The following is a 54,968-nucleotide window of genomic DNA, read 5'->3' as shown; positions in this document are numbered from 1 at the left end:
GCATGCATTTTGGTTTTGGTGGTTGCGGATGTATGGTCATGTTGCGGTTCGTTCCTCACCGGCAACCTACGAAGCACCCTGACACGAATTACGTGCGAAACCGTAGGTTGCTGGTGAGCCTGCGAACCGCAACATTCGTAATCAAAAATGGCGCGATGCATTAAGAATGCGGAAAACCAATCAACGGTGCATGCATTTTGGTTTTGGTGGTTGCGGATGTATGGTCATGTTGCGGTTCGTTCCTCACCGGCAACCTACGAAGCACCATGAAATAAATTACGGGTGGAATTGGGATTGATTTAATTACAGGGAGTGTGTATGCAATACCGGCGGGTTTATGTTGAGGGTGGATGTTATTTTTTCACTTTGGCATTGGCGGATCGCAAGAGCGATTTATTGGTGCGGGAAATTGATTGTTTGCGGGCGGCATTTAAAACGGTAAAGCAAAACCATCCATTCGAGATCAACGCGATGGTGGTAATGCCGGATCACCTGCACTGTTTGTGGACATTACCAAACAATGATTGTGATTACTCCGTGCGCTGGTCATTAATCAAAGCTAACTTCTCCCGCCGCATTGCCAAAAACGAATTAATTAAAACCAGTCGCCTCAAAAGAGGCGAACGTGGAATCTGGCAACGCCGTTTTTGGGAGCACATTATCCGTGACGAGAGGGATTTTTATAGTCACATTGAATACATTCATCATAATCCGGTGAAACATGGTTATGTAAGCAACGCGAAAGACTGGCCCTATTCAAGCATTCACAAGTTCGTTTAGGTTGGAGCGGGCCGAGTAGGCTGAGAAAGGCTCCCAACATTGTATTTTATAAACAGGAAACTAAAAACAATATGGAATCAGATTCAAAGATATTAACTGCCGTAATCGGGATAATAGCCCCACTAGCCATTAAAGTTATTCTATATATCCTAGATATTCCAGGTAAAACCCAAAAAATAAAAAAGGAAAACCTTGAGCTTCTAAAATCCTTTCCAGAAATTGAAAAAATCACAAGTAATGGAAGATATAAATTTCTTTACGAGGAAACATTTTTTCTAATATATAAAAAACCATTTAATTTTTATGAAATAAAAGAACTATTAAAGAAAAAATCCCCTACCCAAGCCATCAAGCGTTATTTAACTGCATCACCCTACATTAAAATATCCGAAAATGGAAAGCTTCAGTACGCCAAATATAATCGAATTAGATTCGACAATATAGCCACTCGCCTACCTGTATATAGGACAACACTTGGATTCCTTTACATATCTCTGATGGGATTTGGTATATGGGCAATTAACGTCACAGCTCCTGACATCAAGAAACTACCTTCTCTTTTTGAACAAGGAGCGTTCAGCCAATATATAAACACTATAGGCATCATATGTATTGGAGTGATTTGCATTATTTTAGCCATTAAAGTGCTATTGAAATTTTTTGCACTTCCGTTTAAAAGCGAATTGATAATCGATTTAGGGGATATAGAGGATAAAGAGTTGGTACTTATCAAAAGCGGGACGACACGGGCAGCCATCAATAAAATCAAAAAAGCGCTAACTCGTAAAAAATAATAGTTACACAACACGAAACGACTTACAACGTGGATTTGATGTAGGTTGGCGGTGAGGAACGAACCCCAACATTCGTCATCACCGATGACACAAGATTTAATTCAAGCGAAAAACCAATTAACGGCACATGCATTTTTGGTTGTGGTGGTGGAGTATGGTCATGTTGCGGTTCGTTCCTCACCAGCAACCTACATACACCTCTGCATCCGTAAAAAAATATCTGCCAAACCTGCAATTGCTTGTGGTGGACTCCACTTCTTGATCAATTTTGTTGCACAAGGCTTGTAACAGGAAAACCTGTTCTCGCAACCGGCAAAAATAATTTTCTTCTATATCTTTTTGTACACTATGACCGATCAGCTCCAGGAATTTGCCATCTGGTGCTTGGAGTTTGATGCAACTTTGTTGGTAAAACGCGTATTGAAAGGGATCAAGAGTAATAACGCAGGAGGATTTGGTGTCTGACGCCAAGGGAGTGATATTGTCCATAATTCATACCATAGTCTTGATTGCAAACCCGCCCCATGAGGTTGCAATTCATGGAGGCGGACTGGACGAGGTTGCAACCACCGGCTCAAGACCAACACCGGCCCGCCCGAAAGCGGCCTCGCCCAGCCGCCATAACAACAGGCAAAGCTGTACGAGGACACAAAAACTCACGTTTTTGCGCCGGTCTTGAAATTGTCGGGGGTTGCAATCCCGGCAGCGGATTTACGCTGCGGGGGCAGAGTAGAAGAAGTGCGCGCGATGTTTTTACCCTGCTCGCTCAAGCCAACCTGATTGACAATACCCTCGCTGACACCATGAAACGTATGATCGGATTTCACACTATTGCCGTCCACGATTACCAAGCGCTGTTATTGCCGATTGTGGAAAATATTATTACGCATCACTTGGATGACTTCGTTAATTTTTCAAAACAACTTTTGCAGCATAAACAATAAAAAGACGGCCAATTAGTCCTCTCTCTTCGTTTTAATACCTGATTTTGATAGTCCTCGTTAATCTCACCTTGAGAAGATGTGCTGCTGCCTGCACACATATAAAAGATCAAGTGTTTGCCATCGTACATATTTAAAGAGCATGTCCTTGCAGAATTGATTTGATTTAAGCATTGAAAGTAGATCATTGAGGGCATAATGATGAAATACTTATTACTCAGCATCACATGGCTATTAGCAAGCTGTACCGGAGTTCCGGAAAATATAACGCCAGTGCAAGGATTTCAGGTAGAGCGCTATCTGGGAACCTGGTACGAGGTGGCACGGCTTGATCACCGGTTTGAGCGCGGCCTTAGTCATGTCACCGCCAATTACAGCGTGCGCGAAGATGGCGGAATAAAAGTTATTAACCAAGGGTACTCGCAGGAAGATAAAGCATGGAAAAGCACTGAAGGCAAAGCATACTTTGTGGATAAACCAGAAATCGGCCATTTAAAAGTTTCATTTTTTGGGCCTTTTTATAGCGCTTATGTGATATTTGATTTGGACAAAGAAAACTATCAATATGCATTAGTTACTGGAGCGGATAAAGATTACTTCTGGATTCTGGCTCGCCAGCCCAACTTTGATCCGGCATTGCTGGAACAATTAATCGAAAAGGCAAAAGCTTTGGGATTCGCCACTGATAAATTAATCAGGGTTGAACATTCGGGGAAAACGCAGTAAGTATTTTAAAAAACTTTATGACTAAAATTTTTATCATTGGCCTGCCACGTACGGGTACTACGAGCATTAGTGTGGCATTGCTGGATTATGGTTTTAAGGTCGCCCATACAGCCTATACCAAACGTGCATTTGAACTGGCAGATGTTATTTCTGATGCCCCCTGTTTTTCAGATTACAGAGAATTAGACCAACTCTTTCCTAATTCAAAATTTATTTATCTGGATCGCACATTGGAAAAATGGATTCCCTCTATACAAATGCTCATTAAAAAAATGCTTCCGGAATTAAAACCCAGGATAGGCTACTTGAACCCCGTACTGAAACGCAGTTTTAATACTACGTTTGCTACATTAACCGCAACAGATCCACTCTCTGCCACACATTTGGAAAATTGCTATGAAAATCACCAGCAAGAGATTTTTGATTACTTTTCTGGCAGGAGCGATCTTTTGACAATCGACATAAGCCGTAAGGGAAGCTTAAAAGAACTTCTAGCCTTCCTTGATATCAAGGCGGTAAATATCGGCGAGTTTCCGCACTTAAATGTGGGCAACAGAGTTGATAAGTGGCAGGAATTAAAGCACCCTAATAAAGTAAATTCGATGAGTGCAGGCATTGAACACCGCAAGTTTTTTGATTACGAGCAATTACTTAATAAAGCAAAAGCCTGATTTACTTCACTGTCGAAAATAGATTTTTATGCACAATACGGTGCACAAGATCCAATTTTTTAATAACCGGCTCGGCAAGTACAAACGGGTAAGCATGCTCATGCCCTACGCTGCGATTCAAACTATTTAAGGCGTAGGTTAACGGCAGCCAATGCTGGATCACATTAGTAAATTTTTTGCTGTCGTAGGGATTAACTTCAAGCGTAGCTTGCAAGTGCTTGCTATTGGAAATTTGCGGCGAAATCGTCAAGCCAAATTCATGTGCTGTTTCAAGCGTGTCAATAATGTGTAAATAATGCGCCCAGGTTTCCGCCCAATCTTCCCATGGATGACTACTCGCATAAGCGCTGACGTAATTTAATTGCCAATCGGCCACCGCACCATTTTGGTAATGAGTACTCAGTGCCTCGCCATAATCACGACTATCGTCGCCGAACAACTTCCTCACCGGCTCCAGCCACTCGGTATTGCGTACCAAAACATCCCAATAATAATGACCGGACTCATGACGAAAATGGCCAAGCAAGGTGCGATATTGCTCGGCCATATTTTCACGCATTTTTTCGCGTAAGGATGGATCAGCTTCATTGATATTAATGGTAATCAAACCGTTATCGTGCCCGGTCAGTACGCGATGAGACTCATCCGCCACCGGCGTCGTTTCAGCAAGAAAATCGAACGCCAATTGCGGTGCAGTGGGATCAGTTTGGGTAAGCGGTAAATCTAACGAGAGCAAACTGTAAATAAGACGTCGTTTTTCTGCTTCAATTTTCATCCAAAGCGCAAGATTATTTCCCACACTCAAATCGGGAATAGTGTGGTTTAACCGGCAGGCTTGGCAGAATTCATCAGGCTCATCGGCATTGATAACCCAATTACAAGCGCTGTGGTGTAAACCATTCGCACAATAGCGATATTTGGTTGGATCATCCGATTCAATCGGCGTGAGCAGACCATCTGGTGCGAGCGTGAAGGATTGTACTTGCAAACTCTCGGAATTAAATCCCAGAATTGCACCACAACGGGTGCAGGCGGTATTTTCGAAATACACTAACTGCCCGCAACTACTACATGTGGATAAACGCATAAATACCTCCTGGTATTTTATCCTCACGGAAATGACTACTATCACTCTCATCACCCTGGCCTACACATCAGCAGCTCAGGCGATCAAGACAAGGTGTTCGTGGAGGTTAGGCCTGACTTGGCCATAACTCTGTGCGCAAACGTACAGGGCTTACGCACAACAGGCTTTATTATGCAAAACAATTTATTTATCTACGGGTAGTGACTATGAAATCCACAATTATCGCTGTTGCACTGCTGATTCCCGCTACTTTATTCCTGGCCGCCTGTAACGATAAAAAAGCAGGGTCGCCTGGCGATCCAGGTACAACCGCAATAAGTTCAGCTGCATTGAGTTCAGTCGCGGTAAGTTCTATTGCGGCAACCACTCCTGCGCTAACGGATTCATGGCGAGGCAAATGGAATGGCCCCGAGGGAACCTTTCTTGAGATCAGTGGCGCTGAAGGGAAATATACAATTATTATTCAGGATCTGGACGGTCCTAAAACCTATGAGGGAATTAATAATCAAAACCAAATCGAATTTGAGCGCAATGGCGAAACAGAAACCATTCGAGCCAGCAATGGTGCCGAAACAGGTATGAAATGGTTTGCAGACAAACTAGACTGCCTCACCATTCACACTGGCGAAGGATTTTGCCGGGACTAAACGCCAACTTCCCCGTGAGATATTTTTTAACAAAGAAAAATGCTATGACCCAAGCCGGCAACAATGTCATGAATAATATTACACATTTCCCCATCACCCAAAAATGGCCGGCACAACATCCTGAGCGATTGCAGCTTTATTCATTGCCTACTCCCAACGGTGTTAAGGCAGCGATCATGCTGGAGGAAACCGGTGTGCCTTATGAGCCACATCTGGTGAACTTTGATACGAATGACCAGCTGTCGCCAGAGTTTTTGTCGCTTAACCCGAATAATAAAATCCCGGCGATTATCGATCCGAATGGACCGGATAACAAACCTATTGCCCTGTTTGAGTCGGGCGCGATTTTGATTTATCTCGCGGATAAAACCGGTCAGCTAATACCGTCAGATGCAATCGGGCGCTACGAAACAATTCAGTGGCTGATGTTTCAAATGGGTGGGATTGGCCCTATGTTTGGTCAAATTGGTTTCTTTAATAAATTTGCGGGCAAAAACTATGAGGACAAACGTCCATTAGAGCATTATGTGTCTGAATGCCGTCGTTTATTGAATGTACTTAATCAACGCCTTGAGCAAGGCATTTGGATTATGGGCGATACCTATACAATTGCTGACATCGCCATTTTCCCCTGGGTTCGCAACCTGATCGGTTTTTATGAAGCAGGTGATTTAGTGGGAATTTCCGATTTTCCCAATGTCACTTACTCCTTGGCGGAATTCATTCAAAGGCCTGCCGTAGTACGCGGACTCAATATTCCCAAGATAGATAAATAGATATTTTTGCGAAGAAGAAAATACCCATACTGGCAGACAAGATTATGCTGGGGCTTACTCCAAACCCCGGCTTCATAATCAATCGATTAATAAATAATTACTACGTCCACTCATCATCAAGATGCATCTGCACCTGAGAATCACCTTGAAATCAGCCTACAATTAACTTGAGTAAAAATGCAATATAAAAGCAAAAGGTATAAATAAAGCGGCTGCGATAATGACAATTGTAAAAGCGTTTTCGCCAAATAACTCGTAGTGCTGATCGATTTTATTTTCGTGCTCATGGACACCAGGTAGATGTTTCATTGCATCATTCCCTCAGTCAAATTACTTGTTGGAATATTGGCAGACATCACCGAATATTGAATTAGAGGCCACTGCTAATTAACCTCTCGAATAAAGGTTAGCAAACTCCCGGCAGCCATAAATAGATTATATTTTTATAAACAAAACCACCAAAATGCTAAAAAATCGTACCAGTTATATTCACTATAAAAACGCGCATATCACTTCAAATTGAACTACATCATTCGCGCCAGCCTAGAGCAGGATTTTACACTTGTGTATAGAGGGAGGCTGATTTCCGGAAACTTGTATTGATAACCGATGCTTTTGTCTGCGTCGAAATCTATACGCGCACATCGATCCTGTGTACTTGAGGCTCATAATCTGCGACAGCATTAAAAGCACGGCTAACCGGATCGGTATTTTGCGGAACCCGTTTACTCGCACTTTTAGCCTCGCTGGCTTTTTCCGGGGGAACAATAGGCGGGGTAGAGGTTTGAACGGAATACTCGTTCGGCTTTTTGGGGTCAAGTTTTGCCTCAAGGATGGCGGGATTGCGTTCGGCTTGGAAATTATTGCGCGTAAGCGTCCCGCCAAACCCAAGCGACGAATATCCGAGAGAATCACCAATAACCATAATTAAAAAAGCCTGTTTAAGAGTTACGCAGTATAGACAAGCCGCGGCATGCTTCCTATAAAATTAAATTTGGGAAAAACGACGATTCCGGCATTCTGGCTATATGGAAAGGCAGTAGAATCGGGATAGTGTTATTAAAAATAATGCTTTATAACTATCTAAAAAATCAGGGAGGATTTACACCTTATTATGTCAATCGATAGAATGAAAGCCCCATACCGCAGCAAATTGATAAGAAATCCTGCGATAGAGGTTTTATTATTTTAATTTTGGTGCAGGCAGCAACCCTCCCCCCATGGCCGAGAATTTACGATGACCTATGTTGCAAAGACCAGCGCCGCCCTATTTTCCCTGATCCTGATTGCTTTTGCCGGTTTACAGCTCAACGATCCTGACCCGACCATTTGGACGGGATTCTATCTGGTCTGCGCAGCAGTACCCCTGCTGCTGTTATTCAATAAATTTTTACGCCCTCTCTTCTGGTTGGCGCTGGTGTTGTGTGGAATTGAGTTAGCCCTTTCCGGCCCCGGTGCTTATAATTATTATTTGCATATGGATCAAGAGCCGCTCATGCAAAGCATGAATCCTGAAAAGCCTTACATAGAGGAAACGCGTGAATTTTTAGGTGCAGCTATTGCTTTGGGGTTGATATTAGCCAGTGCCTGGCTTGCGCGTTATATCCTAAAAAAGAATAAATAATTTTTTATCCTCGTGCCTTCCGGCACAATTATTATTAACGTCTGACAAAGGTGATTACACTATGCACTTACAAAAAAAACTGGGCATTGGTTTTGTTCTCTTTGGTATTGTTATTATTGTCGGTATGTATTTTGTTACTAACAGTGGAGCATTTTTATTCTCTGCATTAGTCGGTTTGATGGCGATATTCTTCGGCGCATTCCAACTTATGATTGCCAGCCAAGCCACCGCGCACAGTGGCTCCAAGACGAGAGCCAGAAAAGCAAGGAAATAACTCAGGAACTCGCCAAAGCCACCTGATTACGCCCAAGACGTTTTGCATTGTAAAGTGCTTGATCGGCTCGTTTGATCCAATCACCGGCGGATTCACCGAGCACAAAATCTGCCACACCCAAGCTAATGCTCAAAGTTCCCGTTAAATCAAAATCAGCGGTGGATATGGCGTGACGCAATTTTTCGGCGACATTACTTGCAGCGAGAAGGTTAATTTGCGGCAACAGAATTAAAAACTCTTCCCCGCCCCAGCGTCCCAATGCATCTGACTGCCGCAGATTCCTGCTCAGGATCTCGCATACCTGTCGCAACACTTTGTCGCCGGTTGGATGGCCGTAATTGTCATTGACCGCCTTGAAATGATCGATATCCAAAATAATTAACGCAGTTGACTGGGAGTAGCGCTGTGCACGTTCGACTTCATCGTGCACCAGCGATTCCATGTGGCGACGATTGAACACCTGGGTTAACGAGTCGGTTATTACCAGGATATTCGCTGCAGCCAACGCATCTTGCAAAGCTTGGGTTCGCTCAGCAACTCGCGCCTCCAGATGGCTCTGGTAGTCCAGGTTATCGTCCAGCAGCACTCCCATTAACAACATTGGCGTCCCCAGGGCGAGCACAATTAGCGACCAGCGGCTGAATGCCTCAATCCCTGTACCGAGATGCAAAGGGTCCTGTCCCAGCACCACCATTAACGCAGCACTGCCTCCTGCCACGGAAACGGCCAGTGCCGCACCGACGAATCGCAGCTGAATAATAATGAAAGCGACCAGGGGAAATAATAACGCCGCCAGCGATGGTTCAAATCGAGCCAACAATAGCGGAATAGGAATCGCGAAAGCACTGATGAGTAATGGATAGTTGATGGCCGCCAAGGTGCTGTTGCGCAACGCCAGCCATAAGGGCACCAATAGAAATAGTCCCTGCATGTCGGACAAAGCCATCATCGTAAAGCGGGTAATTAATTCATCCGCATGAATTAGTCCGACAGCCAGATGCACGGCAACCATTCCGGCAATAGTGACGGATACCGCTACGATAATCGCCACCAAAAACCGCTGTAATCCCAAGCGGCTGAAGCGGGATTCATTATCCAATCGCCATAGGCGCCAAGCGAGGAAGCTTTGTAAGGTATCAAACAAGGGACTAAAGATGGCGAGCAATAGCGTCGCCAGGAATCCGTTTTCCGCCATCGCCCAATAAGCATAGGGCGCGTTGACTAACAGTGATGCAAAAAATACCAGAGGAATTGCACGGCGGCGAAAGAGGCAAAACATAATCAACCCAATTCCGGAGGCCAGCCATACTTGCGCAAAAAAAGTGCCTGGAAATGCAGCGTAATGGATGCCCGTATAACCCAAGGCTATATAAATCAACATGAGCAAAGGCGCCCACCGCCAGGACAGTCCTTGCCGGACGGACGCTACAGAATAATGGAACAAAAAGCACCTCCGCAGGCATCACCTCGTTTGAGTATAGTGATGATTGGCGGGCTGGCGGTTAAAACTTCATCATTCCCCCCGACACCAACCTGCAACAATTTGCCTTTAGCCTGAGCGCCTGGACACAAACAATCTACCCCACCTACGCGTAAGGTTACAGGCGCCGTTATGTTATCTACCCTGCAACAGCTCAGTAAAATTGGCCATCAAATGGATGGCGCGCTCCAACGATACAAATCTGTACTCTATCCCCAACGCTATATTAATTATCGCCGTTGGCTGAAACTGCAGTGTAGGGATGTTCCCAAAGACCAACCGATTGTAGTATTCGATTTTCGCGACACCCGAATCGATGGCCCACAAGGGCGGCGTTTTTACACGCTATTTATTTTCTTCGTTCGCGCCGGATTCCACCCTGTATTGCGGGAAAATTATTTAGTGCTAGGCAATATTCAGGAGAAACACAAACAATATTGTTTGCAGGAAAATTTCAGTGTACTCACCGATGCTAACGATCTTCCCGCAGATTATTTATTAGTGACCGACAAATGGTACTCCAGTCTATCCAATAAAGCCCACAAGACAATCACCGTTAATTATCGAGCTGGTTATCAACCTACTGATGTTTGTTTTCCTATGCCTTTTCCGATGTTCTCGCCGATTTATGCTGAACAGCAGGATTTGCAATTGAATAGCTATCGCCAGCAAACGCGACACTGGAAAATATTTTTTGGTGGCGATGCAGAGCACGGAAAATACAACAAAAAATCGATTCGTGAAATTTATGCAAAGCTGAGCCGCACCCAATTAATAACTTGTCTATCAAGCAAACTGGGACCTGAGCAATACCTTGAATTAAACAATAACGATGCATTGTTAATGGCATTGCAAAACCGCCATTCCGGTGTAGTTGTGATGAACACCCGTCAATGCAAAGTAATGCCAATCCATTGGCTTGGGACACTCGCACGCGCAAGTTTCTTTCTGGCATGTCCTGGTGTGCGCTACCCTATGTCGCATAATTTAATTGAAGCGCTCGCGGTAGGCAGTATTCCCATTACCCAATATCCGGAAATGTTTTTTCCACCATTGGAAGACGGGAAAAATTGCCTGGTGTTTAATAACGAAAGTGAATTACTAAGCGTCATTAATAAAGCCATGGCGATGAGCGAAATTGATATTGCCACTATGGCACAAGCTGCCAGCCACTATTACGAATCTTATTTGGCGCCGAAGACGTGTATCCAGCGACTCATTCATCAACACGACCGACGTATTAGCCTGCGTTTGTTACCATTTTTAAAAGCCGGCGGTGGTTTTGCCTAAAAAATAGGTTGGACAACGCACAGATATTTTTTCTTGGCAATACCCACAATAATAAGTGGAAAACCAGCCAAATTTGGCCTTCAGGAGAAAATATTATGAGCGACTACTTACACCATGTATCAGGCTTTTTTGCGCATGATGATCAAGCATTTGATGCAAAAAATAAGTTGTTAGCAGCCGGGATACCCGCAACACGTATTCATGTGCTGGATAAAACAACTCCCTTGCCACCCCGCGAAGCAACTGAAGACAGCAATGGTGTACTGAAAGACATGTTGGTGGATGGCGCCATAGGTACAGCCGTAGGGACGGGTGTGGGTGCCTTAGCGCAGATTGCATTGGTAACAGCGAATGTCAGCTTATTTGTGGCCAGTCCATTGATAGCTCCGTTAGTGATGATAGGCTGGGGCGCAGGTCTGGGTGGATTTCTGGGCGCCTCTGTAGGAGCGGCAAAAAAACCAAAACCTTTTGCTGATTTGGTAAAAGATGCCATCACCAATGATCAATATGTGTTAATTGTTGAAACAATTACACCGGAAGAAACTACTCAAACCCAGGATGTTATCCGCGACGCGGTAGGTGATTTTACTGATATAAAAAAAACCTGATTCTTTAAAAGAATCAGGTTTTGATTACAACAATACTCACCCAAAATCAGGTGAGTATTGCAATTAAAATAATAATTGGAATCGGAATACCAAGAAACCACAATAATAATGAACGCATAACATTTCTCCTTCGTCGTATGAAAATTACAAATCGCGTTGACGACCACCACAAGTAGCAAGCCAGCTAGCAGTAAATGCGCCTATCAGTAAAGATACAAATAACCACAGCGAAATATAAGCTGTTGCTTTACGTGCTTCATCGGCAGTTTCTTTAGCTGCCGTCTCAGCTGCACGCAATTTGGATTGCCAAAGGTTGTAAGTATCTGTGACTCGTTTTTCTGCATCGGCCTGACTTAATTCTGTGTGCTCAGCAACGATTTGCCCCAGGTACTGCGCATCACTTTCAGGCAGAGAATCATTTCTTAATGCATTCACAAAGATGCGGGCCACTTCAGCGCTTGGAATATTCTCATTTCCGGCAACCCGGGTTTCTGCTGCTGGAGGATTACTACCAGCTGGCACAGCCGGGGCTGGTGCTGTAGGAGGTATATTGGTTGGAGTTGCAACAGGAGCAGCAGTTGCAGACTTGCGGAATAAGGCATCAATAAAATAACCGGTCGATTCTCCGTTTAAACCAAACTGGTCAGCATTTGCACCGGCAACGGCTCCTGCCACTGCTGCGGATGATGCAACACCACTCACCACAGTCGCTCCCGCTTTAACACCACCACCGAGAATAGCGCCGATTGTCGACGTCAATAAGCCCGCCGTAAACAACGTTGCCACCGCCCAAGCAAGAAAACCGTGGGCGGTATCGCGGAAGTAAACTTCATCCCTATCAGTTGATAACCATCTGGTTCTCAAACGACCGGCAAGATAACCACCAATACCACTCGCTGCTACCGCAGTCAGTGTAATCCAAAGAATGCCGGAGATACCTAACGTTTTTGCACTAACGCCATCATTCGCCCAAGGTGAAACTGAACTCAGTCCCAACCCTGATCCAAGTATCAATAGAATTAATGATAAAGCTGCCGCACCCGCTGCACCCGCAAAAATAGCGCCCCAGGATACTGCACTAGCTGCCCGGGCAACTTCAACGTCCGCTGCCAAGGTTCCATCTCTTCTTTCGTTTAATCCGATAGTAGTATTCACGCTATTCTCCTTCAGCAAAAATCGTATGCTGATTATTTTGAGTGGAAAGATACAATTTTCATTGTATTTCCGACTTTATTAATTAATGTGGTAAGAATCAGTGCGTTATCGAACGCTTTTAACAAATTAAATTTTTCTCCATCAAAGTAATAAAAATTTTTACATTCTGTTCCGCTCTTTCTTTGTCCTTTGCTACTCTATTAAAAAGTTATTCCATTAAAAAAAATCAAACCATTATTTTTATAAAATACATGACACATTCAAAGCGCAAACATCTCTAATAGTCCTCATTCCCAGCTATTTTATCCAAGCTACTACTTCAAATCAGGAAAGTTCACTAATGCACATATTTCATATTTCTATTAGCGAGCACTGATATGTCGCATAACGCCTCCATTATCCTGTAAGGAAGAGTTTGCCAACTCTATGCAAATTCGCTGAAAGCCGCGTAAACACTGGTTAAGACTGGTATTTAAAGCCAGAATTGATTGAAAAAGTTACAGAGGGGTGAAAGCATTTCAAATAAAATTTGCCTCTTGGAATCGACACCATAGAAACAAATTAACCTAGATAAACCAGTGAGTTACGCGGTATCCCGCACATAAAGGCGACATTTGGCAATGCAAAAAAATTACATAATTTTTTGCTGGCATGCATATTGCTAAATACCTTTCGAGCAAACATATACGAGAGATAATCTTCAGCACGGCACCAAGATTATTTTCTTTTTGATGAAATTAGAAAGGAGAACAAATATGTCTACATATATGAATCCACAAAGAAATTTACTCATCGATGCACTTAGTCTTGAAACGCAACGCCGTTTACTGCCACACCTTGAGGTTGTTCCGTTAAAACAAGGAAAAGTAATTGCCGAATCAGGTGATATAATGAGACATGTTTATTTTCCTATCGATTCAATCGTCTCACTGTTGTATGTAACCAGAGACGGTGATTCAACAGAAATTTCTCTCGTAGGTAATGAAGGTTTCGTTGGAATTGCATTATTCATGGGTGGTGAAAGTACTCCGAGCCGCGCAGTAGTGCAAAGCGCAGGTTACGCCTATCGTTTACCAGCAAGAAAATTTAAGGAAGAACTCGCACGTCACGGTGATTTGCAGGAATTAATGCTGCGTTACACACAATCATTAATTACACAAATGGCACAGACTGCTGTGTGCAATCGTCACCACTCAATCAATCAACAACTGTGCAGATTTTTGTTGTTGATGCTTGACCGCCTGTCAGACAATCATCTATTGCTTACCCAAGAAGTTATTGCAAATATGCTCGGTGTTCGTCGCGAAGGAATTACGGATGCAGCAGGAAAATTGCAAAAACTCGGGGTAATTGAATATACCCGCGGTCGCATTACCGTTCTGGATCGGGCTGAGTTGGAAAATTTAACCTGTGAGTGCTACACGATTGTTAAACAAGAAACGGATCGGTTGTTGCCACAACCGCATATCCATCGTCATCAGCACACTAATGTATATCGCCACTCTGCATAATGTTACGCGGCATAATTAATTTGGGTAGTAAAAGTGGTTCACAATATCGTCCAATCATTCACTAATGATTAATATCGTATTGACCCACTCTTACCCGACCAAAAAACCGTTTAAAAAGCACCAGGTCCAAATGCTTTTAAACGGTTTTTTCCTATCCATCGCTAATCAATTAAAAGCCCTCTTCACTTCTGCTAATAAGTCATTACATTCCGATCCCAAAATAGAATTGAATATTTAATCCAAATAGCAGATGCTAATACTCCAACTTCGATAACCCCAAGCATGGAGTATAGGTTTATGAACATTCTCGCCATCTGTGGCAGCTTGCGTAAAAAATCAACTAATGCGGGTCTTGTACGTTTCGCCCAGTCGAACGCCCCGGCGGGCAGCAATATTATTATTGCCGATCTATCAGAAATTCCTTTTTACAATGCTGACATCGCCGAAAAGCCGCCGGCTGTAACGCAATTACTGCAACAGGCCGGAGCTGCTGATGCACTGATTTTGGCAAGCCCGGAATACAATTACTCCATCGCCCCCGCATTGAAAAACGCGTTGGACTGGATATCGCGCGAACCAGAGAATGCCTTGTTAACGGGTAAAACTGTTGCGCTGATGGGCGCTGGCGGCGGCATGGGAACATCGCGCGCGCAATATCATCTACGCCAAGTATGCGTGTATCTTAACCTGCACCCGCTCAATAGGCCGGAAGTGTTTGCCAATGCGTTTAGTAATTCCTTCGATGGTGATGGCAACCTGGTTGATGAAAAAATCCAGGGAACAATCAAGGCACAGCTCGATGCATTAGTTGCCTGGACAGCACAATTGAAAAAGTAAAACCACAGAGATAATTTGCAACAACAAGTAAATGTCTCACTGGTAAAGCAAAAATAAAAACGGCGCTGGTTATCCCGGCGCCGTTTTTTTGATGGAATACAAAATTGGAAGCCTGTTATTTTGGTCGTTGTCGGTAAAGTCGGTATACTAGCGAACTCCTGTCCGCTATGAGGTATTCCCGTGAACTACGATGCCCGCACCAACACCTCCGAAGAAGACCGTACTGCCTTTATCCAATGGTTAACTGACCAGACAGTCGCCCAATTACAAGCGGCGCGCGGTAACGCAACCGCCATACACGGCGCGATTCAAATCTATGTCAAACACGCATTGGATGCATATCTGCCCTTTGAAGAGATCGAAGAGGTGCTTGGTATTAATGAACCCAGCATTATGGATTTAGCGGAACTATCCGAGGCTGACGAAGAAGCAGTAGTCGATGCCTTTGAAGATTTGTGCAATGCCTGATGCGGCAACACCACTGCCCAATCACCAGTGCCCGCTGTGTGGACATGCTAACGAATGCCTACCTGCCGATACCGGTAGCTTTAGCAGCGGGGGCAGTTGCTGGTGTAAATCCCGGCAATTTCCGCCCGAATTACTGGCACAGCTAAAACCTGAGCAGCGCAACAAGGCCTGTATCTGCCAAGGTTGCGTCGATCAGTTTCACTTACAATCGTAAAGTTTTTACTCAGTAATTATCTTGCTGTTACAGCGCGTTTTCCCGTTACTCACTGATGGCGACACTCCACTTAAACAACCGATCAGAGAGCGTAATGCGGTAATTTTTATCTGCCAGCGGCGCCTATATCAGCTATAGTTGAGACGTTTCACCCCCCCGTTCCACCACTACTGCTTGCAGGAGTACAGTTTATGAATTCCCCACTGAGTCCCTACAGCCAAAGCCTGATTTTGATTGGTATGCCCGGAGCGGGGAAAAGCACCCTGGGATTGCTGCTGGCGAAAAGCCTGGCAAAAGATTTTATCGATACTGATTTACTTATCCAGTTGGAACATCGCAAAACCCTGCAAGATATTCTTCAAGAGTGCGGTCATCTTGCGCTACGCGAGGCGGAAGAGCGTGTCCTGCTCAATGCGCAATATCCCAACCATATTATTGCTACTGGCGGTAGCGCGGTTTACAGCGCAGCAGGTATGCAACATTTAAAACACTTCGGGCCAATTATTTTTCTGGATGTCAATCTCGATGTGTTGGAACAGCGTATTCACAATATGGACAAGCGCGGCATAGCTCGTCCGGCAAACCAGACATTTGCCGAAGTGTATGCCGAACGTCGTCCGTTATATTTGCAATATGCGGATATAGTAATTGATTGCAACGGCAAGAACCTGGAGCAATTAATTGATGAAGTGATCTACGAAGAAGCAGATGCTTTTATCCAATACGAAGCCTGATCGATTAAAAAAGTTCTACCCTGCTATCGCAGTTTTCAATTGTCGGTTGGTCTGCCTCTCCCGAGGTCAACAGGTTGGTCGCCGTATCCAATTGCTGGATCAAGCTGCGAAAATGCACCTCCACTGCTGAAGTTGCCTCTTGTAATCCCTCAAGTGAATTCAATGCGCGCTCGGATAAGCTCAACAATTCCGATTCCTGCTCCATATTCAGGTCAAAACCCGTTGCCATCACTCGCAGTGAATTGGATAACCCGGTCATAATTTCCTTCACTGAATTGCGATTGTCTGCTGCAGCCATTTCCAACAGTGTCATCACCATGCGGGTATTATCTTGCTGGATTTTTAGTAGCGTATTGACCTTCAACGTTTTCGCGCGCGCCTCTGCAATTGAAACCAAATGCGCTAACACATCGCGCAGCCGACCATAACGCTCCTGGTCGAGATGAGGTGCATCAGTAACCAATAATTGAATGTGATCAAAACTGAATAATAAAAAACGCCCTTGCGATACGATGCGTGCTGCCGATAAACACGCACTGTGCAAAAGCTTTTGGTAAGAGATGGAAACATCTGCCGGAAAGATGGTGATGTCTTCTTCAAACATAAATTGGATCACCCCCTCCAGACGCAAATCTTTCAGGCACGCTAGCACTAAATGTGCAAGACGATGCAAATCCATAACGCCCTGCACTTTCTCCGCAAACACAGCGACGGTTCCCATCTCGGATGCAGATGACATCGCCGTAAAAGCAATGGTGGAAAAGTTTTTCAACTCTTCCTGCAAACTATTAATTGCTTGCTTATCCTCGTGGATTTTTTGTAGCACCACGTCGAAATCCGGTTGGCACATATCGACCGAAACGTAGCCATCTACGCCGAGCATGGTTAATTGCACGCGCGCTTCGGGGTGGCTGTTATTGGCTAAAAAGCCAACTTTGGGAAGATGCGGCGGGATAGAAGCAAGCCAGAGTTGCTCCAGCGGTTTACCGCCCGCCACTAACACCAGAATATCCACACTGGCACATAAGGCTATGAACTCATCTATCGTTGCAACCGGGACTTCGCAGGGCCGGGCCGAATCAAACAATTCTTCCTGCCTATCAATAATGATCTGCTGATTCGAAATCCGAAAACATCTACCGGGGTTCCCCATTAACCAAAGTACTTCCATAAAGTCGTCCTCGACAAAATAACTCATTACCACTTAACTCACGCTGTACATCTTATAGACACGATTAATGCTTAAAATATAGGCAGTAATTATTGCTGCCGCCATTACAAATTGTGAATAAAGCAGGGTACAGAAACGTAAAGAGTGAAATTTAACGGCCAGGGGCGTAGAGTGGCAGCCCCTCCGATGACCACCGAGACAGCGCCATGGAATCACTAGAAACCGATATAACCCATGAGGAGCCCGCCCTGCTCAACGCTATAGAGGCGCGTGTATTAGGTTCGCTGATGGAAAAACAGCTCACCACCCCCGACCAGTACCCATTGACGCTCAACAGCCTGCTGCTGGCCTGTAACCAGAAAACCAGCCGCGAGCCGATCAGCAATTATGAAAGTGGCGTTGTGCAGCGCGCTGTGAGCGAACTGCAAGACCGTAATTTTCTGGCCGTCGATTACGGCAGTCGCGCTGCGCGCTATGACCAGCGCCTGACTCGCGTCCTGAGTGTCGATAAACAGACACAGGCGATATTGACGGTAATGCTGCTGCGCGGCCCGCAAACTGTCGCTGAAATTTTAACCCGCACCCAACGTATGGCCGAATTTGCCAGCCCACAGGCGCTGGAAGAAAAGCTTCAACAGCTGTGCGCTAAAACCAAACCGATAGTGGTGCATATTCCCCGCCAGATTGGCCAGCGTGAAGATCGCTATACGCATTTGTTATGCGGCAAGCCGGATCTGGCTGCTATCGCCGCTATGCAGAGCAGCAGTTCCAGCTCAAGCAGAACAGGCAACGATGAACACACCGCGCAGTTGGAACAGAAAATCCAGCAATTGGAAACCCGTATTGAATTATTGGAAAAACAAGTTGCGACATTGATGGATTTAAACGGTGTCAGCAATGCCGACTTGACCTGATCCGCCCGGAACAACAACAGTAGAATTCGTAAATTTATTCAAGTGTGATTAAAGAAAGGTAAAACCAATGACCGCAGTAGATAACGCAAACGTTAATAAAGCCCCGCAACGCAGCAAACGTTTGCGTAAAAAATTATTTCAGGACGAGTTCGCCACTTTTGGCTTTGAACTGGAATGCGAATTCAAAAATGATTTGACTGACGAAACCATCAGCCAATTTGTCGATAGCTTTTTTATTGATGCCATCAACGCTGAAAACCTGGCATTTGGTGGCGGCTTGTCCAGCAAGCGCCTGTCCGGTTTTGTCGGCTCGAATAAACGCTATGGCTCTGCCACTGAAGCAGACAAAGCAAAATTGCTCGCGTGGTTAAAAGCACAACCACAAGTTGCCACTGTAGAACTGGGCGAAATTATTGATGCGAATTATTACATTTAAGTAATTTTCATTGTCTCACCGCTACAATCAAGTAGACGGTTTTTGTTTAAGCCGGCTCCCACAAGGAGCTGGCTTTTTCATACACTTCCGCCAGGATTGTCATCCCACGCTTAAATGCGGCCCTATCCGATTATAATCGGCATAAAATATTTCCCCCTATATAACCCGATCAAATCCAGACCCTGCTCAAAACTCAACACTCGCTCTTCAAGCTAAACCAGAGAAACCAAGGCTTTTGCAAATCACCAAACCCGAACTGTTTAAAATTAAACATTCGGTTTTTAAAAAGTTATAAGCATATAAAATTTAAATATTTTTAGAATCCAACTCCCTGTTTATATACTCTCCGCAACTTGTCATAACAAGTAGTAATGAGTTGATGATTGCAGGCCTTATAAATAGCAGAGCATTGGATGAATAAAAAAACTTCACCGCTAATTCCTTTTGCACCAGTTCCGCTTTACAACCAACTGAAAGAATTATTGCGTACACAAATATTAGATGGAACCTATCCTCCTGAAACACGTATGCCATCAGAAAGTGAACTGGGGGATAGATTTCACGTTAGCCGCATCACCGTGCGCCAGGCATTGGGAGATTTGCAGAAGGAAGGATTGATTTTTAAAATCCATGGCAAAGGTACCTATGTTTCGAAACCAAAAGCATTTCAAAACGTAAGTAAGTTGCAGGGTTTGGCTGAGTCTTTATCGCAATTGGGTTATGAAGTTATTAACCAATTAATCAGTGTGAAATTTATCAAAGCTGATACACGTATCGCCGAACGCCTGCAATTAAATGAAGGTGATAAGGTGACTGAAATAAAACGGGTACGCCTGATTAACCGCGAGCCAATTTCACTGGAGATATCTTATGTGTTGTCGGATATCGGTGAAAAATTACAAAAGGCGGATTTGATTACCCGCGATATTTTCCTGATTCTCGAAAACGATTTACAACTCAACCTCGGTCATGCCGATCTCGCCATCGACGCGGTATTGAGTGACGGCGATTTGGCGAAAGCGCTAGCTATCGAAGAGGGATCACCCATTATGCGTATTGAGCGGCTTACGCACACTGCCGACGGCAAGCCAATTGATTTTGAATTTTTATATTACCGTGGCGATGCCTTTCAATATCGCTTCAGGATTGATCGCCAACACAGTGAAGGCGGGAGCAGATAATGACCAGTTGGGAAAATATCAACACCATCGAACGGGAATACGACATTGTTGTGGTTGGCGGCGGTACCGCTGGTCCAATGGCTGCCATCAAAGCCAAAGAAAAAAATCCGTCGCTGAAAATTTTATTGTTGGATAAAGCCAACGTAAAGCGCTCCGGCGCGATCAGCATGGGTATGGACGGATTAAATAATGCCGTGATTCCCGGCCATGCAACACCCGAGCAATACACCAAGGAAATCACTATCGCTAACGATGGCATCGTCAATCAAGCAGCGGTTTATGCGTATGCCAAAAATAGTTTCGCTACGATTGAGCAATTGGATCGCTGGGGGGTGAAATTTGAGAAAGATGAAACCGGTGATTACGCAGTAAAAAAAGTACATCACATGGGTTCGTATGTATTGCCCATGCCCGAAGGCCACGACATTAAAAAAGTGCTCTATCGTCAACTAAAGCGCGCAAAAATTTCGATCACCAATCGCATCGTCAGCACGCGTTTATTAACCGATGCCGATGGTGCTGTAAATGGAGTGTTAGGTTTTGATTGCCGCACTGCTGACTTCCATGTGATTCGCGCAAAAGCCGTCATTTTATGTTGCGGCGCTGCGGGTCGTTTGGGGCTGCCGGCATCCGGCTACTTAATGGGAACCTATGAAAACCCGACCAATGCCGGTGATGGTTATGCAATGGCATATCACGCAGGAGCAGAGCTGGCGAATCTGGAATGTTTTCAAATCAATCCGTTAATTAAAGATTATAACGGCCCCGCCTGTGCTTATGTCACGGGTCCGCTCGGTGGTTACACTGCCAATAATAAAGGTGAACGCTTTATTGAATGCGATTACTGGAGCGGCCAAATGATGTGGGAATTTTATCAGGAACTGGAAGGTGGTAATGGCCCGGTATTTTTAAAACTGGATCACCTTGCGGAAGAAACCATCCAGAACATTGAAACGATTCTGCACAGCAATGAACGCCCAAGCCGTGGGCAATTCCATGCGAATCGCGGTACCGATTACCGCGAGAAAATGGTGGAAATGCATATCTCGGAAATTGGTTTTTGCTCCGGCCACAGCGCTTCCGGTGTATGGGTGAATGAACACGCAGAGACATCGGTTAAAGGTTTGTATTCCGCCGGCGATATGGCCGCGGTGCCGCACAACTATATGTTAGGCGCATTCACTTACGGTTGGTTTGCCGGCGTCAATGCAGCAGATTATGTCGCAGAGCGTGAATATACTGCTACAAACGCTGAGCAAATCGCGCAAGAAAAGCAGCGCGTGTATGCACCGCTATTGCGGGAGGACGGTTTACCACCCGCACAAGTCGAATACAAATTACGTCGCTTTGTGAACGATTATTTGCAGCCACCCAAAGTCACCAAAAAAATGGAAATCGGTTTGGAGCGCTTTGCGATGATTGAGCGAGATATAGAGCAAATCAAAGCCAACAATCCACACGAGTTGATGCGTGCAATGGAAGTAAGTGTGATCCGCGATTGTGCCGAGATGGCGGCGCGGGCATCGCTGTTCCGCACAGAAAGCCGCTGGGGTTTGTATCACTACCGGGTCGATTATCCCAAACGCAATGACAACGAATGGTTCTATCACTGTCATTTAAAGAAAGATGCACAAGGCAAGATGTTCAGTTTCAAGCGCGAGGTAGAACCCTACTTGATCCACCTGAATGCGCAGGAAGAAATTGCCTACCAGGGTTTGCGTTTAAAAGTTGCCAACAGCTAGGAGAAGATTCATGGCCCAGCAACAACAAAGTATTTTTTTCCGCAGCAATGCACCGGTAACTGTTGATGAAGAAAAATGCATCGCCCATAAAGGTTGCACGGTGTGCGTCGATGTTTGCCCCATGGACTTATTGGCTATTCATCCGGAAACCAATAAAGCCTTTATGCAGTTCGATGAATGCTGGTATTGCATGCCCTGCGAAACCGATTGCCCTACGGGTGCAGTAAAAGTGGAAATTCCCTATTTGCTGCGCTGATTTTCAGAAGGACTATTTGCTACCTGAGCTTACCCTCAGATGCCAATCAATAAAAACCTCTCGTTGCCTACCTCTACCTGAGGCGAAACGATAACCACCTGGATACCAGAGAGGAACGATTATGCGTTTTACCAACCGATTAGCCCTGGCGATTTCATTTGCCGCTTCATTTACGTTTGCCAGTATTAGCGCGAGCGCGGAAACCATCCGCATTGCACTCGGAACACAAGACACCACCATCAATTGCGCCACCGGTGGATTAATAATCCGCGAATTGAAATTGCTGGAAAAGTATTTACCCAAAGACGGTAAATATAAAGATGCAAAATATGAAATTGAATGGAAGAACTTTACCAGCGGCGCGCCGCTAACCAATGAAATGGTTGCGGGGAAACTGGACTTTGGTGCAATGGCCGATTTCCCCGGCTCCTTTAATGGTGTAGCCCATGAAGCCGCCGGCAAGCGCAGTATTTTTATCAGTGTGCTTTCCGGCAGCATTAAAGGCAGCGGTAATGGCATTGTGGTGCCCGCTGCATCAGCGGTGCAATCACTCGCCGAATTAAAAGGTAAAACGATTTCGGTTCCTTTTGCTTCTACTGCGCACGGGATGTTGCTCCGCGCAGTAAAAGCACAAGGTTGGGATTTGCAGAAAGATGTGCGCATTATCGCACAAGCACCGGAAATTGCCGGTTCTGCGTTAAAAAGCAACCGTATTGATGCACATGCTGACTTCGTTCCCTTTGCTGAACTATTTCCCAATCGCGGTTTCGCACGCAAAATTTATGACGGATCACAAGCCAACGCACCAACTTACCACGGCACTTTAGTGGATGAAGCTTACGCAAAAAAATATCCCGAAATTGTTGTGGCTTATTTGCGCGCAGCGATTGAAGCAGACCGTTTGATCGCTGCCGAACCGGAAAAATACAGTGAGCTGATTGAAAAATTAACCGGCATTGAAGCTGAAGTAAATTACCTGTTCCATGGCCCACTCGGATTACAAACTCGCGACTTGACCTGGAAACCCGAGTATCGCCAGGCAACTGTCACCGCAATCGATACGCTGAAATTATTAAAACGTACCGATAAAGGATTGGATGTAGCAACCTTTATTAATGACACCTATGTGCGTGAAGCCTTTAAACAAGCGGGTCGCAATTATGAGGCTGCGTTAAAAGATTATGCACCGCTGCCACTCAATGCCAAGGATGCAGTAAGCGGAAAACCGATTACCGATTTCAAACACCTCGCACAAATTTGGGTGCGCGATGAACCGCTGGTGCGCCATTACACATCATTTAAAGATGCGTTAGCTGAACTGCAAAAACTGGAAGAAGCGGGTACAGATATCCGCGCGATTTATGCCCAGGCATCAGACAGTGGAATTAAATTGCTCGCCAATCAGGCATGGTTTGTCCAGGGCAATAACGGCCAGCTGGATGCATTCCTGTTAAAAGAACAAGCTGAAACCTTTGCGAAACAACACGGTGGCAAAGCGTTGGCATTCAGTGCACTGCGCGGACAAGCTATCGCACTACGTTGAGATCTTAACTATGGCCAGTTTAAAGAAATCCAATGCACTACCCTCCCGTTTCACTACGGCGAGTATGCAATTAGGTTCTGTCGCAGTCTGCGTGTTGCTGTGGCATTTTGCATCCACATTGCAGATCGATTTGGGCGTAATTACATTTTCCAATGTGCCCACACCGCAAGCCGTTGTCAGCGCGATTTGGCAATTACTGCAATCCAACGCATTGTTACCCCACTTGGGTAGCAGCCTTGCGCGGGTATTTAGTGGTTATACGATGGCAGCAATCGTCGGCGTTGCATTGGGGCTGGTCATAGGACGCTCACGCAAAGCGGAAAACTGGTTGATGCCGCCATTGGAATTGCTGCGCCCTATTCCAGCAGTAGCCTGGATTCCGCTGGCGATATTAATGTTTCCCTCATCAGAAGCATCGATGATTTTTATCACCTTTACCGGTGCGCTGTTTCCAATTTTATTAAACACTATCCACGGCGTCGAAGCAGTTGATCCGCGGTTGATTGCATCATCGCGCAGCCTGGGTGCATCACCGCGTGCAATTTTGCGTGAAGTCGTGTTGCCTGGCGCATTGCCCAGTATTTTTACCGGCCTTTCTATCGGCATGGGCACGTCGTGGTTTTGCCTCGTAACAGCGGAAATGATTTCCGGACAATGGGGGATTGGCTATTACACCTGGTCGTCCTATGTAATTCAAAATTACGCCGATATCGTGGTGGGCATGTTGTTAATCGGTTTGCTCGGCATGGGCAGTAGCTGGTTAATAAAACGCATTGGCGATTGGTTAACGCCCTGGTATCGACTGCAAGGAAAATCATGATGACTATTTACGAAAACCAATCAACAGAAACAAGCCAACGAAATCCCGCTGTTGCACAGGGAGAAATCAACGCTCAACAATTATCTATTCGCCTCGGTACCGGTACCAATGAATTTGAAGCGGTACAAGCAGTGGACTTTAACATCCAGCCGGGCGAATTTGTATGTTTGCTTGGTCCTTCAGGTTGCGGAAAGTCGACCTTATTGGGTGCACTCGCCGGCCATATTATTCCGGCAAACGGTGTGCTTGAGGTGGATGGAGAAACCATCAACGGCCCCTCACCGGAACGCGGCATGGTATTCCAGCATCACACGTTATTTCCGTGGTTGAACGTGGTGGACAATGTTGCTTTCGGTTTGAAAATGCGTGGCGTTAATAAAGCGGAGCGCCAGGCGCGAGCGCTGGAAATGTTGCAGCAAGTTGGTTTGCAAGATGTTGCTACACGCTGGCCCAGCCAACTATCGGGCGGCATGCAGCAACGCGTGGAAATTGCGCGCGTATTAATTAATAAACCACGCCTGTTATTAATGGATGAACCTTTCGGCGCGCTGGATGCACAGACGCGGATGAAGATGCAGCAGTTGTTACTCGACATCTGGGGCCGCATCCGCACAACGCTGGTATTCGTTACTCACGATATTGACGAAGCACTTTTTCTTGCAGATCGTATTTTAGTGATGAGCCCTCGCCCAGGCAGATTTATCGAAAACCTGCCGGTAAATTTTGCGCGACCACGCCGCACTGAATTAGTGACGACACCGGAGTTTATGCAACTAAAACGACACTGCCTGGATTTATTAAATCACGAAGAGGGCCGTCAGCTACCGCGACTTTCGCCGCTGGGTTTACCACCCGAAACACGCATCGCCGTTTAACATTGCGTGCACTGATAGTTTACGAGAAGAATTGAACATGACGATGCAACTGACTACCGACAATCCCGATATTTTAATTTTGCAACCACGCTTGCAAGATAGTGATGCCAGCACACGCCGTATTGCTTTAATTGAACTCGCCGATCTTGAAGACCCGGATGCACTCCCTTGGCTCATGCACGCATTAACTTCCGATAGTAATGTAGATGTTCGTCGTGAAGCCGCACGCTTGCTGGAAGGTTGGGAAGAACCCGAAGTCGTTGAAGCCTTAAGCGCTGCACTTACCGATGCAGATGAAACTGTAGGTGAAATTGCAGCGCAAAGTTTAAGCCAGTTAAAAACGGCAGAACTCGGCCACATTATTTTGCGTTGGGTAAAACACCAGAATGCTGAGGTGCGCAAACATGCGTGGCGCGCGCTGCGTGAATTACGCCTGCCTGCATCTGCACCCGATGCGCTCACTGCATTACAAGATGAAAATGCCAATGTGCGCCGCGAGGCTGTTGGGGTTTTAGGTTGGCTAAAACATATTGACGCCTTGCCCGAGCTTGCGCGCCTTGCCAGTAATGATTCAGCAATAGAAGTGCGCCGTGCTGCGACCGGCGCATTAGGATTGGCAAACAACGATAGCGTACTACCTGCCCTACGCAGCGCGCTTAGCGATGCCGAATGGCAAGTGCGTGAAGAGGCTGCCGGCACACTCGGAAAATTGCGCCTGGCGGCAAGCGGCGATTATTTAATTAGTGTGCTTACAGATCCCTATTGGCAAGTGCGTTTACAAGCGGTTCGCGCATTGGGAAAGATTCGCTTTGTCCCTGCCACTAACGCGTTACTGGAATTACTCAGTCACAGCATTAGCAATCTGCGGAAGGAAACTGCGCTGGCATTGGGTGAGTTAGGTAATCCCGTCGCATTACCGGCGCTACGCGATGCGGAAAATGATAGTGATCCCGAAGTGCGCAAAGCGGTGCGGATTGCACTGGCGCAATTGGATAAACATTGAGGTATAGCACATGTACAACACTGCGCCGCTATCGCTGAGCAATTCGCAAGCACTGCAACAGGTTGTGGTGACCTGGCCAAATAATGATGTAAAGATTATTAGTCATCAATACCTTCGCGGTGCATGCCCATGTGCCAAATGCCGTGCAGCGCGTATTCAAGGGCAAATTGTGCTAGTGGATGCCGATGTGAAAGTAATCGCCATGAATTCGATGGGATATGGATTGCAAATGGTATTCAGCGATGGCCATGATCGCGGCATTTATCCCTGGCGTTATTTATATGAATTGCAGCACTGACTATCAGTGCTGTCACAATCCGTTCAACAAAAGCGGGTTAACTTTACCAAAACTCGATTTCTCTTCACGAATATTGATGAATTTATAGCGACCCCAGAGAGATAGAATGCTTCGATTAATTCAAAAAAACCTGTATCCAGGCCTTAATGTTGGCAAAGGAAAATAAACCTATCGACTTATTTTTTTTAAGGTTTTGCGATTTCCTATGGATAAAAAATCACTTTTTTTGAAAGTTAGTCAAAGCTGATAAAAATCGCGTTTCCCGACTGTTGCAGCCTGCAAGTAATTTCTAATTACTTAGATCTATTCATGTATGTCAGATTTAACTCGAATAGATGTTGCCGATGAAATCGCCGAACAAAAGTATCAAGCTTTCATTATAAAAAATAATTATAGATTTGTAGAACTGATGGTGATTGAATTTGGTGATGGATGGCTTAATCAAATCAACAGCGAATTTGCTAACCACTTACAAGTCAACATTGCGGATGTAATTTATTAATTTGACTATCACAGGCACACGTACTTATGACAGCGGCGTAAATATCAGTCGCGGGATAGGTCCGGGTGGACCGCGCATTATGGATCTATCTTCAGTTAGAATTGCCGACGCTCAAAAGAAGGCAAAGGAAAAACAGAAAGCTGACTGTAAAGCCGACGCAGTGAATGCATTGAAATTGTGCAATTCTAGCCATACAACTCTTCATGCCATGAATACTACCTATTGTCTCAGTGCTAAATGGATTGGTGGAGCAGTTGGCGTTGCGAGTGGATGGGCATATTCCGAGGGAGAGGGCGTGGGTGCATTTTTGCTCGCTGGCTCAGCATACGCTATCTATCAATGGGGTGATGACTGCCAAACAGATATGAATAGAGCATATACTGCGGCACTTGCTAGTTGCTCCACTGACCAGATCGCGGCTGACAATGCCTGCGAAGCAATGTAAAAGTTTAACGGAGAAAGCTATGGGGCTGGTATCTAAGAAAGTGATTAAATCAGCGATGGTTGTGGTTGGGATAATGGCCTTTGCGTATGGATATTACCTGAACCAACGGTCAGTGAATAATCAGCAAGATAGCGTGTTTGCTCAGGAAATAGTTAGGCATGATGTGCATGCTAACGGTCAGGGCGACACGCAATCATCTGTTGAATTTCAGACCGCCTCCGCACAATCAACCACCAAAACTATTGATCAGGGTCAGGCAAAAATGGAGCTTTCTGAGTATCAGGAAATGATGCGTTGGAGTAATGAGCGAGGTTACATTTCTGGTGAGGATTACCAGATGTATCAGTCCTATAGCGAACAAGTCTTGAAAGATCTATCAAATTCTGGCGATGTTAAAGCTATGCTTGTGTTAGGCCGACGGTATATCGAGCAGGGAGACAAACTGGATGAATCGAACGCACAGTTTTATAAAGCCGCTGTGCATGGCGCTACCGTAGCTCTTACGCATTTAGCATCGCAAACTCAAATTGATATGATTGCGAGCGGGGAAGACAAGACCCCGGAGGGACGTGAACTGGGGGTTACCGAAATATTGGCGCTCTACAAATTGGAGGCCATGCGAGGTGATGAAGGAGGATCTGTAGCGAACATTGATGCCTATAAAGCTGTGTACAAAGCTCGTTACGGAGAGGAGCTGGTGCTACAGAAAGAGCAGCTCGATAGAATTGATCTACGTGCGAAGGCCATTTACGTGGAGCTACTACAGCAGCGCCACGAATTAGGGTTGGGTGATTTCAATAATTCAACACTCGAAGTGCACAAAAGAAATTACAGTTCAAAATAGTTGCCTCGAACTATTGACACCCCCAGCCCAAGCTGGGGATTTTTATTTAAAATAGTTAACTTTAAACAAAACTCGATTTCTCTTCACGAATATTGATGAATTTATAGCGACCTCAGAGAGATAGAATGCTTCGATTAATTCAAAAAAACCTGTATCCAGGCCTTAATGTTGGCAAAGGAAAATAAACCTATCGACTTATTTTTTTTTAAGGTTTTGCGATTTCCTATGGATAAAAAATCACTTTTGTTGAAAGTTAGCCGATGATACTGCCGGCTATGCTGAAATACGCACAGCCGACATATCCCAATTGATAAAAATTAATTACGTAATGAATATCCTTACTCAACTACCAGATGAAAAGTTTTCTGATAGGTTCCGAAAATCAGCTTTAATATCAAACTCACACCGTCACAGTAATGGCAGAAACCTCAAAAACTTCCATGGCATTGGAATGAATCTCAAATTTATCCACTATATCTGGGGGAACAGGAAAGGTATTACCGCTATCCGATTGAATTGGAGTGTTATAGACCTCATTACCGTTCTTGTAACCAACCACACTGAAGTCAAGCGGCATGCCTAACCAGGTGTTAGCCGTTATGCTAGTGACCGTGAAATATCCACCACCCACTCCAATTATTTGAAAACCCAAGTTTCGAATAACATGAACCGACGCAGAATCAACCACTCCGACCGGCCCCGAATAACTTCCATCGGGCCGGTAGGCTGCCCACTGGAAACCTTGATAATTGGCTGGAATATTGGTGCCAACCGCTATGCTCGAAAAATTAATATCAGTCATACAAGAACTCCTTTTTGAGATTATATAAATGGTAATTATGAATAATTAATTCCCGCATCAGAGTAATCCCTATCCCTATATACAGCAATACTTCAACTGGAACAGCCCTTTATTGTCACCAAAATTAACAGTTATTGATTGATCAAAAAAAGTGGATCATTGCTTAGCACAATGATCCACCCAACTCTAAATGTAATTTTTAGCCAAGTTCGAAATCAAAAAAGCATTGTGTAATGACTATTGATATACACGCACATAATCCACATACATACGTTGCGGGAATACGCTGCTTGCATTTGGGCTGCCTGGCCAATTACCACCAACGGCGACATTGAGTAATAAGAAGAAGGGTTGGTCAAAAACCCAATTGCCATAAGATTGCACTTGTGCACGGGTCACTGAATAGAATTGCACGTTATCGCGGAACCAGCGAATACCATTGCTATCCCACTCCACTGCATATACGTGGTAATTCACATCTACATATTCACCCAGATTATGTGTTCCCGCAAAAGGCGTATTGCCTGAGTAACCTGGCCCATGAAGTGCGCCATGGGTTGTTGTCGGTTCATAACCTACATGCTCCATAATGTCGATCTCACCGGAAGTTGGCCAACCCACTTGTCCAAGATTATTACCAAGCATCCAGAATGCCGGCCAAATTCCCTGGGTTTGTGGCAATTTCAAACGCGCTTCAATACGGCCATATTGAAACGATTTTTTATTGCGACTCACCAAGCGGGTAGATGTATAAGTACAGGTGCCGTACCAGCAACTGTAGTTGGAAGGATTATTCCTGCGCGCTTCAATTACCAATACATTGCCACCAGCAGCAGGGTCATTCTGGATAAATGCATTCTGTCCATTGGTATAATACTGCAATTCATTATTGCCCCAACCGCCACCGCCGGTTTCAAACGTCCAGTTAGCGGTGTTGATGCTATTGAATTCATCTGACCAAACCAACGTACGGCCGGGAGTGCCGTTGGGAATAATTTCAATCCAGTTAAAATTCCAATCTGCCGTTTGCGCAAACACACCGAGACTATATGTACCCGCATTTAAAGTAACAGTGCGTGATACCGTAGTCCAATTTTGCCAACCGCCCGTCGCCGGGATAACAAAATTACCTAATTGGATTGAACCCGCATTTAAATCCACTGAGGCAGTAGCACCATTGGGTGATGCCACACGTAGACGAACGGTGTAACTGCCAGTAGTCGGAATATTCAAACCATTAAAGGCAAGCCACTCACCTTGCGCAATCCAACCTACATTGTATCCACCGCCTGTATCAGTTGTGTATTCGATATCAACGCCATCACCGCGAAAAACCCCACCCGTATTACCGGGTGTTGTATCGTAATACGCGTTGTAATTTTCAGCCTGATATATCACTGCATTGGCTACTGAAGCCATTCCGGCGCAAGCAAGTAACGCCGCTGTCAGTAACTGACGTGTTGTTGATGTTTTATTATTCATAATCGATTCCTTATAGAAGTGTGGAGGATTCAGAATGTGTATGAGTAGTTCACACACTGTTTGGCTAAATGATGTAGCAAAATGCCATTTTTTAATTATTGATGTTGTTAGTATTGCCCCCTCAGTAAAAAACCTGTGCGATAAAAATCGCACAGGTTGTTTTTATTGCTCCTTCAATAAAATTTTCGTAACTCATCCTGCCTGGACATAACCCTCCTAGCGCGGACAATAGAAAGTTACTTCGTAACTTAAATTTGTCGCCGCCGGACAACTGGATAGCCCAACACCATCGTCATAGGCGTAAGCGTAGGTATTGCAATGGGAGTGAACCATATTGCGATATTTGGTGCGATCCGCTGGCCCCGCCATACATTGTTCGGGAGAAATGGGTGGCGTTGGGCAGGTGTACATCTGCGCTTGTGGATCAGCCGGATTGTAAATCGGCGTACTTGACGGCCAATTGCGGTAAGTGAGTTTTGCTGCAGGCGAATAACAACCCGCTTGCGCACCGGTGACCGGATTGGTCGCAATTAAATTCACATTCGCAAGCGCAGGATAGCGGCCATCGGTGCTCAGGTTTTCGTTGGTCGGACAATCCGAAATACGGATAGTTGAACAATCAATCACACCGCCTGGTGGACCACCGGGACCAAATACCGGCGCAGGTTGTGGACCGACCGGGCAATTACCTCTCACGATCACTTTCATCGGTGCGGTGTAACCATCCACAAAACTGTTGTTCCACCAATCGCCACGGCCTAACGGTGTGCCGGGTGCGGAAGGATTTTGTACGCACTGCGCATCATTCACACCGGGGATACAACCAAAAGACGCTTCAAATTTGGAATCGATTGGCGGCGCACATCCGCCCGCCGGACAAGTGAAACCCAAATTAGCGGGACCGCCACTCGCACCTACGCGACAGTTATGACCGTTCGCATCGCAGCCAAAACCTGGCCAGAAGCGCATGCTCGGTAAACCTTTATCGGGAATGTCGTATTCAATTGAACTGCCGAGGCTGGCGAGGCGATGGCGATTAGGACCACTGAAGCTGACCCCCGGAGCCGTTAGCCATTGCACCCACATAGGGTCACCGCAGCCGTTGATAATCTTCAGGCGCTTGTGGGTACCATTAGCGGTGCCCGGAGTACCCGGTGGCACACCGGTCGTTGCGCGCACAACGATCGAACTGGTGGCATCGTTAAAATTATCGTCTACCAGGCAATCATCATTCGCTGATTTGGTAATTGCGGTACCGCCAAAATTATCATGTTGGTAAAGCACAATTTCGTAACCGCTATTCACCTGCACCGATGAAATATCATCGTTGCGCACACCCAGCGCTTGCAATTGCGCGAGCGTATAAGTGCCCACTCCCAAGCCGATTACAGTACCGCCGTAGCTACAATGCTGATAAACCCGCGCTACTCCGCCGGGCTGCGGATTGGTTGTGCCGGTCAAGGTAAATTGCACCCAGGCCGTATCATTTGCACCGCCAGTGTTATTGCCAATCGTATAGAAATAACGAATCACTGAATTAGTCGCAGCCGTGATGGTGTATTCGTGATTGGTGCCACTCGCAGTCATGCGAATATTCTGCTGGTTTGCACCATTGATTGTGTAATGCACATCGGCCCAGGGAGCGGCTGTCACATAAAACTTGACGCTGGTAGCCGATAATACTGTATGGCCCGAAGCAGCCAAAGCCGATTGCACAGAAAAAAGGGATACTAATAAACACCACCACATCAGCATCCTGGAGTTAAGCGTCGGAATTTTTCTTAACATAATTTTCTCCAGATAATAACTCGCCATGGCATGGGTAATTACTCATACCGGGGGAATGGATCAGATGATTAAAGCGAAAAAGTGCCCAGTGCCTTTGTTATTGTTGTGAATTCCGCTGTTGCACGGCACGAGTATAAAAAAATGCGAATAAAACTCAAATAATCAAACGAAGCAAAAAAACCGTTATAAATCAGCAGATACCGAATGCAGCACACCTAGAAAAAAGTCGAACCTATATCTTGCTGTTTCCCACTTTATTTTCATTAATCTGAAACTGTTTTTTCATTTGAATGCTAATTAAGGTTACAAAATGTGTTAACCCATCCGCATCATCTGCAGATTTGGGTAACAGTTTTGTGTCGAAAAAAGGAATAGGTAGATCGATACGTCAATCGACGGGAAATGTGAAACAGTCCTTGTACCATGTTGCGATGGGCTTAAATTGGCACGGAAGAAAATGACTACTTATTCAGCTTTATTGCATAAACAAGGCAAATCATCGCTGCGACTATATGAACTGTATGTTATGAGCCCTGGTAAAACTTAATCCGGAATTTCCGGCTCAACCAACTTTGCCAAATACTCCAACGATTCCTGCCAACCAAGATAACAAGCTTCCGCTGGAATAACTGCAGGTATACCTTCTTGTTTTATTTTGACTTCTACACCGCAAGAAACCGATGTTATCTCTACCGTTGTCCGCATTTCGCCGGACATATCGGGATCGTCAAATTTAGCGGTATAGGATATGAGCTTGTGAGGAACTAATTCACGATAGGTACCACCAAATGAATGGCTGTTCCCGGTAGTGAAATTGGTGAATGACATCTTGTAAGAGCCACCTGCCTTTGCATCCATATGATGAACTCTCGCAGTAAACCCGCAAGGTGGGAGCCATCTTGCAAAAGCATCGGCATCGGTAAAAGCGCGGTACAATTTTTCGGGTGTGGTACGAAGAACGCGATGAAAGTGAACGCTATTAGTTGTCATTATGAATCTCCTATAAATGTAAAATCGTTGGGCAACCATATTATGTTTATTAATAGTCGATTGACCAATGACCTTTTAGACAATCCAAATAAATTTTATATATAACTACAAATTGAACTAGCAAATTGACTAACTCATTAGTGAACATCCAACCGTGATCAGCAAGATGGAAACTATATTGCTATAATAGGATAATTTCGCATTGTAAGGTTTCAATTATGCACAATAGTTAACGTGATGTAATAACTTTTATTAGTCGACTCAGGCGCTCCAACAAATCATCGTAAGTTATAATTTTTACAAGACGATTAGTATTGATAGAACTCAATATCCTTTTTTGCTCATTTGTAAGATCACGGGATCTACCTATGACCACAACTCCTTCTAAAACAAATTCTCTATTTAACCAATCAGGAACCTTTTCATCACCAGATCTTATACCCCTTATCCAATCCTCCACCTGTTGAGAGGCATGCGTAACTTTTTTTCTAAGTCTATTAGCCTTAGTCAATATTTCATCATCATGTTTTTCTAACTCGATTAGCAAAACTCTCTTGTCGAGCTGTTCATAGCAAAGTATCAAATCAGCTCTAAAACGGCCAATACAAACTTCGCTGTAAATTGAAGCTGCATGACTATCAATAATTTGCGGATTTTCATTTAAAAACTTGTGTAATTCCTTCTCTGAAATTGAAGGACGGCTTAACAACCTACAAAACTGGATTAACTTATTTTCCAACACCGCAGCACTGCTAACATTCGGAGCTAAACGTGCTAGTTTTTCCTTAAGTAGATCTTCTTTATTTTTGGTTATCTGGTAATTATCACTATTTTTTGAAACCACAATTGGAGGAATTAATTCATAGCCGCCTTTTTTAAAAACAGTGACATTTTTCTGATCAAAATCACCCACTATAACAGCTGGAATTTGGTTAAGCCCCAAAGCCCTATAGGCGAGATATAAAGGATAATCATCATCCATGATTAAACGACCACTCCCTTCGTATAAAAGAATTTCTTGAAAGGAATAACCAAAATCAGATATCTGACTAATAAAAAATTCTACTTGTTCGTCATGGATTTTTATTGCGTAGTCAATATCGCGAGGTACGACATCAGCAAGGCTAACTTCCACCTTATAACAGGCAACCTTATTTAAAAATGCGTCTGCAATTAGCCGCTCTAAATACTCATTTGACTTAGGTTTTACTATCCTATCATCTCTAATAGAATCCAAGGGTAATTTGGGATATTTATAACGATGAAGTGCAATTAAACACTGCAGTGAAAATATTAAATACTCCTCCAAATGCACCTCTTCCTTTGAAAAATACAGCCAACCACTTTGGGTAAAAATGGATGCCAGCGGTTCTGGTTCAATACTAGATGATCTAATTTCGATTCTAACAATTTTTTTAGTTAAATATTTTTTATTAAATATTGTAATCGAGTAAATTAAACCACCAACCTTGAGAGACTCTCTTTGAACTAGTACTCCGGCAGACTCCCCATTGAAGACTGAAGATACAAAACTAAATTTAGGTAATGGACGATTTTCTGCATCGATGATTGATTTTTTACATTCATCCAAACTTGGTAGTTCACATTCTTCTAAAAGCAAGTCTTCTTTAATTGAGAGAATGGCTTGATACATATCTGCAACAGAATAGTTTTCTTTATATATTTCAAGCATCCAATTTTTTATTTCTTCATAGTCCCCAATTCTTTTTTCTCCCCCCGAAATTTCTAACAAAAGTTCTTTTCTCAACTCCCTTAACATGGGAACTACTCCATTGACTACATCTTGACGAAATGTAAAATCTGTACTACCCAATAGCACCCTCATTACGCCTCCTAAAAAATAAATCAAAACAACTACAATCAATATAATACAAGCGCTCCTTTTCCGGCAAAACAATCCTAAAATATTAATACACCTGCCAACATATATTTGCGAAAAGCTAATGAAGAGCAATAATTTATAGTATGCCTTGTTTATGGATGCATTTATGAATACGTATCCCGTTCAAACTCAATTAAACAAAAACCATGACCGAAAGGATCGGAAAATGTTATGCATTTTGATTCTCGCCATTCGCTGCATTCCGTTTCAATAGTTGCCCCGGCGCTGATGGCGCGCTCGGTGGCTTGCCAGATATCCTCGACAACAATATCAAAATGGATGGGAGTCCAATGCCTTTTATAGTGGCGAGTTTCAGTGGAATATTTAGAACAGGTAGAACCTTCGTCTTTTTTAAGAAGATAGATAGTGGATGATGCACCCGTTAGTTCAGCTACATCATCATCCAGCATACGATTAAGTTTCAGGCCGAATGCATTCGAGTAAAAATCTATAGCGGGACCTAAATCCAGTACGTCGATATTAATTAATAAATTCATCAGCTTCCCCCTTTATATAAATCCGGTCAGTTTCCTTATTGACTCGCAGCATTGGGTTTTAAATCCAGCTAATGTGCTGAACCACATAAAAAAAGGCGGCAAAAGCCGCCTTTAATCGTAATTTAAAGCAACATCAGTAAACCTCAAGATCCCACAATGAATAACCGTAACCAGTTCCGCGCGCAGTGCAGTTAATGCGCAGGTAACGGCCTGAGCCGCTCACGGTAAGGTCGTCAATTGCACCATCGCCGTTAGTCACTGTGTGGATAGTTGTCCAATTGGTGTTATCGCTGGAAGTTTGCACTTGATAATTCTTACCGAAGGCACCTTCCCAATTGAGCTTTACGCGGCTAATGCTTTGCACAGAACCCAGATCGACTTTGATCCATTGTGCATCGCTCCATTGGCTGGCCCAGCGGGTGTTTGAATTGCCATCCACTGCCTGCGCTGCATTCCAGGCGGCACCTTCATCAGATGAAGAAGTCGCGGGTTTATTCAGCGCTTTATTGGTTGTTGTGGCCGGTGGTTGGGTTGTGCCGCCACCGTAGACTTCAAAATCCCACAGTGAATAACCATAACCGGTTCCGCGCTGGGTGCCGTTCATGCGCACATAGCGGCCGGTGCCGGATGCGGTAATATCATCGATATCACCGTCACCGGTTGTAGTGGAATAAATATTGGTCCAATTCACTTTGTCATTCGACACCTGGATTTGATACGACTTACCGTATGCCGCCTCCCATTTCAGCAATACACGGTTAATGGATTTACTGCTGCCAAGATCGACATAAATCCATTGCGCATCGCTCCACTGGCTTGCCCAGCGCGAATTGGTATTACCGTCCACAGCCAAGCTTGCAGCCAGCGCCTCACCTTCTTGCGATGAAGCAACCGCAATTTTATTCAATGCAAGATTGGTATTTGCAGGCGGGCTTACGGGTGGCGTTGTTGGTGGAAGCACAGGCGGCTTGCCGCCTCCCAAGGAATAAACACGCACCCAGTCAATTAATGTTGATGCAGGGAAAACCGCTTCAGGCACAATTCCGCCACCATAAGTAAAGCCCGATTGTCCACCAACACCCGCGCTTAAAATTAAATACATTTGGTGTTCGAACGGATGCCACTCCGGAAAGTGATTTGAATATTCTGAAACATACGTGCGCTTGCCGTTACGAATTTCCGTGCGCGCTGCATCGCCGCCATCAGCAGGAGGAAATGCACCACCGTCATTTAAATAATGGATGTGATACACATTGCCATCGACATAAAATTCAATGCGGTCGTTATGCCAATTCACACCGTATGTGTGCCAACCGTAACTTCCCGCATTTTGATCGCCCGGTGCAGGTGGATAATTACCATAGCCGGGGTTACGCAGATTGCTGCTCCAACGCGTTGAGCTTTGTCCGTCTACAGCATTAGCGGCGGACAAATCCGGCGCTTGCAACGAGGATGCAGTGACAGGGCGATTCAACGCGAGATTGGTTCCTGCGGCATTTTTAATTTCAAATTCAAACAGCGAGTAACTCCATTCTGTCGCGCGCTCGGTGCCGTACATGCGCACATAGCGGCCATTGCCATTTGCGTTGATAACATCAACACCACCATCACCATTGGTGGTGGAATAAACATCAGTCCAATTTACCTGGTCATTTGAGGTTTGGATTTTATAAGTTTTACCATAAGCCCCTTCCCAACTTAATACGACTTGGCTAAACGCTTGCGCACTGCCCAAATCTACTTGAATCCATTCGGGTTCATCCGGACCTTGTTTATCTTTGAAGCTGTAATAACCGCCAAGATGACCGTGGTTCCAATCCTGATAAGTGTTATTTTCCCAGAACCAGGCATAGTGCACAGTGCCAAGATTGTGGAATGGAATCGAGCCGACATATTCCATAATGTCCACCTCCCCTCCCTGCGGCCACATAAGGTGATCCTGGCCGGCGGGAATTTCATTCGGCATCATCCAGAATGCAAAACCCTGCCCTTTGTATTTCACATCACGCGCCCATACCCGCGCTTCAATTTTATGACCGGGGCCAAACGCAACTTTACCTGCAGTATTGATACGGCCACTGGTGTAATCCTTGTCGATATAAAATTCTTTGCGCGTGGTAATGGCAAGCACACCGCCATCGGCTCCGCTCACATTCTGCAGGAAACTGATATTTTCCGGACGTTCGGTCGCACGGTCTAATTGACCAGTGCCCCAATCGCCATTAATACCGGTACCTGTCTCGATATTCCAGGCATTGGTATCCAATTGCGTGCCGTTAAACTCATCGCTCCATATAAGGGTTTGCGCTTGCACAGAAAATGCGAAAAAGGAGATCGCCAACGGCAGTAGCCGGCGCGAATATCTTTTTTTGGTGTGTGATGATTGATGGTTAAATGTGTTCATATTTTTTATTCCTATTATTCTATTGCTGTGGTTTGGTCGATGATTACGCAAGTGTCAAAACAATATTGACACTTCGCGCTGCTACATCAACAACTCACTCCATTGGCTGTTGAATCACATTTATAGTGCGGCTAAAAATACAGATGGCTGTTCGGGTAAATACAAAAATGAGGAAAATTTTCGTTCGTTTAATACATTCAAAGCAAACAGCCAGATAAACAAACCCGCTGCACACTGTGAGTGTTAAGTGCACCGCAAAAAAGCAACAAAAAGGGAGCCAATTGGCTCCCGAAAATAGCATTAATCGATAAACGATTTAGCTGGAGACGTGCAGTTTAATTCTTTAGTTGCAGCGACAATAAATTGTAGCCGCCGGCTTTGGCATAAATGCGAATTTTGTTAGTACCTTGCTGCAATTTTACATTGGCAAGTGAAGTCAATAGCCACTTATCAGACTGGGCAACTGGTGCGTCAACGGCGAGTATTTCGTTATTAACACTCACGCCTATACGCCCTGTCGCCACAGCTGAGTTTGCTTTAGCAGATAATTTATAGACACCTGCCTTATCAACTTCAACGGTGTATTCCGTCCATTCCCCGGTTTCGATGCTGTCGATAAAATGGGATTTTTTCGCTGGATCGAATGCGATATCAACCCCTTCATTGCGATAAGTAGTGCCGCGATTCCACGGCGTGCGTTCGCCGCCAGTAGAGACATGATAATTGGCAAAATCTTTATCGAAGTAAGCATAACCGCTGCGCCCCGTATCGTAATCAACTGCCGCAATAGTGCCGCCGGATTTACCAATCCGATGCTCCTTAAACGGAAGGTTCAAGGTGGAATGCGGCTGGCGGAACATGGCATCAATCACTTCCGGATGCTGGATATTGTTGGCAAAATTAATATCGTGATTGGCTAATTGCATCAGCGCTTTTTTCGCCTCTTTTGCTGATGGTTTTTCGCCTTTGCCATTCCAATAATCCACCAATGCGAGATAACCGGCATTGGGTTTTACTTCCAACGGATTATTAAAACCGAGCTTTTTCAGCGGCCACCACGCCCAACCAATACCTTGCGATTCCACTAACGCAATTGCATCGGTAAACCAGACGTTTGAATTCTCGCCGGACTCGCCCAACCAAATGGGGATATTGTATTTTTGGCGTAACTCCAAATGGGTCTTGATATCGCCGACGGTATTATTGTTCCAATACTTGTGGAAACTCAGTGCCATGTTGTTATCCCATTGGGGCAGCACACCGGCGTAATTATTACCCCAACAATTACCTTCGATAATAATCAGATGTTTGGTATCCACCGAACGAATCGCATTGGTCACATCCACCATCAATTTTTTAAGCGGTTCATTTTTGGTTTCTTTACAACCATTTTTGTCCGCCGCATTTTCAAAGCCCCAGTTAGGTTCATTGATAATGTCATAGGCACCGACGGTAGGTTCATTGACGTAGCGTTGCGCCAGTTTGCGCCACAGCTCGATCATTTTTTGCTGGTTGGCTTCGCTCTGCCAGAGTGACGGCGTATTGGGATTGCGATCAGAAATGGCTAAATCATTTCCCTGCCCACCCGGTGCCGCATGCAGATCCAGGATTACGTACATATTATTGGCTTTTGCCCAGGTGATCAGTTGGTCGGTCATGGCAAAACCTTGCTCCAGCCAAGTGTTCTGGCCTTTTATTGGCTCCTGCTCAACCGGCAAGGTATAAAGGTTGTAATGCATGGGCAGGCGCACAGAATTAAAGCCCCACTTCGCCATCGCATCGATATCGGCTTTGGTCGTATGGTTGGCAAGCCAAGCATCATAAAATTCCTGCGTCGCTTCGGCACCGATCAATTCTTCTATTTTTGCACGCATCACATGTTGTTGACCGAGGTTGCCAAGCTTGAGCATGTAACCTTCTTGCAACATCCAACCGCCCAACCCCATTCCACGCAACAGGACTTGTTCACCTTGTTCGTTCACAATGAATTGGCCATCCGCACGTAAATACCCTTGGGCACTTGCAATTGAAGATCCCAGGAGCAAAATACTGGACAGACCCCAACAGAGAGATGTAGCCAGCTTTTTTATATTCACAGACCTTTTTGTTTTCACGGAACGCATACCTCTTATTAATTTTTTTGATAAAACAATACTAAAGGCCAAAGCAAAGCTGGTTTGGCAAATATTTGCCGAAATACTAGTGGAGGCATCGTAAAAGTGCGTTCGAATAAACAGTGGTTTTGTTCAAGCATTTCCCATATTCACTACCGGGACAAGTGGGAAGCCTGACCAATAAGATAAATCCCTATGCAGTTCAATAACTTAGCGTTTGAAAAACAAGCTGTCACCGGATGTAAAGAATTGTTTCTCGTTTTTAGTTAGTCTGATTTATGTAGGTTAAGGCGGTATTTTCTGTCATAAGCGGGATAGGAGTACTACTATGGAAATAATTAACCAATAGGAAAATTTAGTCATTTTTATTTAGGTACACCACCCGGCTTGGAATATAATTGCCCATAGAGACCTCACTATAATCGACCACTTGTACCATAACCTTTTTGGCACAAACCAAAAATACAACAATAACTCATACAAGATTAATAATTAAAAACCATGAATGAAACTGTATTTAATATCCATGATTTGGTATTGATGATGACGGCACTGCAATGTGCCTGCTTCGCCGTTTTGCTCCTTGTCACCAATCCACCGGACAATAAAAGCAATTACTTCCTCGCTGCTTTTTTGCTCGCCCATGCGTTTATTCCCTTACATGAATTGGTGCTGTGGGGCGCGGATTTTAAGATGATCGCGCTGGATAATTATCCGCGCCTCTTTTTATGGATAGGCTTTGGCTATTATCTGGACGCCGCGCTGCTCTACTTCTATATCAAGTCATTGGTCTATCACGACTTCAGCCTGCATAAACGCGATAGCCTGCATCTGATCCCGCTCGGTTTGTTTGCATTATTTTTAGGCCTGACTTTTTATAGCCATACATTGGAAGAGCGGGTACTACTGATCGACGACGATATTTACGTCTACAGCCCTATGTACCTCATTGTGGATTTTTTATGCAAAGCAACCCGTATAGGTTATTGCGTTGCGTCTTTATTGTTAATTGCAAAGTATCGTAACCAATTAAAAACCACTCACTCCAATATTGAGCGAATTGATATCCGCTGGTTGATTTCACTGGTCATCGGCTTCCTGATCATCACCGTTACCGAGGCTGCCCTCGCCTGCGCAAAACTGTTGCACCTGTTTATCGGCTTCCATCCCCACTGGTTTGAAGTGATTGGGTTAACCGGCTACTACGTAGTCTTTATCCTGGTACTCGCGCTGGTATTTACCAGCATCCGTTACTTCTCCGGTTTCGTTGCAGTCAAACAAAGGGATCACCATAAAAAACCATCCGAAGAAAAATTACTCAATGCTGGCTTTGCTGAAAAAATAGACATTGCCATGCGCGAACACAAACCCTATCTACAAGCCGACATTACCCTGGATATGCTGGCAGAAATACTGGAGATTCCATCGCGCGATTTATCGCTGGTATTCAACCGCCATTTCGATAGTAACTTCTACGAATTTATTAATCGTTATCGTATTGAAGAAGCAAAGAAGATGCTTGCCGACCCTAAACAAAAATCCAAAACCATCACCCATATTTATCTGGATGTCGGCTTTAACAGCAAGTCGGTATTCAATACCTTCTTCAAGAAACACGTAGGGCAGACGCCATCGGAATATCGGCATGAGCATTTGCCGCATTGAGCGGCGAATGGTTGAATTGAATCAATCCCGCATTTCGTTAGATCCCATACGTGTTACTTATGAAATGACTACCACTCGTTCCCAAGCTCCGCTTGGGAACGCAGAAGCTATGGGGAATTTTTATAACCTACATCTTTCATTCTTTCCAACGCTCCATTTCCTCCTGAATAAAATAATTCACCAAATCTGAATACAATTTCTCAATCACATCCGGATTCAAATCCTGTTCCTGCGCCCATTCACGACGTTGCAATAACATGGCGTTGAAACGTTCAGGTGCACGCACGGCAGTTTCGGAAGTTTTGAATTTGGCTGCAGCTTGTACATATTGATAGCGCTTTCCGATCAGTTGAATGATCGCTCTATCCAGCAGATCAATTTCTTCGCGGATATCAGTCATGCCGGCACATTGCGTAGGGGGTAATTTATTGGTTATTTGCATTGGTTTGCCCTCCATAATTTCTATCAATACTTGCTTCACATTTAATTTGCAAACAACGTAACCATCTTATTCTCACCAAAACCCAGCGATAATTTCTTCATCATCGTACCACCATCACCCTGTCTTTTTCCAAATGACGAAAGCCAGTACATAATAATCGCCCGCAAGTAAGTCCTTCTATATGAAGGTATTCCCTGCATCGCAAACCGTTTTTCTAAGCAGTTTATGATATTGGGCTGGACATGAAGCTTCACAAACAAAAAACCGCGCGCAATTGCTTGCGCGCGGCTGAAGTTTCTCCAGAGCTATTTTTGTGTATTAGTAAACTTCAAAATCCCACAGTGAAATACCGTAACCAGTAGCGCGAGTTACGCTGAGGATACGCACGTAACGGCCGCTAGCTGAAAGCAGATGGTCATCAAATCCACCATCGCTATTAGTTTCAGCTTTTACAGTAGCCCAGGTAGTTGCATCATTAGAGACCTGAATGTTGTAGGCTTTTGCATAAGCGCCTTCCCATTTCAGGGTTACGCCGTTAATACTCGTTACACTGCCCAAATCAACGTAGATCCATTGCCCATCACTGAACTGGCTGCTCCAGCGAGTGTTGGTATTGCCATCAACTGCAAAGCTTGCTGCAGTGCCGGCACCTTCGCTGGTAGAGGCAGTAGCAGGTTTATTTAATGCCTTGTTGCCCGCAATTGCCGGTGTACCGTAAACGGCAAATTCATAGAGCGAATAACCGTAGCCAGTACCACGCTCTACCCCGAACATCCGCACATAACGACCGGTGCCAACAACATTCAATGTTTCAACGCCACCGTTGCCGTTAGTAGTGCCGTAAATTTTGGTCCAGGTAACAGCATCGTTAGAAGTTTGAATTTCATAACCTTTGCCGTAAGCACCTTCCCAGTTCAGCACAACTTTATTGATCGCGTAATTCGCACCGAGGTCAACATAAATCCACTCAGCATTATTCCACGCACTGCCCCAACGGGTGTTGGCATTGCCATCAAATGCTTGCGCGACAGGCAAACCATCTTGTGTGGTGGATGCCACAGCAGGACGGTTCAACGCCAGGTTTGCCGATGAGCTGGCAACTGAACTCGTAATTGAACTTGCCACAGAACTCTTCGATGAGTTTGCTACTGAACTCGCAACCGAGCTTGGCGCAACACTACTTGCAGAACTCTTTGATGACGAAACCACAGCAACACTTGAACTGGATACAACAGCAATATTATTCACCTGGAAATCAAACAGTGAATAACCGTAGCCAGTACCACGCGCAGTGCCGTACAAACGCACATAGCGACCGTTACCCGTTACAGCAAGTGTTTCTTTACCGCCGATGCCAGTAGTAGTTTCATAAATGGTATTCCAGCTTGTGCCATTGGTAGAGGTTTGGATTGCATAGCTTTTACCGTAGGCTGCTTCCCATTGCAGAACAACCTGGTTGAAACTGTAGACTGCTCCCAGGTCCACCATAATCCAGGTTGGATCAACTGCTGTACTTGCCCAACGGGTTGTTGCGCTCGCATCGAATGCATTGCTTGCAGCCCACGCTGCACCTTCAGTTGTTGATGCAACAGCCGGGCGATTCAACGCAAGGTTGCCCACCGGGGTTACAACCACACTGCTGGAACTTGAAACCGACGCAGATGATTTAGAAGAAGGAACAACTGACGATGTTGTTGCAACACTGCTTGAACTTTGCACCGAAGACGACGAAGGCACAATACTGCTTGAGCTTCTCACTGACGATGAAGAAGGTGCAATGCTACTTGAGCTTGTTGAAGACGAGCTGCCTACGCTTGAACTGCCAGTACCAGCAACAGTGAATTTAATCCAGTTTACATTGGTGCTTTGATTGAATACCAAACGCAGTTTGTGTGCACCCGCTGGTAAGGTTAATTTAGCAGCCGCATTTGACCAGACTTGTAAATTACCGGTAGCAGGAACATTAATCACCGCAGTTTGTACACCATCAACCAGCACATTAATTGTGCCCGCTGTTTCGCTCGCCAAACGTACCAACAAATCGTAAGTATTCGCCGCACCTGTCACATTGTATTCCACCCAAGCACCGGCACCTACATCACTCAGGTTGAGGAAACCGGAAGTATCTTTAGTTTCTTCAACACGTAAGCCATTACGCGCTGCGTAATTTTCTGCTTGAACCACTTTAGGTAAGGTGTGTTTGCTGGCATCACCGTGCAATGGCATGTTTACATAAATGCTGCCAAGCTCGGTCAACACTCCGGATTGACGATAATCAAACAAGCCATTAAATGGATGGCCGTTACGACGACCGGTAAACCAGGCGTAGCGCTGCATATCCGGATTGTTTTCAAATGAATCGACCACTTGAATCAGCATGCGCTTTTGATCATCCAGCGTTTTCACAGTTTCCCACGCGGAGAATTCAGTCATCCAGATTGGCTTGCCGTATTTCTTGAATTCATTCACGTACCACTCAATACCATTTACATCCGGCATATAAGCGTGAATAGAAAGCGCATCCACTTTACAAGTTGGGCAGAGCTTAAAGAAATCGTCAAAATAATCGAATGGGCTGTAATAAGTGGTACCGTTTTCAGTAACACAATTACCGCAATAGTTCATCGCCACGCTGACAATTTTCAAACCGAATTCATTGGCAATCGCTTCAAGACGTGGCCACTGCGCAACAGCCTGTGACGGTGTCATGTTTGCTTGATCAATAAAGTTAGGTTCGTTAAACGCGAGGATATATTTTACATCCGGATGCGATGCAATATACGCACGCAATTCCGCATCATTGAAATTGCCGTTCCATGCCATAGGCACAAATTCTACGCCGTATTGCTGGTACACATTTTGAATCGACAAATCCGGTTTGATACTCCAGTTGTACCACCAGCTGATGCCTTTTGACATCACCGCCATATCTTCAAGCGAGTGCGTACCGTAGCCCAGACCGCGCTTTTGGCTTTTTGCATTGTTGAAATCTCTGTCGACAAATACAAAAGCTCTCGCAACCGAATTAAGCTCACCATCACTCACAGTCAATGACACGTGATAAGAACCTTCGTTAACGTAAGTGTGATTTACAGTAACGCCGGTGCCGGTAGTGCCATCACCAAAGTCCCAGGTGTAAGTCAAAGTATCGCCGTTTACATCAACTGACTTGGAGCCATCAAATGTAATAATTGCTGGAGCAATGCCACCGGGGATTGAGGTTTTAATTGCAGCTGAAGGTGCACGATTAACGACAGCACCATCGGTACCGGGATTCTTTGCTGCCTGGCCGCCGGAGAGATAAACATCATCAATACTGATACCAGCAGTTTCACCGGTGCCGAGCACTTGCAACAGCTGACGCACATCAAACAAATCCAGGTCTTTTGCAATTTCGCTCATCGGGATAACAATGTCATGCCATTGTCCATCGCGCACAAAACCGTAAGGATCATTGCCGGCTTTGAAGTTAATCCACTTCTGGCCGATGTTATTGAGTGGCCCGCTTTTGAAACCGATTTGGAAATCGCCAGTGTGGGAAGTCTTCATTGAAAAATGCAATTTTGCATCGGCATTATCAAACGCGGTGAGGTTAAAACCATCGCGCGCGGTTAAACCCATACCGTACCAACCCTTGCCGGTTGATTTTAAATGTAATGCAGAATTACCTTCTTTATTGGTGCCATTTTCCAGCGTGAGCGTTTCATCCCACAGGAACAAATCACCGCTCACACCAAAGGCAAATTCACCGGCATTTTTATGCGCGGGGGTTTCGGTATAAATACCGAAGTTGCCAAATTCCGGCGCTTGCAATGCGATGCTTTCGGTTAAGTAAATATTATCGAAGGCAATTTCCATCGGTGCAGCCGGGCCAGGGCCAAACACGCTGAACAGGGTTTTTATGGTCTCAAAATCGAGGTTGCCGAACTTGCTGAGCGGAATCGCTACGTGATGCCATTCGCCATCGCGGGTGAGGCCGTATTGATCTCCACCTTCATTAAAATCGACTTTACCATCACCACCGGATGTACTGGCGAGACCAATACTGAAACTGCTGTTGGAGTTGGTTTTGATGTCCAAATGCAGATAACCGTGTTTGTAATTGCGCAGATTTTGGTCCTTGTGCACCAAGCCCATACCCCACCAATCGCCAGCAGCAATCGAATAGGCCAAAGCGCCGCTACCTTCAGACGGTGTAGTGGCAATGGTGGTCATGTTGTTCCACACATACAAACTGGTGCGGTCGCCCCAGTTCAACTCGTTCAATACCGGCGTGGTCTCGGTGCTGATACCAAAATTGCCGCTCGGCAAATTGTCATTGGCGATGTGCAGCTCAGTATTTTCATTGGCGTAAAGACGCACGTAGTCCACATACATTTTTCCGGGGAAAGGTGCTGTGATTTGCGCAGGATCGGTGATCTCCACAAAATTCCAGCCACCTACCGCCAAATTCAAAATGATTGACGCGGGGTTATCGCGGAATTCCGACATGTTCGGGTCGGTGATGTCCATGTTGAAGTAAGGATTACCATCCACGCTGATAGTCACATTGGTCGGTGTCCAATCCAGTTTGTAGGTGTGGTAATCCTCGTACAGATTTACCGGCAGCGTAGTGGATTCTGCATGGTCAGCTTGCAGCCAATCGCTCCAGGTTCCGGTTTCATGCCACCAGTGCAATGCCGCTGAGACGGATTTGTTAACAGTGCCATTGGTTTGCGCAGATTTATAACCCGCCTCAAGGATGTCCCATTCACCGGATTTCGGCCAGCCATCCAAACCGAAGTTAGTACCCAGCATCCAGAATGCGGGCCACAGACCGTTATCCATGCGCGGCAATTTTATGCGCGCTTCAAGGGTGCCGTATTTGAATGACATACGGCCATTGGTGTGCAGGCGCGCCGAAGTAAATTGGTTGCCTTCGTAGGCTTCACGTCTTGCTTCGATGACAAGCTTGCCATCTTCAATATAAGAGTTGTTGCTGGAGGCGGTGTAGTACTGCAATTCGCCATTGCCGTTACCGTCACCGCCGACTTTATAGGACCAAATGGTATTGTCGATTCGCGTCCCGTTGAATTCGTCCGACCAGATAGGTGTAGTTTGCGCAAAAGCGGGGGCAGTCATGGTGAGACCAACACCCAGCGCCAAAGCGCCTTGGGTAATGTACCGCAAGGGAGTTTTCATGGTATTACCTGCATCGTTATGGTTATTGGTTTACTGTTCTGTAGTTATTGCTGACTGTTAACTAACTAATTAGTGTTATTAGTTGCTGTAGTCGTTCTCTGTCTTATTCCCGCTAGCGCGGTGGCCGATTAAGACAGGTACAGTGTCCACAGAAATAACCCAACGAGCGTTCGGTTGATAACGAGAGGGGAAAATATTTTGGTTTGCCTGGTTTGCAGCATTCGAACGCTGCAAACCAGCTCACATCAGGGCTTCCATTTATGCCAGGAATCGTCCCACTTTATATTTTGTTATGCCAATCACCCGCAATTCAGGACGATGATCATTATCTGGATATCTGCCAGGCGCGATATATGCTCCATCCAGCCATAAAGATCAGCCAGATCCCAACCCAGAATAATCCTATCCCGATCACTTCATTACCAATTTTCAGCGCTTCCATATGCTCCTGCGCGACAGAAGTATCAACCACCAGCGGCTCAATACGGCTGATCAGCAGCAAAGGTAGAGCGATGGCAAAATTGATCACCGCCTCAAGTACTAATGTAACCGCTGTCCAGTAGCGATAAATCAGTTTCCACAGGTCGAATAGTAGCGATACGATCACTATCGCCGACAATATCGGAATCCATTGCTGCACCGGCTCGGCAAAAGCGATGCTTAAGTTCGCCAGTTGCCCCGATGGAATCCACAAAGCGTAATTCAGTAGCAGCAGGAAAAACAAATCTGCAGCGAAATCAATGCTCTGTTCACAAGCGCTAATTCGCTGCCAACCGCGGGTCACCGGTGGTAATTTTTCCGGCGCCCAGCATTTGTAGGGATCGAAATAAGGTTTGCCACCCACCGGGTTACTCAGCAAATAAAACACTCCGGTCACTGAGGCAAACATAATCAGCGCCTTTCCTATGATCTCGTAGAAAAAGTTGCCTATCGCCAAATCCCCGCTATTCAGCAGATGAACGCCGAATTGAATCAGCGCGAGAATAAAAACCAGGATCAAGCCGTAGTGCAACGCTCGTCTGTAGACAGGAAACAACTCTGCGCTCACCAACTGCTGTCCCGTTAAAAAACTGCCCGCCACCTTTTGCGGATGACCGAGCACTTTTAATACCTCAGCCACTTCTGCTTCGCTGGGTTCACGCCCTTGCTCTTCCGCAATAGCTTCCAGTTTATCGAGGATATTAGCGCGCAACTCACGGGTAATTTCGTCGCGGCGACTTTCAGGTAAAGCTTGTCCAACCGCATAAACATAACGATCAATCAGCTCCATTTCCGGCCTCCAATATCTTGCTCACATGATTATTTAATTGCAGCCACTCAGCGCTCAGGCTTTCCAACAAGCCGGCACCCTCCGGGGATAATTGGTAATAGCGACGCTCACGTCCTTCCCCTTGCTGCCATTCACTGGTTAATAATCCCTGGTCTGCCAGACGGCGCACCAAGGGATAAAGCGTCCCCTCATCTATATCCAAACCTGCATCTTGCAATTGCTTGCGCAGGGAATATCCGTAGTGCGGTGCCCGCAAAGATCCCAAGACCGCCAGCACCAAAATCCCCCGTCGCAACTCTTGCCTGAGCTTTTCAAACTGTTCTTCTGCCATACTGTGCCTCATATACTATGCAATACACAGTAAATACTATGCGCCGCACAGCAAATATTTGCAAGAGCCTTTTTGAATATTTTTAGTTGACCGGATTAGTGCTTTTAAAGTCAGCAATGTAAATAAAAAAGAACCGGATTAGCTGGCTAATCCGGGTTGCTAAGAGCGTTGATAGATAGGGATATGTTAAAAGATGACACCAAAACTCAATTGAAGCGGTATTTCAGTTCCAGTCCGTAAGTACGGGGTGGATTGTATAAGCCCCTTCGTACGCCCAGAAATGAGACAGAACACTGCCGTAAATTAGTTTCATTGGTAAGGTTTTTAACCCAGAGCGAGATATCCCATTGCGCATCCAGGTTTATCCCCAAACGTGCATTGGCCACGTAATGCGATGAGATGGTATTACTTGTTGAGTTATTGGGGTTGGAGAAGTAGTCACCGGTATAGCCATAGTCAATATGCCCGTATAAATCCCATTGAGCGAATACTGGCTTGCTGTAATCAAGCGCCACAAAGTAAGCTTTTTTAGGTGCATAAGGCAGATAATTATCGTCATAATCGACTCCCAAACCCCCGCCATCCTTAAACTCATCGAATCGCGCCTGGGTAAAAGCAGTATTAAAACTCATACTCAGGTTTTCGCTCAGCATTGCCTTCATATCCATTTCCACCCCTTGGCTAGTCACCTTACCTGCATTGGTGAGTGACAAAACCGTGCCGGACGATTGGGTCGGAACAAACTGAAATACCTGGAAGTCATCAAATTTTGTTACGAATCCAGAAATATTGAACGTGAGCCGTTTATCAAAGAAGGCAGATTTTGCCCCCAGTTCATAATTCATCGCATATTCGGGGTTGAATTGGAAATGCTCCAGTGTGGTAATGAAATCTGCATTCCACCCCCCGCTCTTGTAACCACGGGCGACGCTGGTATAAAGCAAGCTGTCCGGAGTCAGGTGGAAGTTAATTCCGAATTTAGGCAGCGGCTCGTTGAAGCCTTTCTTGTCGCGAAGGTGATCGACATCAACAAACAAACCTATGGTATCAATGCTGGAGAAGTCGATTTCTTTTGCTTCATGAACAAAACGAATTCCGCCAGTCACACTCCAGCGCGAATCGAAGTAATAGTTTCCGTGCATGTACAGTGAAACGGATCGCACCTCGGCTGAAGCAGGAGTTTGGATCGAAGCGTTGGGCGCTGGGCGAAACATGGCTCCAGTAATCGCACTTCTTTGCGTTGAAATATCCTGGTCTAATAAATAAAGGCCAATAACATAATCACTGTTCTCTCCTTTGGGAGAGGTAAGCCTGAACTCCTGGCTAAGTTGATCATTTTTCTCATCGAATAAACTGGTTGCTACATCCAGCGGTGAATAATCCTCTTCGCTTAGCTCGCTATGCTCACTTGCGCGAATACCAGTGATGGATGTCCAACGGAAGTTATCAGCAGTCTCGTAAGAGGCCTCAATCGTGGCACCTTTGAGTTTGCGACGCTCATACTCATCTGCATTGTGAGCAACCTCGTAAGGCACGCCATTGGAAAGCGCTTCTGCATTAGTCGATTTTGCGTCATCACTTAAATAGTCAAATCCCACATCCAGCATTAAATTTTCTATGCCGACATAGCGCAACTTCAGTTTTGCCACATCCCTATCGACACCCTTGAGATCACGATGAAGGGTAATGTTATTAATATAACCATCTTGACGGGCCGACCCGATCAACAAACTTGCAAAAAAATCAGGACTGATCGGTAAATTAATTTTTCCGGTGAGCGAATGTAAATCGTAATTACCGGTATTGGCCAATAGCTCTGCCTTGAGCTGATCTTCCGGCTTTTGCGTAATAATATTGATTGCTCCAGCTACCGCATTAGTACCAGAAAGGGTGCCCTGCGGTCCACGCAATATTTCAACATGGGCAACATCCAGCAAGCTTTGGTCAAAACTGGAGGATCGTCCTGTCAATACACCATCAACATAAACAGCCACCCGCGCATTGGTACCAATATTACGCGAATAATCACCGATTCCCCGGATAGCAATTTCGCCGCGCGAGCTTCTATCACCAGCACCAAAATTGATATTCGGAATCGCGGCTTCCATTTCTGTTAACGAACTGGCGCCTACCTGGTCGATAAATTTTTTATCGTAAGCTCCCATCGCCATTGGAATTGACTGGGCATTTTCTTCGCGCATTTGCGCCGTGACAACAACCTCTTCAATGACAAGGCTCTTTGCATTTTGCGCCCATACCGGTGAACCATAAATGGCGATAAAAACAAAACCAATGACGCAGAAAATTCCGGGAGGCGTATTTTTTCTAATTATTATGCCCATGAATAATTGACTCTGGTTATAAAGGTTATTATTAGATTGATATCACGCATGGCGAGAATGGGATCGCAATAAATTTTGTAAGCCCTGCAAGCTTAGTGGTTTTTCAAGAAAATCAGTAAACCCTCTGGCAAGCAACCCGGATCGGTTTGCACCTATCGGCAAACTTGTCAAACCGACAATAATCGTCTCACTGTTGATACGGGTCCGTAGCTCTGCCGTTGCCTGCTCGCCGTTCATTTTCGGCATGTGCAAATCCATAAGGATAAGATCATAGTGTTTCTGCTCGCACATGCTGAGCGCTTCCAATCCATTTTTGGCAAAGTCTATGGCGTAGTGTGGCGCTAACAAGCTCTCACCTATATCGCGATGAATAGCTTCATCGTCAACTAATAAGATTGTCTTGATTACCGAGATTCTGGCCGATGCATTTGTCTGCGCCCCGGAGCGGGAGTCGGGGACAATTCCCGCCAAATCCTCTACCGAGGTACTGACAAAACTATTAGTTTGATGATGCATGGATGCAGACAACAAATTAATTTTCTTTTGCACAATCGCCAAATTGGAAACCATTATTTCGGGTGAGTGTACTAATGCATCAATTAACTTTGCGTCTTCCGGCACCAGGTGACGCAACTCTGGCGAAGCTGCCGCTCCCCTAATCAAATCAGGTAAATGTTTAGCCAAAAGTTCAGCTTTCATTTTTGCAATTACCAGTGGGGTTGCGATGTCATGGAAGAGCGTAGCAGCACTATCTGTATCTGCATCATTTCGTTCACTTGGCCTATCTGTCATTACCCATTAACTCCGCTTTCTCAACACTCACCTACCAGGAAGGTTGCTAACAATGTGAATTTTGCAATCGTTTTTGTAATTAAAGGGTGCATCTTCTTCTGGCTCAATAAGTAAATCACAAATAGCCAACTAAGTCGCACCATTCAACCACTTACTTATGAACTTTTAAAGTGTTGTTTTAGATCGCATATTTTTTGAGCATAATGGACTTTGGCGCCAGCTTGAGAGCCTATTTTGGTGCCGTGAAAACCCATTGGCGCATAAAACATCCTGGCGCATTTTTTTCATCTTCAATTCCGCAAATTAAAACTTAATTACAGAGGTTTCATATGTTTACCACCGCCCTTAAAACCCAAGAAAACCGTCAAAGCGAATATTTCACTGCCGTAGCTAAAGGTCCTATGCTGGACAGGGTGTATTCTATGCGTTACAAAAGCTATAGTGCTGAGCAATACATTGAAGAAAACTCATCATTACAGTTTATTGATGAATACGATGACAAACCTAACAGCACTTGTTTTCTTGCATATCATCGGAATAATGCCATAGGGTCAATGCGGATTTGTGAATTCAATCCAAACGACGGTCACACCGTGCCCGTTATGGAAATTTTTGATGAAGAAATTAGAACTCACATTGGTTATGAAAATACTTTTATTGAAGTTAATAAATTTGTAATCGCGCCATTTTTTCAACGTAAAGGCGGAGTTGAGGCGCGCATGCTACTGATAGGAACAATGGTAGAAGAGGCAATAAATAGAGGCGCCTCAAGTATTCTCTTGGCGGTTCGCCCTGCACATGTTCGATTTTATAAAATGTTAGGTTGCAAGCAGATTTCTGAATCGAAGTCCTACCCTCATCTGTCTTTTAAAACAGTGCTTATGGCCTGTACTGACGTTGAGTGGTCGAGGAACTTCATTAGAAGCAAAGTTAATGTGGTAGAGACACACAATGATCCAGTACCTAATTACGGCAATTATTGATATAGCGGTCGGGATTCTTGCCTTTTCCAAGAAGGGAAATCCGGCAGCAAAAGCACTTGCATTCACGGTTTTCAGTTTAGGGATCTGGTCTTTAGAGTTATATTTACTCACTGTAGTAAAAAACATAGATGTCCTAAACATTTGGTTTCATATAACACGCTGGGGTATGTTTTTTATCCCTACAACCTTTGCATTTTTAACCTGGCGTTTAGTAGGTAGCCGCTCACAAAGATTCAAAAAGTTTGTGGTTATTCCCGGTCTTATTGTGAGCGTTACGCTGTCCATTGCAAATGCATTTATCTTTCCATCAACCTTGAAAGAGGTTGATGGAGGTTACCTTCCTGCAATTGACTCATTTTATTATCTATTTCTAGTTAATTTTGTCTGGTCCTTTGGTGGATCTATAGGTCTTGTTCTAACTTCCTATAAGACATCCTCATATCGAGAAAAGCAAAGATTAAAATGGCTCTTCATAACGCTCTGTGCAAGCTTTATTGGTGGGGGCTTAGGCTTATACTCCATGCCAAGCGAATTTTATTTATCACGTTTTGTTGGTTCCATCACCAATATTGTATTTGTAGCTTTACTATTTTACTCAACCGTTCAACACAACTTGATGGATTTTAGATTTGCTTTAAGCGTCGGCCTATCGAAAGCCATTTTGTTAGGATTTTTTGTTTGGTTATATTTTGTTGTGACATCAATCGTTGGTGACCACACTGACTCAAACGGCAGTATATTCGTATTATTACTCTTTGTTGCAGTAATCTTGGAAAGCTACCCAAGACTACTAAAATGGATTTTACCCAACGCAAAAAAAATTCTAGTTAAAAATGGATATGACTTTGATCAAGTAAAAATAGATACAGAAAATGAATTAAGAAACTCGATTAATTTTTCGATGATGATCGAAGTACTGGATCACCTTCTACTGAAGACACTTAAATTAAATAACTATAAAGTATTGATGATACAACATGAAAATGATCCGTCTGCCGACGAAAACAATTACGATCAAAATAGCTTAACCTTGAAACGTATTGCTGAAAAAAATCAGCTTGTAGAATATTGCACCCAGCAGACTCAATTGATTATGGCAGACGAAATGCCAAGTGAATTGCAATATGAAATGGAAAAATATAATGCACTTTTATGCTTCCCTGTCTTCTCAGAAAATAAAGTTCTGGGGATAGTATTGGTAGGTAATCCTACTAACGTTTCCTACTATCGCTACGACGACCTTAAAATATTTGAGTGGTTAAAATCTGAGCTAGGACAAGTATTAAATCGTTTAATTCGCCTAAGCAACATGCACGACCAGCTAGGGGAAGCCAA

General features: G+C 44.9%; 52 protein-coding genes (1 of these 52 only partly in view). 32 read left to right on the top strand and 20 right to left on the bottom strand.

Features of this window, described 5'->3' with window-relative positions; translation table 11 throughout:
* The first annotated feature begins 318 nt into the window (after positions 1-318).
* Together AC1RJL_RS04555 and AC1RJL_RS04550 are read left to right on the top strand one after the other, a co-directional pair.
* Complete coding sequence (locus AC1RJL_RS04555) at positions 319-780, top strand: REP-associated tyrosine transposase (RefSeq protein WP_492911554.1); 462 nt, start codon at positions 319-321, stop codon at positions 778-780.
* Between the two features lie 71 nt (positions 781-851).
* Complete coding sequence (locus AC1RJL_RS04550) at positions 852-1,574, top strand: hypothetical protein (protein WP_492911553.1); 723 nt, start codon at positions 852-854, stop codon at positions 1,572-1,574.
* 177 nt (positions 1,575-1,751) lie between these two features.
* On the opposite strand, the gene AC1RJL_RS04545 is transcribed toward AC1RJL_RS04550, so the two are convergent.
* Entirely contained in the window at positions 1,752-2,063 is a 312-nt protein-coding gene (locus AC1RJL_RS04545; RefSeq protein ID WP_492911552.1) for a hypothetical protein, read from the bottom strand.
* Positions 2,064-2,113: 50 nt separating this feature from the next.
* Here AC1RJL_RS04545 and hepT point away from each other — a divergent pair, with 50 nt between their 5' ends.
* The 3 genes from hepT to AC1RJL_RS04530 all read left to right on the top strand — a co-directional run bounded on the left by hepT (position 2,114) and on the right by AC1RJL_RS04530 (position 3,912).
* Complete coding sequence (gene hepT, locus AC1RJL_RS04540) at positions 2,114-2,518, top strand: type VII toxin-antitoxin system HepT family RNase toxin (protein ID WP_492911551.1); 405 nt, start codon at positions 2,114-2,116, stop codon at positions 2,516-2,518.
* Between the two features lie 195 nt (positions 2,519-2,713).
* On the top strand, positions 2,714-3,241 hold the full coding sequence (locus AC1RJL_RS04535; protein ID WP_492911550.1) for a lipocalin family protein: 528 nt from the start codon (positions 2,714-2,716) through the stop codon (positions 3,239-3,241).
* 17 nt (positions 3,242-3,258) lie between these two features.
* Positions 3,259-3,912, top strand: coding sequence for a sulfotransferase (locus AC1RJL_RS04530; RefSeq protein WP_492911549.1), 654 nt, complete (start codon positions 3,259-3,261; stop codon positions 3,910-3,912).
* A 1-nt stretch (position 3,913) separates the two neighbouring features.
* Here the strand turns inward: AC1RJL_RS04530 and AC1RJL_RS04525 are convergent, their stop codons facing one another.
* Positions 3,914-4,999, bottom strand: a complete 1,086-nt coding sequence (locus AC1RJL_RS04525; protein WP_492911548.1) for a zinc-binding metallopeptidase family protein — start codon at positions 4,997-4,999, stop codon at positions 3,914-3,916.
* 206 nt (positions 5,000-5,205) lie between these two features.
* Between AC1RJL_RS04525 and AC1RJL_RS04520 the strand changes: the two genes are divergently transcribed.
* Complete coding sequence (locus AC1RJL_RS04520) at positions 5,206-5,646, top strand: hypothetical protein (RefSeq protein ID WP_492911547.1); 441 nt, start codon at positions 5,206-5,208, stop codon at positions 5,644-5,646.
* Between the two features lie 68 nt (positions 5,647-5,714).
* Complete coding sequence (locus AC1RJL_RS04515) at positions 5,715-6,422, top strand: glutathione S-transferase N-terminal domain-containing protein (RefSeq protein ID WP_492911546.1); 708 nt, start codon at positions 5,715-5,717, stop codon at positions 6,420-6,422.
* A 631-nt stretch (positions 6,423-7,053) separates the two neighbouring features.
* Here the strand turns inward: AC1RJL_RS04515 and AC1RJL_RS04510 are convergent.
* Positions 7,054-7,347 carry a hypothetical protein gene (locus tag AC1RJL_RS04510; RefSeq protein WP_492911545.1) on the bottom strand — a complete coding sequence of 98 codons (294 nt, stop codon included), beginning with the start codon at positions 7,345-7,347 and terminating at the stop codon, positions 7,054-7,056.
* Positions 7,348-7,659: 312 nt separating this feature from the next.
* Here AC1RJL_RS04510 and AC1RJL_RS04505 point away from each other — a divergent pair, with 312 nt between their 5' ends.
* Both AC1RJL_RS04505 and AC1RJL_RS04500 read left to right on the top strand, forming a co-directional pair.
* Positions 7,660-8,046 (top strand): transmembrane 220 family protein, encoded by a 387-nt coding sequence (locus tag AC1RJL_RS04505; protein WP_492911544.1) that lies wholly within the window; start codon positions 7,660-7,662, stop codon positions 8,044-8,046.
* A gap of 61 nt (positions 8,047-8,107) precedes the next feature.
* The gene (locus tag AC1RJL_RS04500) at positions 8,108-8,320 is read left to right on the top strand and encodes a hypothetical protein (RefSeq protein WP_492911543.1); all 213 of its coding nucleotides are present in this window, start codon (positions 8,108-8,110) and stop codon (positions 8,318-8,320) included.
* A gap of 1 nt (position 8,321) precedes the next feature.
* On the opposite strand, the gene AC1RJL_RS04495 is transcribed toward AC1RJL_RS04500, so the two are convergent.
* Positions 8,322-9,701 (bottom strand): GGDEF domain-containing protein, encoded by a 1,380-nt coding sequence (locus AC1RJL_RS04495; RefSeq protein ID WP_492911542.1) that lies wholly within the window; start codon positions 9,699-9,701, stop codon positions 8,322-8,324.
* A 231-nt stretch (positions 9,702-9,932) separates the two neighbouring features.
* Between AC1RJL_RS04495 and AC1RJL_RS04490 the strand changes: the two genes are divergently transcribed.
* Together AC1RJL_RS04490 and AC1RJL_RS04485 are read left to right on the top strand one after the other, a co-directional pair.
* Complete coding sequence (locus AC1RJL_RS04490) at positions 9,933-11,090, top strand: glycosyltransferase (RefSeq protein WP_492911541.1); 1,158 nt, start codon at positions 9,933-9,935, stop codon at positions 11,088-11,090.
* 95 nt (positions 11,091-11,185) lie between these two features.
* The gene (locus AC1RJL_RS04485) at positions 11,186-11,698 is read left to right on the top strand and encodes a hypothetical protein (protein WP_492911540.1); all 513 of its coding nucleotides are present in this window, start codon (positions 11,186-11,188) and stop codon (positions 11,696-11,698) included.
* Between the two features lie 144 nt (positions 11,699-11,842).
* On the opposite strand, the gene AC1RJL_RS04480 is transcribed toward AC1RJL_RS04485, so the two are convergent.
* Positions 11,843-12,853, bottom strand: coding sequence for a hypothetical protein (locus AC1RJL_RS04480; RefSeq protein WP_492911539.1), 1,011 nt, complete (start codon positions 12,851-12,853; stop codon positions 11,843-11,845).
* A gap of 755 nt (positions 12,854-13,608) precedes the next feature.
* Here AC1RJL_RS04480 and AC1RJL_RS04475 point away from each other — a divergent pair.
* From AC1RJL_RS04475 to AC1RJL_RS04455, 5 genes are all read left to right on the top strand, one after another.
* Positions 13,609-14,364: a Crp/Fnr family transcriptional regulator gene (locus AC1RJL_RS04475; protein WP_492911538.1), complete on the top strand. Its 756-nt coding sequence runs from the start codon at positions 13,609-13,611 to the stop codon at positions 14,362-14,364.
* Between the two features lie 297 nt (positions 14,365-14,661).
* Positions 14,662-15,201, top strand: a complete 540-nt coding sequence (locus AC1RJL_RS04470; RefSeq protein ID WP_492911537.1) for an NADPH-dependent FMN reductase — start codon at positions 14,662-14,664, stop codon at positions 15,199-15,201.
* A 180-nt stretch (positions 15,202-15,381) separates the two neighbouring features.
* The gene (locus AC1RJL_RS04465; protein WP_492911536.1) at positions 15,382-15,669 is read left to right on the top strand and encodes a hypothetical protein; all 288 of its coding nucleotides are present in this window, start codon (positions 15,382-15,384) and stop codon (positions 15,667-15,669) included.
* A complete protein-coding gene (locus AC1RJL_RS04460) occupies positions 15,641-15,883 on the top strand; it encodes a cysteine-rich CWC family protein (RefSeq protein ID WP_492911535.1) in 243 nt (80 codons plus the stop codon). The genes AC1RJL_RS04465 and AC1RJL_RS04460 overlap by 29 nt, the downstream gene beginning before the upstream one ends.
* A 191-nt stretch (positions 15,884-16,074) precedes the next feature.
* Complete coding sequence (locus AC1RJL_RS04455) at positions 16,075-16,617, top strand: shikimate kinase (protein ID WP_492911534.1); 543 nt, start codon at positions 16,075-16,077, stop codon at positions 16,615-16,617.
* Between the two features lie 4 nt (positions 16,618-16,621).
* On the opposite strand, the gene AC1RJL_RS04450 is transcribed toward AC1RJL_RS04455, so the two are convergent.
* Positions 16,622-17,788, bottom strand: a complete 1,167-nt coding sequence (locus tag AC1RJL_RS04450; protein ID WP_492911533.1) for a hypothetical protein — start codon at positions 17,786-17,788, stop codon at positions 16,622-16,624.
* A gap of 206 nt (positions 17,789-17,994) precedes the next feature.
* Between AC1RJL_RS04450 and AC1RJL_RS04445 the strand changes: the two genes are divergently transcribed.
* The 13 genes from AC1RJL_RS04445 to AC1RJL_RS04385 all read left to right on the top strand — a co-directional run bounded on the left by AC1RJL_RS04445 (position 17,995) and on the right by AC1RJL_RS04385 (position 28,647).
* Positions 17,995-18,702 carry a YceH family protein gene (locus tag AC1RJL_RS04445; protein WP_492911532.1) on the top strand — a complete coding sequence of 236 codons (708 nt, stop codon included), beginning with the start codon at positions 17,995-17,997 and terminating at the stop codon, positions 18,700-18,702.
* A 67-nt stretch (positions 18,703-18,769) separates the two neighbouring features.
* A complete protein-coding gene (locus AC1RJL_RS04440; protein WP_492911531.1) occupies positions 18,770-19,138 on the top strand; it encodes a YggL 50S ribosome-binding family protein in 369 nt (122 codons plus the stop codon).
* A 413-nt stretch (positions 19,139-19,551) separates the two neighbouring features.
* Positions 19,552-20,319 carry a GntR family transcriptional regulator gene (locus tag AC1RJL_RS04435; protein WP_492911530.1) on the top strand — a complete coding sequence of 256 codons (768 nt, stop codon included), beginning with the start codon at positions 19,552-19,554 and terminating at the stop codon, positions 20,317-20,319.
* The gene (locus AC1RJL_RS04430; protein WP_492911529.1) at positions 20,319-22,061 is read left to right on the top strand and encodes a fumarate reductase/succinate dehydrogenase flavoprotein subunit; all 1,743 of its coding nucleotides are present in this window, start codon (positions 20,319-20,321) and stop codon (positions 22,059-22,061) included. Before AC1RJL_RS04435 ends, AC1RJL_RS04430 begins: the two co-directional genes overlap by 1 nt.
* A gap of 10 nt (positions 22,062-22,071) precedes the next feature.
* Positions 22,072-22,317, top strand: coding sequence for a 4Fe-4S dicluster domain-containing protein (locus AC1RJL_RS04425; protein WP_492911528.1), 246 nt, complete (start codon positions 22,072-22,074; stop codon positions 22,315-22,317).
* Between the two features lie 121 nt (positions 22,318-22,438).
* Entirely contained in the window at positions 22,439-23,860 is a 1,422-nt protein-coding gene (locus AC1RJL_RS04420; protein WP_492911527.1) for an ABC transporter substrate-binding protein, read from the top strand.
* Between the two features lie 10 nt (positions 23,861-23,870).
* On the top strand, positions 23,871-24,680 hold the full coding sequence (locus tag AC1RJL_RS04415) for an ABC transporter permease (protein ID WP_492911526.1): 810 nt from the start codon (positions 23,871-23,873) through the stop codon (positions 24,678-24,680).
* Positions 24,677-25,555, top strand: coding sequence for an ABC transporter ATP-binding protein (locus AC1RJL_RS04410; protein WP_492911525.1), 879 nt, complete (start codon positions 24,677-24,679; stop codon positions 25,553-25,555). The genes AC1RJL_RS04415 and AC1RJL_RS04410 overlap by 4 nt, the downstream gene beginning before the upstream one ends.
* 37 nt (positions 25,556-25,592) lie before the next feature.
* A complete protein-coding gene (locus AC1RJL_RS04405) occupies positions 25,593-26,558 on the top strand; it encodes a HEAT repeat domain-containing protein (protein WP_492911524.1) in 966 nt (321 codons plus the stop codon).
* A 10-nt stretch (positions 26,559-26,568) separates the two neighbouring features.
* A complete protein-coding gene (locus tag AC1RJL_RS04400) occupies positions 26,569-26,856 on the top strand; it encodes a gamma-butyrobetaine hydroxylase-like domain-containing protein (RefSeq protein ID WP_492911523.1) in 288 nt (95 codons plus the stop codon).
* A gap of 313 nt (positions 26,857-27,169) precedes the next feature.
* Positions 27,170-27,358, top strand: a complete 189-nt coding sequence (locus tag AC1RJL_RS04395; RefSeq protein WP_492911522.1) for a hypothetical protein — start codon at positions 27,170-27,172, stop codon at positions 27,356-27,358.
* 79 nt (positions 27,359-27,437) lie between these two features.
* Positions 27,438-27,803, top strand: a complete 366-nt coding sequence (locus AC1RJL_RS04390; RefSeq protein ID WP_492911521.1) for a hypothetical protein — start codon at positions 27,438-27,440, stop codon at positions 27,801-27,803.
* 19 nt (positions 27,804-27,822) lie between these two features.
* The gene (locus AC1RJL_RS04385) at positions 27,823-28,647 is read left to right on the top strand and encodes a hypothetical protein (protein ID WP_492911520.1); all 825 of its coding nucleotides are present in this window, start codon (positions 27,823-27,825) and stop codon (positions 28,645-28,647) included.
* Positions 28,648-29,047: 400 nt separating this feature from the next.
* Here the strand turns inward: AC1RJL_RS04385 and AC1RJL_RS04380 are convergent, their stop codons facing one another.
* The 8 genes from AC1RJL_RS04380 to AC1RJL_RS04345 form a co-directional block, all read right to left on the bottom strand.
* Positions 29,048-29,449, bottom strand: coding sequence for a hypothetical protein (locus AC1RJL_RS04380; protein ID WP_492911519.1), 402 nt, complete (start codon positions 29,447-29,449; stop codon positions 29,048-29,050).
* Between the two features lie 237 nt (positions 29,450-29,686).
* The gene (locus tag AC1RJL_RS04375; RefSeq protein WP_492911518.1) at positions 29,687-30,931 is read right to left on the bottom strand and encodes a family 16 glycosylhydrolase; all 1,245 of its coding nucleotides are present in this window, start codon (positions 30,929-30,931) and stop codon (positions 29,687-29,689) included.
* A gap of 216 nt (positions 30,932-31,147) precedes the next feature.
* A complete protein-coding gene (locus AC1RJL_RS04370) occupies positions 31,148-32,719 on the bottom strand; it encodes a hypothetical protein (protein WP_492911517.1) in 1,572 nt (523 codons plus the stop codon).
* Positions 32,720-33,262: 543 nt separating this feature from the next.
* Positions 33,263-33,709, bottom strand: coding sequence for an SRPBCC family protein (locus AC1RJL_RS04365; RefSeq protein ID WP_492911516.1), 447 nt, complete (start codon positions 33,707-33,709; stop codon positions 33,263-33,265).
* A 229-nt stretch (positions 33,710-33,938) separates the two neighbouring features.
* Positions 33,939-35,594, bottom strand: coding sequence for a Shedu anti-phage system protein SduA domain-containing protein (locus tag AC1RJL_RS04360; protein WP_492911515.1), 1,656 nt, complete (start codon positions 35,592-35,594; stop codon positions 33,939-33,941).
* 122 nt (positions 35,595-35,716) lie between these two features.
* Positions 35,717-36,109, bottom strand: a complete 393-nt coding sequence (locus tag AC1RJL_RS04355; RefSeq protein WP_492911514.1) for a VOC family protein — start codon at positions 36,107-36,109, stop codon at positions 35,717-35,719.
* Positions 36,110-36,242: 133 nt separating this feature from the next.
* Entirely contained in the window at positions 36,243-38,513 is a 2,271-nt protein-coding gene (locus tag AC1RJL_RS04350; RefSeq protein WP_492911513.1) for a galactose-binding domain-containing protein, read from the bottom strand.
* A gap of 335 nt (positions 38,514-38,848) precedes the next feature.
* Entirely contained in the window at positions 38,849-40,609 is a 1,761-nt protein-coding gene (locus tag AC1RJL_RS04345) for a cellulase family glycosylhydrolase (RefSeq protein ID WP_492911512.1), read from the bottom strand.
* Positions 40,610-41,128: 519 nt separating this feature from the next.
* On the opposite strand from AC1RJL_RS04345, the gene AC1RJL_RS04340 reads away from it, so the two are divergent.
* Complete coding sequence (locus AC1RJL_RS04340; protein ID WP_492911511.1) at positions 41,129-42,292, top strand: AraC family transcriptional regulator; 1,164 nt, start codon at positions 41,129-41,131, stop codon at positions 42,290-42,292.
* 136 nt (positions 42,293-42,428) lie between these two features.
* Here the strand turns inward: AC1RJL_RS04340 and AC1RJL_RS04335 are convergent, their stop codons facing one another.
* From AC1RJL_RS04335 to AC1RJL_RS04310, 6 genes are all read right to left on the bottom strand, one after another.
* The gene (locus tag AC1RJL_RS04335) at positions 42,429-42,734 is read right to left on the bottom strand and encodes an isochorismate lyase (RefSeq protein WP_492911510.1); all 306 of its coding nucleotides are present in this window, start codon (positions 42,732-42,734) and stop codon (positions 42,429-42,431) included.
* Between the two features lie 318 nt (positions 42,735-43,052).
* A complete protein-coding gene (locus tag AC1RJL_RS04330) occupies positions 43,053-47,915 on the bottom strand; it encodes a discoidin domain-containing protein (protein ID WP_492911509.1) in 4,863 nt (1,620 codons plus the stop codon).
* Positions 47,916-48,240: 325 nt separating this feature from the next.
* Positions 48,241-49,185, bottom strand: coding sequence for a hypothetical protein (locus AC1RJL_RS04325; RefSeq protein WP_492911508.1), 945 nt, complete (start codon positions 49,183-49,185; stop codon positions 48,241-48,243).
* Complete coding sequence (locus tag AC1RJL_RS04320; RefSeq protein WP_492911507.1) at positions 49,172-49,516, bottom strand: PadR family transcriptional regulator; 345 nt, start codon at positions 49,514-49,516, stop codon at positions 49,172-49,174. Before AC1RJL_RS04320 ends, AC1RJL_RS04325 begins: the two co-directional genes overlap by 14 nt.
* A 206-nt stretch (positions 49,517-49,722) precedes the next feature.
* A complete protein-coding gene (locus tag AC1RJL_RS04315; protein ID WP_492911506.1) occupies positions 49,723-51,858 on the bottom strand; it encodes a TonB-dependent receptor in 2,136 nt (711 codons plus the stop codon).
* A gap of 42 nt (positions 51,859-51,900) precedes the next feature.
* On the bottom strand, positions 51,901-52,650 hold the full coding sequence (locus AC1RJL_RS04310) for a response regulator (protein WP_492911505.1): 750 nt from the start codon (positions 52,648-52,650) through the stop codon (positions 51,901-51,903).
* Positions 52,651-52,979: 329 nt separating this feature from the next.
* On the opposite strand from AC1RJL_RS04310, the gene AC1RJL_RS04305 reads away from it, so the two are divergent.
* The gene (locus AC1RJL_RS04305) at positions 52,980-53,633 is read left to right on the top strand and encodes a GNAT family N-acetyltransferase (RefSeq protein ID WP_492911504.1); all 654 of its coding nucleotides are present in this window, start codon (positions 52,980-52,982) and stop codon (positions 53,631-53,633) included.
* Positions 53,602-54,968: the 5' portion of an ATP-binding protein gene (locus tag AC1RJL_RS04300; RefSeq protein WP_492911503.1), read on the top strand. Its footprint extends 724 nt past the window's final position; only the first 1,367 of its 2,091 coding nucleotides appear in the window; it begins with the start codon at positions 53,602-53,604; the stop codon falls past the right edge of the window. Before AC1RJL_RS04305 ends, AC1RJL_RS04300 begins: the two co-directional genes overlap by 32 nt.

Source organism: Cellvibrio sp. GW822-FHT04B05, assembly GCF_058800985.1.
The sequence above is the reverse complement of the archived record's forward strand: the minus strand, read 5'-3'. Positions and strand labels throughout refer to the sequence as shown.

Bases quoted from the DNA above. Each gene is read 5' to 3' on its own strand.
- AC1RJL_RS04555 (WP_492911554.1), top strand. From the start codon at position 319: ATGCAATACCGGCGGGTTTATGTTGAGGGTGGATGTTATTTTTTCACT.
- AC1RJL_RS04550 (WP_492911553.1), top strand. From the start codon at position 852: ATGGAATCAGATTCAAAGATATTAACTGCCGTAATCGGGATAATAGCC.
- AC1RJL_RS04545 (WP_492911552.1), bottom strand. From the start codon at position 2,063: ATGGACAATATCACTCCCTTGGCGTCAGACACCAAATCCTCCTGCGTT.
- hepT (WP_492911551.1), top strand. From the start codon at position 2,114: ATGGAGGCGGACTGGACGAGGTTGCAACCACCGGCTCAAGACCAACAC.
- AC1RJL_RS04535 (WP_492911550.1), top strand. From the start codon at position 2,714: ATGATGAAATACTTATTACTCAGCATCACATGGCTATTAGCAAGCTGT.
- AC1RJL_RS04530 (WP_492911549.1), top strand. From the start codon at position 3,259: ATGACTAAAATTTTTATCATTGGCCTGCCACGTACGGGTACTACGAGC.
- AC1RJL_RS04525 (WP_492911548.1), bottom strand. From the start codon at position 4,999: ATGCGTTTATCCACATGTAGTAGTTGCGGGCAGTTAGTGTATTTCGAA.
- AC1RJL_RS04520 (WP_492911547.1), top strand. From the start codon at position 5,206: ATGAAATCCACAATTATCGCTGTTGCACTGCTGATTCCCGCTACTTTA.
- AC1RJL_RS04515 (WP_492911546.1), top strand. From the start codon at position 5,715: ATGAATAATATTACACATTTCCCCATCACCCAAAAATGGCCGGCACAA.
- AC1RJL_RS04510 (WP_492911545.1), bottom strand. From the start codon at position 7,347: ATGGTTATTGGTGATTCTCTCGGATATTCGTCGCTTGGGTTTGGCGGG.
- AC1RJL_RS04505 (WP_492911544.1), top strand. From the start codon at position 7,660: ATGACCTATGTTGCAAAGACCAGCGCCGCCCTATTTTCCCTGATCCTG.
- AC1RJL_RS04500 (WP_492911543.1), top strand. From the start codon at position 8,108: ATGCACTTACAAAAAAAACTGGGCATTGGTTTTGTTCTCTTTGGTATT.
- AC1RJL_RS04495 (WP_492911542.1), bottom strand. From the start codon at position 9,701: ATGTTGATTTATATAGCCTTGGGTTATACGGGCATCCATTACGCTGCA.
- AC1RJL_RS04490 (WP_492911541.1), top strand. From the start codon at position 9,933: ATGTTATCTACCCTGCAACAGCTCAGTAAAATTGGCCATCAAATGGAT.
- AC1RJL_RS04485 (WP_492911540.1), top strand. From the start codon at position 11,186: ATGAGCGACTACTTACACCATGTATCAGGCTTTTTTGCGCATGATGAT.
- AC1RJL_RS04475 (WP_492911538.1), top strand. From the start codon at position 13,609: ATGTCTACATATATGAATCCACAAAGAAATTTACTCATCGATGCACTT.
- AC1RJL_RS04470 (WP_492911537.1), top strand. From the start codon at position 14,662: ATGAACATTCTCGCCATCTGTGGCAGCTTGCGTAAAAAATCAACTAAT.
- AC1RJL_RS04460 (WP_492911535.1), top strand. From the start codon at position 15,641: ATGCCTTTGAAGATTTGTGCAATGCCTGATGCGGCAACACCACTGCCC.
- AC1RJL_RS04455 (WP_492911534.1), top strand. From the start codon at position 16,075: ATGAATTCCCCACTGAGTCCCTACAGCCAAAGCCTGATTTTGATTGGT.
- AC1RJL_RS04450 (WP_492911533.1), bottom strand. From the start codon at position 17,788: ATGGAAGTACTTTGGTTAATGGGGAACCCCGGTAGATGTTTTCGGATT.
- AC1RJL_RS04445 (WP_492911532.1), top strand. From the start codon at position 17,995: ATGGAATCACTAGAAACCGATATAACCCATGAGGAGCCCGCCCTGCTC.
- AC1RJL_RS04440 (WP_492911531.1), top strand. From the start codon at position 18,770: ATGACCGCAGTAGATAACGCAAACGTTAATAAAGCCCCGCAACGCAGC.
- AC1RJL_RS04435 (WP_492911530.1), top strand. From the start codon at position 19,552: ATGAATAAAAAAACTTCACCGCTAATTCCTTTTGCACCAGTTCCGCTT.
- AC1RJL_RS04430 (WP_492911529.1), top strand. From the start codon at position 20,319: ATGACCAGTTGGGAAAATATCAACACCATCGAACGGGAATACGACATT.
- AC1RJL_RS04425 (WP_492911528.1), top strand. From the start codon at position 22,072: ATGGCCCAGCAACAACAAAGTATTTTTTTCCGCAGCAATGCACCGGTA.
- AC1RJL_RS04420 (WP_492911527.1), top strand. From the start codon at position 22,439: ATGCGTTTTACCAACCGATTAGCCCTGGCGATTTCATTTGCCGCTTCA.
- AC1RJL_RS04415 (WP_492911526.1), top strand. From the start codon at position 23,871: ATGGCCAGTTTAAAGAAATCCAATGCACTACCCTCCCGTTTCACTACG.
- AC1RJL_RS04410 (WP_492911525.1), top strand. From the start codon at position 24,677: ATGATGACTATTTACGAAAACCAATCAACAGAAACAAGCCAACGAAAT.
- AC1RJL_RS04405 (WP_492911524.1), top strand. From the start codon at position 25,593: ATGACGATGCAACTGACTACCGACAATCCCGATATTTTAATTTTGCAA.
- AC1RJL_RS04400 (WP_492911523.1), top strand. From the start codon at position 26,569: ATGTACAACACTGCGCCGCTATCGCTGAGCAATTCGCAAGCACTGCAA.
- AC1RJL_RS04395 (WP_492911522.1), top strand. From the start codon at position 27,170: ATGTCAGATTTAACTCGAATAGATGTTGCCGATGAAATCGCCGAACAA.
- AC1RJL_RS04390 (WP_492911521.1), top strand. From the start codon at position 27,438: ATGGATCTATCTTCAGTTAGAATTGCCGACGCTCAAAAGAAGGCAAAG.
- AC1RJL_RS04385 (WP_492911520.1), top strand. From the start codon at position 27,823: ATGGGGCTGGTATCTAAGAAAGTGATTAAATCAGCGATGGTTGTGGTT.
- AC1RJL_RS04380 (WP_492911519.1), bottom strand. From the start codon at position 29,449: ATGACTGATATTAATTTTTCGAGCATAGCGGTTGGCACCAATATTCCA.
- AC1RJL_RS04375 (WP_492911518.1), bottom strand. From the start codon at position 30,931: ATGAATAATAAAACATCAACAACACGTCAGTTACTGACAGCGGCGTTA.
- AC1RJL_RS04370 (WP_492911517.1), bottom strand. From the start codon at position 32,719: ATGTTAAGAAAAATTCCGACGCTTAACTCCAGGATGCTGATGTGGTGG.
- AC1RJL_RS04365 (WP_492911516.1), bottom strand. From the start codon at position 33,709: ATGACAACTAATAGCGTTCACTTTCATCGCGTTCTTCGTACCACACCC.
- AC1RJL_RS04355 (WP_492911514.1), bottom strand. From the start codon at position 36,109: ATGAATTTATTAATTAATATCGACGTACTGGATTTAGGTCCCGCTATA.
- AC1RJL_RS04350 (WP_492911513.1), bottom strand. From the start codon at position 38,513: ATGAACACATTTAACCATCAATCATCACACACCAAAAAAAGATATTCG.
- AC1RJL_RS04340 (WP_492911511.1), top strand. From the start codon at position 41,129: ATGAATGAAACTGTATTTAATATCCATGATTTGGTATTGATGATGACG.
- AC1RJL_RS04335 (WP_492911510.1), bottom strand. From the start codon at position 42,734: ATGCAAATAACCAATAAATTACCCCCTACGCAATGTGCCGGCATGACT.
- AC1RJL_RS04330 (WP_492911509.1), bottom strand. From the start codon at position 47,915: ATGAAAACTCCCTTGCGGTACATTACCCAAGGCGCTTTGGCGCTGGGT.
- AC1RJL_RS04325 (WP_492911508.1), bottom strand. From the start codon at position 49,185: ATGGAGCTGATTGATCGTTATGTTTATGCGGTTGGACAAGCTTTACCT.
- AC1RJL_RS04320 (WP_492911507.1), bottom strand. From the start codon at position 49,516: ATGGCAGAAGAACAGTTTGAAAAGCTCAGGCAAGAGTTGCGACGGGGG.
- AC1RJL_RS04315 (WP_492911506.1), bottom strand. From the start codon at position 51,858: ATGGGCATAATAATTAGAAAAAATACGCCTCCCGGAATTTTCTGCGTC.
- AC1RJL_RS04310 (WP_492911505.1), bottom strand. From the start codon at position 52,650: ATGACAGATAGGCCAAGTGAACGAAATGATGCAGATACAGATAGTGCT.
- AC1RJL_RS04305 (WP_492911504.1), top strand. From the start codon at position 52,980: ATGTTTACCACCGCCCTTAAAACCCAAGAAAACCGTCAAAGCGAATAT.